Annotated in this window: 57 protein-coding genes and 1 pseudogene (2 of these 58 cut by a window edge); 38 read left to right on the top strand and 20 right to left on the bottom strand. The window is 61.3% G+C overall.

Annotated features, from left to right (window positions below):
* The 9 genes from C8C92_RS16900 to C8C92_RS16860 all read left to right on the top strand — a co-directional run.
* On the top strand, positions 1–215 hold the 3' portion of the coding sequence (locus tag C8C92_RS16900) for a DUF4128 domain-containing protein (RefSeq protein ID WP_116744677.1). Its footprint begins 187 nt before the window's first position; 215 of the gene's 402 nt are visible here — the last part of the coding sequence; the start codon falls outside the window, past its left edge; the stop codon is at positions 213–215.
* 67 nt (positions 216–282) lie between these two features.
* A complete protein-coding gene (locus C8C92_RS16895; RefSeq protein ID WP_116744676.1) occupies positions 283–1485 on the top strand; it encodes a phage tail tube protein in 1203 nt (400 codons plus the stop codon).
* Between the two features lie 130 nt (positions 1486–1615).
* Positions 1616–2089, top strand: a complete 474-nt coding sequence (locus tag C8C92_RS16890) for a hypothetical protein (protein ID WP_116744675.1) — start codon at positions 1616–1618, stop codon at positions 2087–2089.
* 131 nt (positions 2090–2220) lie between these two features.
* Positions 2221–2436, top strand: a complete 216-nt coding sequence (locus C8C92_RS16885; RefSeq protein WP_116744674.1) for a hypothetical protein — start codon at positions 2221–2223, stop codon at positions 2434–2436.
* Positions 2437–8025, top strand: coding sequence for a hypothetical protein (locus C8C92_RS16880; RefSeq protein WP_116744673.1), 5589 nt, complete (start codon positions 2437–2439; stop codon positions 8023–8025). It abuts the gene before it with no gap.
* Positions 8022–9491, top strand: coding sequence for a hypothetical protein (locus C8C92_RS16875; protein ID WP_116744672.1), 1470 nt, complete (start codon positions 8022–8024; stop codon positions 9489–9491). Before C8C92_RS16880 ends, C8C92_RS16875 begins: the two co-directional genes overlap by 4 nt.
* Positions 9488–12634 carry a hypothetical protein gene (locus C8C92_RS16870; protein ID WP_116744671.1) on the top strand — a complete coding sequence of 1049 codons (3147 nt, stop codon included), beginning with the start codon at positions 9488–9490 and terminating at the stop codon, positions 12632–12634. The genes C8C92_RS16875 and C8C92_RS16870 overlap by 4 nt, the downstream gene beginning before the upstream one ends.
* The gene (locus tag C8C92_RS16865) at positions 12631–13206 is read left to right on the top strand and encodes a DUF4376 domain-containing protein (protein ID WP_116744670.1); all 576 of its coding nucleotides are present in this window, start codon (positions 12631–12633) and stop codon (positions 13204–13206) included. The genes C8C92_RS16870 and C8C92_RS16865 overlap by 4 nt, the downstream gene beginning before the upstream one ends.
* A complete protein-coding gene (locus C8C92_RS16860) occupies positions 13203–15218 on the top strand; it encodes a hypothetical protein (RefSeq protein ID WP_116744669.1) in 2016 nt (671 codons plus the stop codon). Before C8C92_RS16865 ends, C8C92_RS16860 begins: the two co-directional genes overlap by 4 nt.
* A gap of 17 nt (positions 15219–15235) precedes the next feature.
* On the opposite strand, the gene C8C92_RS27790 is transcribed toward C8C92_RS16860, so the two are convergent.
* Positions 15236–15391, bottom strand: a complete 156-nt coding sequence (locus C8C92_RS27790) for a hypothetical protein (RefSeq protein ID WP_243420252.1) — start codon at positions 15389–15391, stop codon at positions 15236–15238.
* Here C8C92_RS27790 and C8C92_RS16855 point away from each other — a divergent pair.
* From C8C92_RS16855 to C8C92_RS16840, 4 genes are read left to right on the top strand one after another with little or no spacing between them, the layout of a single operon-like run.
* Entirely contained in the window at positions 15390–15719 is a 330-nt protein-coding gene (locus tag C8C92_RS16855) for a hypothetical protein (RefSeq protein ID WP_227742029.1), read from the top strand. The genes C8C92_RS27790 and C8C92_RS16855 overlap by 2 nt on opposite strands.
* Positions 15716–16153 (top strand): D-Ala-D-Ala carboxypeptidase family metallohydrolase, encoded by a 438-nt coding sequence (locus C8C92_RS16850; protein ID WP_116744668.1) that lies wholly within the window; start codon positions 15716–15718, stop codon positions 16151–16153. Before C8C92_RS16855 ends, C8C92_RS16850 begins: the two co-directional genes overlap by 4 nt.
* Positions 16150–16545 carry a hypothetical protein gene (locus tag C8C92_RS16845; protein ID WP_116744667.1) on the top strand — a complete coding sequence of 132 codons (396 nt, stop codon included), beginning with the start codon at positions 16150–16152 and terminating at the stop codon, positions 16543–16545. Before C8C92_RS16850 ends, C8C92_RS16845 begins: the two co-directional genes overlap by 4 nt.
* Positions 16542–16811 carry a hypothetical protein gene (locus C8C92_RS16840; protein WP_116744666.1) on the top strand — a complete coding sequence of 90 codons (270 nt, stop codon included), beginning with the start codon at positions 16542–16544 and terminating at the stop codon, positions 16809–16811. The genes C8C92_RS16845 and C8C92_RS16840 overlap by 4 nt, the downstream gene beginning before the upstream one ends.
* Here the strand turns inward: C8C92_RS16840 and C8C92_RS16835 are convergent.
* Together C8C92_RS16835 and C8C92_RS27515 are read right to left on the bottom strand one after the other, a co-directional pair.
* Positions 16779–17774, bottom strand: a complete 996-nt coding sequence (locus tag C8C92_RS16835; protein ID WP_116744665.1) for an HNH endonuclease — start codon at positions 17772–17774, stop codon at positions 16779–16781. The genes C8C92_RS16840 and C8C92_RS16835 overlap by 33 nt on opposite strands.
* 33 nt (positions 17775–17807) lie before the next feature.
* The gene (locus tag C8C92_RS27515; RefSeq protein WP_165829217.1) at positions 17808–17987 is read right to left on the bottom strand and encodes a hypothetical protein; all 180 of its coding nucleotides are present in this window, start codon (positions 17985–17987) and stop codon (positions 17808–17810) included.
* 221 nt (positions 17988–18208) lie between these two features.
* Here C8C92_RS27515 and C8C92_RS16830 point away from each other — a divergent pair, with 221 nt between their 5' ends.
* Together C8C92_RS16830 and C8C92_RS16825 are read left to right on the top strand one after the other, a co-directional pair.
* The gene (locus C8C92_RS16830; protein ID WP_133250780.1) at positions 18209–18520 is read left to right on the top strand and encodes a hypothetical protein; all 312 of its coding nucleotides are present in this window, start codon (positions 18209–18211) and stop codon (positions 18518–18520) included.
* Positions 18517–18771 carry a hypothetical protein gene (locus C8C92_RS16825; RefSeq protein WP_076573223.1) on the top strand — a complete coding sequence of 85 codons (255 nt, stop codon included), beginning with the start codon at positions 18517–18519 and terminating at the stop codon, positions 18769–18771. Before C8C92_RS16830 ends, C8C92_RS16825 begins: the two co-directional genes overlap by 4 nt.
* A 265-nt stretch (positions 18772–19036) precedes the next feature.
* Here the strand turns inward: C8C92_RS16825 and C8C92_RS16815 are convergent, their stop codons facing one another.
* Both C8C92_RS16815 and C8C92_RS27510 read right to left on the bottom strand, forming a co-directional pair.
* A complete protein-coding gene (locus tag C8C92_RS16815) occupies positions 19037–19216 on the bottom strand; it encodes a hypothetical protein (protein ID WP_116744662.1) in 180 nt (59 codons plus the stop codon).
* Between the two features lie 573 nt (positions 19217–19789).
* Positions 19790–20350, bottom strand: a complete 561-nt coding sequence (locus tag C8C92_RS27510) for a hypothetical protein (protein ID WP_165829467.1) — start codon at positions 20348–20350, stop codon at positions 19790–19792.
* A gap of 112 nt (positions 20351–20462) precedes the next feature.
* Here C8C92_RS27510 and C8C92_RS16805 point away from each other — a divergent pair, with 112 nt between their 5' ends.
* Positions 20463–21410 (top strand): putative phage abortive infection protein, encoded by a 948-nt coding sequence (locus C8C92_RS16805; protein WP_165829466.1) that lies wholly within the window; start codon positions 20463–20465, stop codon positions 21408–21410.
* 469 nt (positions 21411–21879) lie between these two features.
* On the opposite strand, the pseudogene C8C92_RS16800 reads toward C8C92_RS16805, so the two are convergent.
* Positions 21880–22631, bottom strand: a pseudogene (locus C8C92_RS16800) (integrase core domain-containing protein); the annotation flags it as partial.
* A 31-nt stretch (positions 22632–22662) separates the two neighbouring features.
* Positions 22663–23268, bottom strand: a complete 606-nt coding sequence (locus C8C92_RS16795; protein WP_116744659.1) for a helix-turn-helix domain-containing protein — start codon at positions 23266–23268, stop codon at positions 22663–22665.
* Between the two features lie 95 nt (positions 23269–23363).
* Between C8C92_RS16795 and C8C92_RS16790 the strand changes: the two genes are divergently transcribed.
* From C8C92_RS16790 to C8C92_RS16745, 9 genes are all read left to right on the top strand, one after another.
* Positions 23364–24647 (top strand): FAD-dependent oxidoreductase, encoded by a 1284-nt coding sequence (locus tag C8C92_RS16790; protein WP_116744658.1) that lies wholly within the window; start codon positions 23364–23366, stop codon positions 24645–24647.
* Positions 24644–25420 (top strand): DUF1365 domain-containing protein, encoded by a 777-nt coding sequence (locus C8C92_RS16785; RefSeq protein WP_116744657.1) that lies wholly within the window; start codon positions 24644–24646, stop codon positions 25418–25420. Before C8C92_RS16790 ends, C8C92_RS16785 begins: the two co-directional genes overlap by 4 nt.
* Positions 25417–26622: a cyclopropane-fatty-acyl-phospholipid synthase family protein gene (locus C8C92_RS16780; protein WP_116744656.1), complete on the top strand. Its 1206-nt coding sequence runs from the start codon at positions 25417–25419 to the stop codon at positions 26620–26622. Before C8C92_RS16785 ends, C8C92_RS16780 begins: the two co-directional genes overlap by 4 nt.
* 109 nt (positions 26623–26731) lie before the next feature.
* The gene (locus C8C92_RS16775) at positions 26732–27094 is read left to right on the top strand and encodes a nuclear transport factor 2 family protein (RefSeq protein ID WP_116744655.1); all 363 of its coding nucleotides are present in this window, start codon (positions 26732–26734) and stop codon (positions 27092–27094) included.
* Entirely contained in the window at positions 27091–27591 is a 501-nt protein-coding gene (locus tag C8C92_RS16770; RefSeq protein WP_207781018.1) for a TspO/MBR family protein, read from the top strand. Before C8C92_RS16775 ends, C8C92_RS16770 begins: the two co-directional genes overlap by 4 nt.
* A 35-nt stretch (positions 27592–27626) precedes the next feature.
* Positions 27627–28334 carry a GTP cyclohydrolase I gene (locus C8C92_RS16765; protein WP_116744653.1) on the top strand — a complete coding sequence of 236 codons (708 nt, stop codon included), beginning with the start codon at positions 27627–27629 and terminating at the stop codon, positions 28332–28334.
* A 22-nt stretch (positions 28335–28356) separates the two neighbouring features.
* Positions 28357–28782 carry a BLUF domain-containing protein gene (locus C8C92_RS16760; protein ID WP_116744652.1) on the top strand — a complete coding sequence of 142 codons (426 nt, stop codon included), beginning with the start codon at positions 28357–28359 and terminating at the stop codon, positions 28780–28782.
* Positions 28783–29015: 233 nt separating this feature from the next.
* Positions 29016–29990, top strand: coding sequence for a MerR family transcriptional regulator (locus tag C8C92_RS16755; RefSeq protein ID WP_116744651.1), 975 nt, complete (start codon positions 29016–29018; stop codon positions 29988–29990).
* Positions 29991–30227: 237 nt separating this feature from the next.
* Complete coding sequence (locus C8C92_RS16745) at positions 30228–31304, top strand: FAD-dependent oxidoreductase (protein ID WP_347708473.1); 1077 nt, start codon at positions 30228–30230, stop codon at positions 31302–31304.
* Positions 31305–31321: 17 nt separating this feature from the next.
* Here C8C92_RS16745 and C8C92_RS16740 read toward each other — a convergent pair whose 3' ends face one another.
* Complete coding sequence (locus C8C92_RS16740) at positions 31322–32017, bottom strand: SDR family NAD(P)-dependent oxidoreductase (RefSeq protein ID WP_116746001.1); 696 nt, start codon at positions 32015–32017, stop codon at positions 31322–31324.
* Positions 32018–32268: 251 nt separating this feature from the next.
* Positions 32269–32667 (bottom strand): DUF393 domain-containing protein, encoded by a 399-nt coding sequence (locus C8C92_RS16735; protein WP_116744649.1) that lies wholly within the window; start codon positions 32665–32667, stop codon positions 32269–32271.
* A 153-nt stretch (positions 32668–32820) separates the two neighbouring features.
* Between C8C92_RS16735 and C8C92_RS16730 the strand changes: the two genes are divergently transcribed.
* Positions 32821–33327, top strand: a complete 507-nt coding sequence (locus tag C8C92_RS16730) for a DUF3429 domain-containing protein (RefSeq protein WP_243420251.1) — start codon at positions 32821–32823, stop codon at positions 33325–33327.
* Between the two features lie 19 nt (positions 33328–33346).
* On the opposite strand, the gene C8C92_RS16725 is transcribed toward C8C92_RS16730, so the two are convergent.
* Positions 33347–33631: a hypothetical protein gene (locus C8C92_RS16725; RefSeq protein ID WP_133250777.1), complete on the bottom strand. Its 285-nt coding sequence runs from the start codon at positions 33629–33631 to the stop codon at positions 33347–33349.
* Between C8C92_RS16725 and C8C92_RS27955 the strand changes: the two genes are divergently transcribed.
* Together C8C92_RS27955 and C8C92_RS16715 are read left to right on the top strand one after the other, a co-directional pair.
* Positions 33624–35282, top strand: a complete 1659-nt coding sequence (locus C8C92_RS27955) for a methyl-accepting chemotaxis protein (RefSeq protein WP_116744647.1) — start codon at positions 33624–33626, stop codon at positions 35280–35282. The two genes, C8C92_RS16725 and C8C92_RS27955, sit on opposite strands and share 8 nt — an antisense overlap.
* Positions 35283–35790: 508 nt before the next feature.
* Positions 35791–38022, top strand: a complete 2232-nt coding sequence (locus tag C8C92_RS16715) for an NADP-dependent isocitrate dehydrogenase (protein ID WP_116745999.1) — start codon at positions 35791–35793, stop codon at positions 38020–38022.
* A gap of 92 nt (positions 38023–38114) precedes the next feature.
* Here C8C92_RS16715 and C8C92_RS16710 read toward each other — a convergent pair whose 3' ends face one another.
* The 6 genes from C8C92_RS16710 to C8C92_RS16685 form a co-directional block, all read right to left on the bottom strand.
* Positions 38115–38516, bottom strand: a complete 402-nt coding sequence (locus tag C8C92_RS16710) for a DUF411 domain-containing protein (protein WP_243420416.1) — start codon at positions 38514–38516, stop codon at positions 38115–38117.
* 107 nt (positions 38517–38623) lie between these two features.
* The gene (locus C8C92_RS16705) at positions 38624–39010 is read right to left on the bottom strand and encodes a hypothetical protein (protein WP_133250776.1); all 387 of its coding nucleotides are present in this window, start codon (positions 39008–39010) and stop codon (positions 38624–38626) included.
* A 74-nt stretch (positions 39011–39084) separates the two neighbouring features.
* Complete coding sequence (locus C8C92_RS16700; protein WP_116744644.1) at positions 39085–40422, bottom strand: diguanylate cyclase; 1338 nt, start codon at positions 40420–40422, stop codon at positions 39085–39087.
* A gap of 148 nt (positions 40423–40570) precedes the next feature.
* A complete protein-coding gene (locus C8C92_RS16695; RefSeq protein WP_116744643.1) occupies positions 40571–41686 on the bottom strand; it encodes a sulfotransferase in 1116 nt (371 codons plus the stop codon).
* Between the two features lie 33 nt (positions 41687–41719).
* Complete coding sequence (cysC, locus tag C8C92_RS16690; protein WP_116744642.1) at positions 41720–42346, bottom strand: adenylyl-sulfate kinase; 627 nt, start codon at positions 42344–42346, stop codon at positions 41720–41722.
* 23 nt (positions 42347–42369) lie between these two features.
* Positions 42370–44079 carry a methyl-accepting chemotaxis protein gene (locus tag C8C92_RS16685; protein WP_116744641.1) on the bottom strand — a complete coding sequence of 570 codons (1710 nt, stop codon included), beginning with the start codon at positions 44077–44079 and terminating at the stop codon, positions 42370–42372.
* A 423-nt stretch (positions 44080–44502) separates the two neighbouring features.
* Here C8C92_RS16685 and C8C92_RS16680 point away from each other — a divergent pair, with 423 nt between their 5' ends.
* Positions 44503–46137, top strand: coding sequence for a hypothetical protein (locus C8C92_RS16680; protein ID WP_133250775.1), 1635 nt, complete (start codon positions 44503–44505; stop codon positions 46135–46137).
* Between the two features lie 64 nt (positions 46138–46201).
* Here C8C92_RS16680 and C8C92_RS16675 read toward each other — a convergent pair whose 3' ends face one another.
* Entirely contained in the window at positions 46202–47566 is a 1365-nt protein-coding gene (locus tag C8C92_RS16675) for an amino acid permease (RefSeq protein ID WP_116744639.1), read from the bottom strand.
* Between the two features lie 189 nt (positions 47567–47755).
* Between C8C92_RS16675 and C8C92_RS16670 the strand changes: the two genes are divergently transcribed.
* Positions 47756–48439, top strand: coding sequence for a YoaK family protein (locus tag C8C92_RS16670; protein WP_116744638.1), 684 nt, complete (start codon positions 47756–47758; stop codon positions 48437–48439).
* Here C8C92_RS16670 and C8C92_RS16665 read toward each other — a convergent pair.
* Positions 48436–48888, bottom strand: coding sequence for a thioesterase family protein (locus C8C92_RS16665; RefSeq protein WP_207781017.1), 453 nt, complete (start codon positions 48886–48888; stop codon positions 48436–48438). The genes C8C92_RS16670 and C8C92_RS16665 overlap by 4 nt on opposite strands.
* A 135-nt stretch (positions 48889–49023) precedes the next feature.
* Here C8C92_RS16665 and C8C92_RS16660 point away from each other — a divergent pair, with 135 nt between their 5' ends.
* Entirely contained in the window at positions 49024–49740 is a 717-nt protein-coding gene (locus tag C8C92_RS16660) for a GntR family transcriptional regulator (RefSeq protein WP_116745997.1), read from the top strand.
* Positions 49733–50470, top strand: coding sequence for an SDR family oxidoreductase (locus C8C92_RS16655; protein ID WP_096235720.1), 738 nt, complete (start codon positions 49733–49735; stop codon positions 50468–50470). Before C8C92_RS16660 ends, C8C92_RS16655 begins: the two co-directional genes overlap by 8 nt.
* 41 nt (positions 50471–50511) lie before the next feature.
* Here C8C92_RS16655 and C8C92_RS16650 read toward each other — a convergent pair whose 3' ends face one another.
* A complete protein-coding gene (locus C8C92_RS16650) occupies positions 50512–50985 on the bottom strand; it encodes a heme-degrading domain-containing protein (protein ID WP_116744637.1) in 474 nt (157 codons plus the stop codon).
* A 94-nt stretch (positions 50986–51079) separates the two neighbouring features.
* Between C8C92_RS16650 and alkB the strand changes: the two genes are divergently transcribed.
* The 5 genes from alkB (at position 51080) to C8C92_RS16630 (ending at position 54248) form a co-directional block, all read left to right on the top strand.
* A complete protein-coding gene (alkB, locus tag C8C92_RS16645) occupies positions 51080–51742 on the top strand; it encodes a DNA oxidative demethylase AlkB (protein ID WP_116744636.1) in 663 nt (220 codons plus the stop codon).
* 87 nt (positions 51743–51829) lie between these two features.
* Positions 51830–52747, top strand: coding sequence for a GTP cyclohydrolase FolE2 (gene folE2 / locus C8C92_RS16640; protein ID WP_116744635.1), 918 nt, complete (start codon positions 51830–51832; stop codon positions 52745–52747).
* Positions 52748–52792: 45 nt separating this feature from the next.
* On the top strand, positions 52793–52951 hold the full coding sequence (locus C8C92_RS27505; protein WP_165829465.1) for a hypothetical protein: 159 nt from the start codon (positions 52793–52795) through the stop codon (positions 52949–52951).
* Between the two features lie 86 nt (positions 52952–53037).
* Entirely contained in the window at positions 53038–53856 is an 819-nt protein-coding gene (blaOXA, locus tag C8C92_RS16635) for a class D beta-lactamase (protein ID WP_116744634.1), read from the top strand.
* A complete protein-coding gene (locus C8C92_RS16630) occupies positions 53853–54248 on the top strand; it encodes a hypothetical protein (protein ID WP_116744633.1) in 396 nt (131 codons plus the stop codon). The genes blaOXA and C8C92_RS16630 overlap by 4 nt, the downstream gene beginning before the upstream one ends.
* Here the strand turns inward: C8C92_RS16630 and C8C92_RS27950 are convergent.
* Positions 54245–54370, bottom strand: coding sequence for a hypothetical protein (locus C8C92_RS27950; protein ID WP_279340928.1), 126 nt, complete (start codon positions 54368–54370; stop codon positions 54245–54247). The genes C8C92_RS16630 and C8C92_RS27950 overlap by 4 nt on opposite strands.
* Before the next feature lie 177 nt (positions 54371–54547).
* Here C8C92_RS27950 and C8C92_RS16625 point away from each other — a divergent pair, with 177 nt between their 5' ends.
* A protein-coding gene (locus tag C8C92_RS16625) for a PBP1A family penicillin-binding protein (RefSeq protein ID WP_116744632.1) crosses the window boundary here: on the top strand, positions 54548–54593 show its 5' portion. Its footprint extends 2414 nt past the window's final position; 46 of the gene's 2460 nt are visible here — the first part of the coding sequence; the start codon lies at positions 54548–54550; its stop codon lies off the right edge, out of view.

The raw sequence follows: 54593 nt of genomic DNA, 5'->3' as shown, positions 1-54593 counted from the left end.
TCTTCCAGGTCAGCTTGCTGTATCCGCCGGGGCAGGGGACTGCTGCCGCCGGCGCGCGCGCTGAAATGATCAAGGAGCTGTTCCGCCGCGGCGCTAGCTTCACGAAGGGCGATGTGACCGTGCAGATCGAGCGCACGCCTGAAATCGCCGACGGCCGCGAGGACAGTGATCGCTGGATGGTCCCTGTCAAGATCAGGTATTTTTGCAACCTGTAACCCGCATCACCCCACATAGATCGCCTCGGCGGTCTTTTTTTTCGACCAAAGAAAGGCAATCCACACCATGACCACTGCAAACGGAATCGACAGCCTCCTCGTTATCGGCAAGCAAACAGCGGAAGGCACGAAGGCGCTGGCCGCCGCCGGCCGTCTCTATCCACGCGTGACCGCGACGTTCGACACGGACGCCGACAAGTACTCGAGCAATGAGATTGACCCGAGCCAGCAACAGAGCGATACCCGCCTGGGCAACTTCCGCACCTCCGGCGCCATCAAGGGCGAGGCGAGCTGCGGCACCTACACCGCGTTGCTGGCCGCGCTGCTGCGTCGCGACTTCACCGCTGGAGGCGTCACCACGGCGCAGAATACGGTCGCATCGGGCGCAACGGGCCTGACGCGCACCGCTGGCTCCTGGTTGGCCGACGGCCACCGCGCCGGTACCGTGGTGCGCATCAGCGGCCTGCTGACCACTGGCACCGCCAACAACGGTAAGAATTTCTTCGTGACCTCGGTGACTGCCTTGGTATTGGCAGGTCAGTTCATGGACGGCTCGGCGATGACGGTCAAAGCCGCCGGCGATCCTGTGACCGTGACCGCGACCGGCAAGCGCAGCTTCACGCCACTGACCGGGCACACCACGGACTGGTTCACCGCGGAAGTTCAGGATCCGGGCATCGCCGTCAACCGCTGCTTCATCGACCAGTTGGTCAGCAAGGTCGATATCGCCGTGCAGCCGAACGGCATCACGAGCATGGACTTCACCCTGATGGGCAAGCTGGAAGGCGCGACCACGCCAGCGGCGTACTTCGCGGCGCCAGCCGCCACGCCCGGTACCGGCAAGTTCTCTGGCGCCACCGCGATGCTGTCGGTCGCCGGCATCCCGTCGCAGATTTGCACCGGCATGTCGCTGTCCCTCGATGGCCAAGTCAAGATCGATCCGGTGATCGGTTCCAAGTTCGCCACGGCCGCCTCGCGCGGCAAGGTACTGGGCAGCGGCCAGTTCACGGTGCTGATGCAGGATTCGGCATACATCGATTACTTCAAACAGGAAGTCGAACTCCCGTTGGCCTACGCCATGGCAGCCAGCACGGCGCCGCTGGCCGAAGTCATGGCGATCGCCATGGGCCGCATCAAGATCACCTCGGCCAAGGTCGATGATGGCGAGAAAAACAAAATTATCACTTGCGCTTTCGACATCCTGCGTTACCAGGGCGCTGACGCGCAGCACGAAGCAACCACCGTGGCCTTCCAAGACACCAGTCTGTAATCCATTGCTCGGCCACGCGCCGGGCTTCCTTTTTGGCGCAAGCCAACCCCAGCACCGACCGGTCGCTGTCGCCTTCGTGGGCGCGGCGGCCGGCACGGGCATTGTTTATTACCCACGAAAGGCACTACCCATGAATACCACCAAAGCACCTGCAGTCCTGAACACCGCTCAAGCCCTGGCCGTCGCTGGCTTCGATATCTCCAACCTGTCCGCGCCTGCCGCGCGCGTGACCTTCGACGTGCCCGTGATCTTCGACGCCGACGGCGAGCCCGTGGCCGGCATCAAGATCGTCGGCAAGAATTCCGACGAGTACCGCAAGGAAAGCCACGCCGTGCGCGCCGAAGGCTACAAGAAGTCGGCTAAGCGCAAGACCGCCATCGATGCCTCGACGGATGAGGGTGCAGATCAGCTGGTGCACGTCATCGATGACAACCAGAAGCGCCTGGCCGTGGCCGTGGCCGTCGACTGGTACGGCTTCACCAGCAACGGCGCACCGGCTGCGTTCGACAAGGACATGATCGCCGCTGCGTTCGACAAGTATCCGACCTGGCAGGACCGCGTGACGACCGCCCTGGAAAACGACGTCAATTTTTTGAAGGTCTAATCCAGGCCCTGCTGCTGTACGCCGATCACCTGTTTGATCGTGCGGCAGCGGCAGGCGACGGCAACGCGAAGGGCGATCACCTGGACACCGCCCGGCAAAACCCGCTTTATCGGGCGCCCGAGGCGTCGGCGGTGCCGCAGTTGCCGCCCGAACTGGCCTATATCTGGGCCTGGTTCACCCAGCTGAACCAGAAACGCCAGTGCGGCATGGCTGTGAATTCGCTGACCAGCACCGAGATATTGGCCTGGCAGGTGCGCCACGGCATCCGCTTCGATCCGTTCGAAGAAGCCGCCATCGATCGCCTTGATGCGCTGTTCATTTATCACCAAAACAAGAAGGACAAATAAATGCCTGATATCGCCCAACTTGGACTTTCCATCGATACGCGCCAGGTTGTCGAGGGCAGCAAAGCCCTGGATTCCCTCGGCGAGGCGGCGGTGCGAGTCGAGCAGAAGACTGCTGGCGCCACTGCTGCCGTTGACAAGTTGGGCGAGGCCAGCGCTGGCGCCAAGGCTAAGGCAACTGAAGGTGCTGCGGCTGTCGATGCGCTGGGTGATGCGGGTGCGCGCGTTGCGCCAAAGGTTAGTGGCGCGACCACGTCCGTTGATTCGCTGAGCGCGGCGACGGCGCGCGTGCGCTCGACATCGACCGAGGGCGTCAGCGCGCTGGACAACTTCACCAATTCGTCGGCCGGTGTGTGGCGCCGCGGCAGCGATGCCGCCAAAAGCGTCGAAGCGCTCGGCGATGCCACGCAGCGCACCGGCCAACGTGCAGCCATCAGCAATGGCCAGATGGATGATACGTCCAAAATCATGCGTGCGCAGGCCGAGCAGGCGCGCCTGGCGGCCCAGGCCACGCAGGCGCTGGGCGGCTCGACCACGCAATTGACGCTGGGCCAGCAGCAACTGATCGAGCGCATGCGTGAACAGGCGGCCACGATTGGCATGAGCCGCACCCAGCTGCTTGCCTACCAGGCTGCGCAGATGGGCGTCACTCAAGAGACACAGCGAGCAATTGCAACAATCAAGGCGCATGAGGATGCGCTCAAAGCCGCCGTCAAGGCAAAAGAGGATGCGGCACGCTCGTCCGGCGTTCTCGCTGATGGACTCAAAATGCTTGGCGCGGCGTATGCAGCGTTGAAGGTATGGGATTACGTGAAGGAAACGGCTCTCCTGGCGGCACGGTATGAGACTCTTGGCGTCGTGATGACAGTAGTGGGCCGCAATGCTGGATATACCAAGACGCAGATGATCACCGCCACGGAGGCAATCGCGGCGCAGGGCATCACGATGATCGAGTCGCGCGAGTCGGCCGTCAAGCTGGTGCAGGCGCACGTAGACCTGAAAAACGCCACCGTGCTGGCGCGCATTGCCCAAGATGCGGCGGTAATCGGACACCTGAATTCTTCCGACGCATTTGATCGCCTGGTCAATGGTATCGCGCGGGGCAACGTGCTGATCTTGCGGAATATCGGTATTAACGTGAACTTGCAAAGCGCATATCGCCAGATGGCCGATGAGCTAGGCAAGACCACCAAGGAGCTGACGGAGAACGAGCGCGTGCAGGCGCGTCTTAATGCTGTGATTGATCGCGGTTCCGATATTGCTGGGACCTATGCCGCAAGTATGGATACAGCCGGTAAGCAGATCACTTCGATGCAACGCTACGTTACGGACTTGAAAACACGCTTTGGCGAAACGTTCAACGAAGTGCTCACCGTTTCTGTGATGGCACTTACGCGCTCCCTGAAAGATGCCAACGGAGAGGTAAGCGAGTTATCTAAAAACAATCAATTAGAGGATTGGGGGCATAACCTTGCCGCGACCTTTGTTTGGCTTGCGAATACTGTAAGCAATGCAAATACAGTGTTGGTTAAAGCGTGGGCATGGGCAGATCACCGTGAGGCGCGCGACAACCTGGTGGGCAAGTTTCGCCTCCAGGCGCGGGCAAATGATGCCGACAGCTCAATTCAAGAGCCGGAGCGCGTGCGTCGCGCGGCGCGAATTGAGTCAGGCTTGCAAAGCGAGTTGGCGCAAGAGTATGTCGACTATGTGAGTCATCAGGCCAAACTAACAGGTGAGTTCGATAGATTTGCGATCGCAGAGACAGAGCGCAATGCAACCCGGACAGCAAGGCGCAAATCGGAAGCCGACGCGCGTTTGAAGGTAGATGCAGACTATGCCAAAGCCGCGTCAGACATTCTCCTGAAATCAGCATCAGAAGGCGCGGTCGCTCAAGAATCGGCGCGCAAGAAAGTTCTCGCTCTTTACGAGAAAACCTATGTCGGCACGCCCACCTATCGCGATACCGAAGGCCGCGAGCCAAAGCCAAAAGCCGACCAGGTCGAAAACACGCAGCTCGCCGACCAGATCAAGCAGTACGCGAAGGAAGCCGCGACTTCCAAAGCCCACTACGATGCCCTGGGCAAGCTTGATGACATGTACCTCAAGGGTGGCGAGCTGTCGGCTCAGCAGGCCTACGCGAACAAGCGCGACTACGCGCTAAAAACCTACGAGGCAGAGATTGACGCTTATCAACTTCAAATCGACGCATTGAATAACCACAACAGCGCAACAAAGGAAGAAAAGGCAAAGCATGCAAAAGAATTAAACGAAATTAGCGGCAAGCTAGATGCGACAGAGAAGGCATTCTTCGATGCAAGCTTTACCCGCGACGAGGAAGAGCGCCTGCGCCAGGCGGCAACCGCGACGGCAGCCGCCGATGCTGCGAACAAGGAAATCGCCAGCATCAACGCGCAAGTCGCTGCCGTCGAAGAGCAGATCCGTACATACGGCATGCTGCCGGCGGCCAAGACGGCACTGGCTGTCGCTGACCTTGAAGAGCAAAAAGCTGCTCTTGCAAGTTTCGAGGGCAATGAGAAGGTCATCGATGGCATCAATCGCAAGATTGAAGCGATGAAACGCCTTGGCATCGTGCAAGGCAGGGCTTCGACGCAAGAGCAGGGCGGCGACGTGGCCAAGGCCAAAGAGCTGCTGGATATCCTGACGGCTGTTGACACTGCAACGAAGTCGGCAGCGCAAGGCATGGCTGCGTCGTTCGGCGCGGTTGGCACTGCCATCGGTGGGCTGACGACGGCCTTGTCTGGCTATGCCGTGCAGCAGCAGGCTATCGCTGCGCAGTTGGCCGCTGCTACTAAAGATGCGTATGGTGACCCGACCAAAGTCGCCAAAGCCCAGGCCGCTGCGGCCCAGCAGGGCGCGCAGGCGCAGATCAAGTCTTATGGAGACATGGCCAGCGCCGCCAAGGGCTTCTTCAAGGAAAACACCGCCGGCTACCGTGCATTGGAAGGGGCGGAAAAAGCCTATCGTGCCGTGGAAATGGCGATGGCGATTGAGTCGATGGTGAAAAAACTGTTCACCGTTTCCGCTGTCACGACAGCTACGGTGGGCGGCGAGGCGGCAAAAGCGGCTGCGGTTCAAGCCGGCGTGGCGACGCAGCTGACTGCCGATACCGTCAAAGGCACGTCCGCTGCAGCGGTGGCAGTTGCAACCCAGGCTCAGGGCGATCCGTACAGTGCCTGGATTCGCATGGCGGCGATGGCAGCTGCGATGGCGGCCCTGGGCTTCGCCGTCTCTGGTGGCAGTGGATCGGACACGACTGCCAAGGATCGCCAGGCCGCCACCGGTACCGGATCCATCCTGGGCGACTCATCCGCGAAATCGGAATCGATCGCACACAGCCTGGCCATCATGGAGAAGAACTCCGGCCTGGGCCTGGCGCACACCATTTCGATGGACCAGTCACTGAAACAGATGGTGGCCGGCATCGGTAACCTGGGCAACCTGCTGGCGCGCTCGGGTATCACCGCCGCCGGCGCTGGCGCGACGGCGGGCATCGCCACCGGCAGCACGCCCACGTTGGGTAAGGTCGGACAAGGCGTGTTGACGGGTGCTGCGACGTATGGCGGCGCTGTGCTGGGCGGCAGTATTGCCGGCGCCATGACCATGGGCACCATCGGCAGCAGCCTGACCATGATGGGCGCAGTCGCCGGCCCCATCGGCATGGCCATCGGTGCCGCCATCGGTTTTGTGGTGTCGAAATTGATCAAAACGACCGTGTCGGTCAAGGACTCCGGGATCACGGGCGCGGCCACATCGCTGGGCAACGTCGACGCGCTGGGCTTCAATGCCCAGGCGTATGCCGACATCAACGTCAAAAAGAAGGCGTTCGGCATCAGCTACAGCAGCAAGGACAGCACCAAAACGGCTGCGCTGTCGGACGAAATGAACGACCAGTTCACCATGATCATCACCAGCATGGGCGACACCATCCGCAGCGCAGCCGACGTGCTGGGCCTGGGTGGTGCTGCGTTCAATGCGCACCTCAATTCGTTCGTGGTGGACCTGGGCAAGATCTCGCTGAAGGACTTGTCGGGCGAAGAGCAGCAGAAAGCCCTGGAGACGGCGTTTTCCAAGATGGGCGACGACATGGCCAAGTTCGGCGTGGCTGGGCTGGCGCAATACCAGGCTGTCGGCGAGGGTTATCTGGAAACGCTGGTGCGCGTCACCAATGATTTCATGCAGGTGTCCGACGTGCTGGCCGTCCTGGGCAAGTCCTTCAACACCACCGGCCTGGGCGCTGTGGCGCTCAGCGAAAGCCTGATCTTGGCGACCGGCGGCCTGGAGGCGTTGACGACCAATACCGGCTATTTCGTCGAGAACTTCCTGACGGAAGCGGAACGCATGGCGCCGATCACCAAGTCGGTGAACGATGCCATGGGCAAGTTGGGCGTTTCAGGCGTGACCACGGTCGACCAGTTCAAGGCCCTGGTGCTGGCGCAGGACCTGAACACGGCCGCTGGCCAGGCGATGTATGCGCAGCTGATCGCCATCGCTGAGCCGTTCAAGAAAGCAGCTGACTACGCGGCTGAGCTGGCGGCTGCCACCGGCGACCTCGCAGCAGTGAACAAGACTGCCAGCGAAATCGCCAGCGAGCGCAAGGACTTGCTGCAGCAGTTGAACGAATTGACGAAAAGTGAAACGGCGTTGCTGGCCATTCAGCGCGCTGGCATCGCCGACGTCAATAAGGCGCTCTTCGACCAGGTGCAGGCGGCCAAAGCCGTGGTATCAGCCAAGGACGCATTGGGCAAGGCCTACGACAGAGAGGCTGCAGCGGCCCAAACGGCGCTGGATAAATCGAAGTCGTGGGTGGACACCCTCAACGGCCTGAACGCCAGCATGGCCTTGGGCAGCCAGTCCATCCTGACGCCGCAGCAGAAATATGCCGAAGCGCGGGTCCAGTTCGAGAAGACCCTGGCGGCGGCAAATGCGGGCGACACGACAGCGAGATCAAAGCTGGATAGTGTCGAGCAAGCCTTTTTGGCTGCCTCACAGGTGGTCAACGCTTCGGACGCCCGCTACACGGCAGATTACGCCCGCGTGCTGGCGGCCAATGAAGAGGCATTGAAATGGGCCTCGGCGCAGGTCGACGTGCAGCAGGCCAGCCTGGATGCCCTCAAGGCCCAGGTGTCGGGCCTGATCACCATCAACGACAGCGTGCTGACGGTGGCGCAAGCCATCGCCAACCTGCATGCGGCGATGGGCACGGCCACTGGGCTGGGCGTCAAGTTCGACGGTTCCCATTCCGGCGGCCTGGCCAACGTACCGTTTGATGGCTACGCGGCCGAGCTTCACCGCGGTGAAGTGGTGGTGGATGCGCAAGCTGCCTCTGCCATGCGCCGCTACTTCGGCGGCGCACCGAGCCAGGGCGGCGGCAACACCGACGCCCTGGTGGCTGAGATCAAGGGCCTGCGGGAAGAGGTCAAAGGGCTGCGCGCCGATCAAGACAAGCAGACCGGTGCCTTGATCCGAGGCACCGTCGAATCGAACGACAAAGCGGCCAAGACCGTCGTGGCAGGTGTCGAAAAATCAACCAAGTCCGATGTGTGGGGAAAACAAGAGGAGTATTCGAAGTGACCGATGCGCAATTTTTAGAATGGCTGCAGGACGATACAGCCCATCGCACGGCCCTGGTCGAGGTACAGGTGAACGTAGCAGGCGAGGAGGTGACGCGGTACATTGCCTCCCGTTCGTATGTCACCGGTCCGCTGGATGTGCCGCCCAACACGGCGTATCTGGCGCTGGTCACGGACGGTCTGGCCTTTACAGAACAGATCAGCCTGACGAGCGAGGCGGGGCTGTCGGGCGGCGATATCGAGCTGGCCAATACGGACGGTTCGCTCGACAGCTGGCTGGCCGACGTCTGGCGCAATCAGCCGATCAAGGTCTGGTTCGGTGACGTGCGCTGGGCGCGCGGAGAATTCCAACTACGCTTCGACGGCCTGGTCGCCGATGTCAGCAGTGCCGGCCCCGAATCGATCAATCTGGCGCTGCGCGACAAGATGGGGCGCCTGGACACGCCGATCACCGAGGCCAAGCTGGGTGGCACCACGCCCAACAAGGACGTGACCTTGCCAGTGCCGTTTGGTGAGTGCCACAACGTCACGCCCTTGCTGACGAACCCGGCCACGCTGGAATACGGCTTTCTCGGCGCTGTCGAGTCGAGTTTCGAGGTGCGCACCAACGGCAAGCCGATTGCCGTGGCACTCAATGATCAGGCCGGGCGCTTCAATCTGACCACGCCACCCTATTCGGCAGCGATCACGGTCAGCGTCCAAGGCGACAAGGGCGGAGGCTACGTGCCGCGCATCGCGCCGCTGGTGCAGCGCATTGCCACCGCCTACGGCAAGGCGGCCGACCGCTTCACGCTGGCCGACCTGGACCTGGCCAACCTGGCAGCGTTCGATGCTGCCCACCAGCAGCCGGTGGGTCTGTATGTGGCGGATCGGATGAACCAGGCGCAGGCCATCCAGCAGCTGGCGGCGAGTGTCGGCGCGCAGGCGGTCATGTCGAGCACCGGCCAGTTGCGCCTGGTTCAGATCGCATTACCGGCTGCCGGCATTCCGGTGGAAATCGGCCCTGCGCAGATGATCGAAGGTTCGCTTCGGCAGGTCGCGCGCTTGCCTGTGGTGGCGGCCGTCAAGATCGCCTACGACCGGAACTACACGCTGCAGCCCAGCCTGACTACCAGCATCCCGGCCGAGCATGCCGATATGTACGCGACGGAATGGATGACGGTCACGGCGGTCGACGAGGCGGTGCGCGCGCGCTACCGCCTGACCGATGACCCGCCGCAGATCGAAACCTGCCTCAAGCAAGAGTCGGATGCGGCGGCGGAAGCGGCTCGGCGCCTGGCGCTGAACAAGGTGCAGCGCACCACTTACGAATTTGAAGGGGTGCCCGAGATGATGATGCTGGAACTGGGACAAGCTGTCGTGCTGCGCCATCGGCGCTACGGCCTGCAGGACGGCGTGCCTGGTGTGGTGGTGCTGCTTTCGCGCCGGTGGCTCGATTGCCGTGTGACGGTGGGAGTGCTGGTATGAGCGCCATCGTAGGTACGCGTGACAAGCGCCTGCAGGCGTCGGCCGAGCGTTTCAGCACCACCGCCGACGGCAAGGCCCTCCTGATGTCCGCCGCCACGCCCGTGTTTCGCGTGAACAGCGCCGGCGCCGGCGCGCCCGGCTCGATTGCCATCACGGCCAAGCCCGTGAACGTGGTGGGCGATATCGTGTTTTCGGTATCCGCCGGCACGCAGATCGCAGTCGACGGCAACGTGGCCACCGTTGACTTTGCCAGCATGACCACGGATACGGCCTTGGTGCAGGCGCGCATCCGCGAATTCGGCGTCGACTATATTGCCAATTACATCATCAGTAAGGTCTTCGACGGCGCCAGGGGTGACACCGGCCTGGCCGGCTTGAACACGGGCCAGGCCTTCGCCTACAAGCGCGCGGCGGCCGCCCCTACTGATTCGCCGGGTGACGTGATCTTTACTTTTGCCACGGGCAGCATCACGACGCCTGCCGGCAACGACCTAGCGAATGGCTGGTCAAAGAATATCCCGGCTGGTTCGGCTCCCTTGTACGTGCGCGTGGCCGCTGCCAGCTCGCGCAATGCCACGGACAATATTGTCGCCAACGAATGGTCGTCGGCCGTGCTGCTGGTCAGGGACGGCGCCACCGGTGCTGATGGCACGAACACGGCACAGGCCTTCGCTTATAAGCGGGCGGCATCCGCGCCTGTCGACTCGCCCGGCGATGTGGTCTACACGTTCTCCAGTGCAGCCATCACCACGCCGGTCGACAACGACCTGGCCAATGGCTGGACCAAGACCATCCCGGCCGGCACGGCACCGCTGTACGTGCGCGTAGCAGCGGCCAGTTCGCGCAGCGCCACGGATGGCATTGCCGCCAACGAATGGACGGCTGCCGTGCTGCTGACCCAGGATGGCCTGCCTGGACAGAACGGTGTGAACGTGGCGCCCGTGCGTATCTATCAGCGTGCCGCCGCCAATGTGGCGCCGGAGCTGCCGAGCGCGGCATGCACATTCACCTTTGCCACGGGCGCGCTGACAGGCCTTAACAACGGCTGGTCGACGCAGGTGCCGACGGCGGGCGGCGCCTACCTCTTCACGTCGGGCTCCACGGCCGCGTCAATTGCCGCTACGGATGACATCCCAGCGGCAGAATGGGCTGCGGCGACACGCATGGCAGCCGACGGTGCAGCTGGTCTGGATGGCCTGAATGTGGCGCCCGTGCGTATCTATCAGCGTGCCGCCGCCAATGTGGCGCCGGAGCTGCCGAGCGCGGCATGCACATTCACCTTTGCCACGGGCGCGCTGACAGGCCTTAACAACGGCTGGTCGACGCAGGTGCCGACGGCGGGCGGTGCATACCTGTTCACATCGGGCGCCACGGCCGCGTCGCGCGGCGCCACCGATGACATTCTGGCCAGTGAATGGTCGGCGGCCGCGCGCCTGGCGGCCGATGGCGCCACCGGCCAGCGCGGCACCGTGACGGTGACGGCGCCCGGCTATTCCACCTGGTCGGATGACTCGGCCGTGTATGAACTGGGTCATGCAGGCTACGGTGCGCCGATTAACCGCGACGTGGTGACCTTGCACGACGCCACGCATGCGGTGACGAAGTATTATCAGGGCGGCTCCTGGTATGTTTTGGGCACCTACATCGACGGCCACCTGCTGGTGCAGGGCAGCATCGCCACCCAAGCACTCGGGGCGGAGTCCGTTACGGCAGCTAAAATTGACGCGCGCGGGCTGGTTATCAAGGACCCTGAGGGCAATGTTATCCTCGGCGCCGGCGCGCCCCTGACGGCGGACTATTTGAACGCCGGCATTGGTGCAGGGAATTTGATCAGCAATTCTGGCCCCTATCCAGGGACCGTTGGAGGCTTTGGCCTGGTACAAACGTATTCCCCAGGTACGACTACCTTCGGGGCGAGCGACACAGCTTACGTTCCTACCGGCGCGGGTGGGGTCTTCATACAGTGTTCTGGAGTCGTCCCAGCGGGGTCTGTCGCTACTCTAGCCGCCAAACAGGGGTCTGGCTTCCGAAAATTTCCAGTGACTGCTGGCGTGCGCTACGAGCTTACCGCGTACGTGAGCTCGCATCGCTGCAAGGGGGCTGTAAACCTTGCCTTCTATACTGCGAGCGGGGCCTACATCGCGGAATTTACCGGGAATAACGTAGATAATTCCCTGTCTACCGGCCCCTTGAGCGCGTGGCCTAGATCCGTAGTGTTCGCCACCGCCCCGGCCGGCGCTGCTTACGCTGCCGTGCGCGCCGTGCTTTTTGGCAATGGAGGCACGAACGCTTACCTTTTCACGTCTCTCTGGTACTTCGGCGTGGCGCTGTCCGCGCAGACTGTGCCCTCAGCCTGGGCGGATGGCCCAGGAGCCGGCTTTGGAGATAACATCTATGGCCAGATCACGCCGAGCAATTCTCCGACCTACATCGCCAATGCCGCTATCGTGAATGCGCAGATCGGCGGCGACATTTACAGCAGCAATTGGAACGGCAGCACGACGGGATGGTTGCTGGACAGGAACGGGAATTTTTACGCGAACAGCGGCACATTCCGAGGTGCGCTGTCCGGCCGCAACGTCACGGCCGAGAATCTGGCCACGGACATGGCGCTTATCGGCACCGTGATCCGCTCGCAGACATACAACCCGGGCAGCTACGGCTGGATGATCAACGCTGATGGCACCGCTGAGTTTAGTGCTCTGTCGATCACAGGGCGCCCGACGGGCCCGGTGTATGGGCAAAGCGACATGACGAGCTATCCCGTCGTATTAGTAACGCTGGGCAGTGCTACCGGCATTGCTGCGGCGCACAAGGTCACCGTGCAGCTCGATGGGCAGGTGACTACGGCGGCCGCATCAGGCTCCAGCGTTACCATTTCACTGTACTGGGGTAGCGCCGCAGGCAGCGAAACGACGCTCATAAAATCCTGGACGGCGTCTGCGCGAGGCCTCGGCAGTGGCGTCTGGGAGGACGAGATACTACCGTTCGTTGAGCAGGTGACTGTTTCCGTTCCTGCTGATGCGTCCCGCACAGGGTCTGGCGCCTATTTCAAAGCCCTCGCCACCCGGACGGGCAGCAGTACCAGCGGCACCGATGCATCCCTGCAAATCAGCACCAACATAAAGAACCCAACAGCATGAGTTTGAAATACGCATACCTCGATAAAGCCGGTTACGTGCAGCAATGGGCGGCCGGCGACTGCCCCCCCGCAGTGGAAGGCCTGACGTTACATCAGCTTCTGCCTGGTGAGTTGGTGTGCCCGCGCCTGCGAATGATCGATGGCGCACTGGTGTCGTATCCGCCTGAGGTGCTGCTGGTCGACGTGCAGGCAGGCGCCATCGCGGATGCCAATGCCAAACGCGACAGGCGCCTCGCAGGGTTCGACCGCTTCTCTTACGGCGGCGTGCTGTACGACGGTGACTTGCGCGCCGAAGCGGCCATCAAGCTGGCTGCACGCAGCGCAGCATTGGGACTGATGCCAGATGGCGCTGTGTGGCGTGTGTTCGACAATACGGATTTACTGCTGACGGCACCGCAGGTGATCGAATTGGAGGCGGCAATGATCGAGGCGAAAGCTCGATTTGTGGCGCACCATCATGCTCGCTGCCGTGAGCTCAAGGCAGCTATTGTGGCTGCTACGTCGGCAGCCGATGTGCGCATGGTGGTTGCAGCGGCTTCTCAACTACCAGACCTCACTGAAGGTACTGTATGACCAATCTTCGCATTATCTACGACAACGCCGCCGACCGTGCTGCGCTGACGGCCAGCACCACGGCCGGTACGCTGGGCGTGGCCAACCTGCAAAACAACCGCAAGGGCCGTCCTTGGCGCGCTACCGGTACCACGGCGCGCCTGGGCGCTACCTGGGCCGTGCCCGAGCGCATTGGCGGGGTGTTCCTACCGTTCTGCAACCTGTCGCCGACGGCGACGATGCGCGTGCGCGTGTCGAATGAGTCGGCGGCAACGAACCTGAACACCTATTCATCCGATTTTTGGGCACCAGGCTACAGCAGGCCTGGGCCGACTGTTGTGTTGCCCAATACGGATGTCGCGCCAGATGGTTCCTTGACCATGAGCACCTTGAAATCGACTCCGGGCACGACATCGTATTGCCAGAAAGTTATCGCGGGCGCGACTTTTACCAATTATGTCGTGTCGCTCTTCATCAAGGCCGGCAGCGCGACAGGATCTCGTTTCAGCATTTACGACCCGGCGATTTCCCTGAACACGGCGTCAGCGATCATTGACTGGGCGAACGGTGTGCCGGCCATTCGAAATGGCGGCGCTGGATGGGTGATGGCGCCGACGTTGTCGGCAACCTCCGTTCCTGGCGTATATCGGCTGGCTGGCGTGGTGAACAGCCGCGAATTTGCGGGATTGGCGGTCTTGAATTACCCGGATTTGTCCAACGGCGGCTTGAGCACCAAATACTGGGGATTGAGCGTGGTGGAGGGGTCGGCGTTGAGCAGTTATTACCCCTCGCTGGATACCTTCACGTCGCGTGCCTCCATCGGTACTTTCTTTGGTAGTAATGGCCTGCTGCAAACGGCGGCAGCGAACGTGGCCAGGATGCAGTACAACCCAGCAAATCTGTCTGCTCCACCGAAGTTGCTGCTGGAGCCGGCCGCGACGAACCTTGCCCTGCAGTCTGGCAATATCGCCAGCGCGAACTGGAACATGCGCTGGGGTGGTGCGGCTACCGTGGCGGCCGATCCCGCCGTGCTTGCGCCAGACGGCACGCCGACATACAAGGTCAGCCCGACTTCCGGCGGCTCCGGCATTGGCCAAGGCATTTCCCTGACAGCTGGCGTCACCTACACGTTCAGCATGTGGGTCGCCGCTGGAACGGCGCCGCGCAGCTTGGGGGTTTGGCCCGCTTCCGGTTCCGTATTGGCGTTCTCGACAATTCCTGCCAATTCGCCGATGGCGCGCTACAGCGTCACGTACACGGCCGCCACCACCGCAGTGCATTATTTTGGGCTGCAGGGCATCTTCGTCGGCGATTCTTTATGGTGCGCCTGCGGGCAGGTCCAGGTAGGGCTGTATGCGGATTCATATATTCCGACCACGACCGCCGCCGTGACGCGCGCAGCCGACGTCGCCCCCTCCGCGCCAGGCGTGCGCCCGGCTGGCTACATCGACGCCTGGCAGAGCTACAGCTACGACAGCGGCATGCTGCCGGCATGTCCGGCCGCAGCAGCAGCGGTCGACGGTTTCACGCCCCTGCAGGCGGCCAGCGCTTACAGCAATGGTGGTGGTGCCTATGCGCGTCACTGGCTGTCGGCACAGATGCCGGCGCTGGGCCTGGCGATTGACATCAAGGACCCGGCCAACCTGCAAGGGTATGTCGAGGCCTGTCGCCTGGTGACGGGTGCTTACTGGTCGCCCACCAATAACCCGGACTATGGCGCGTCCGTGACGCCCATGGACGCCAGCACGCATACCCGCACCGGCGCTGGCGACTTGTGGACCGACGCTGGCCCGCGTTCGCGCAAGATGCCCCTGCAGTTGAGCACACTGCCGGCGGCCGACCGCACGGCGCTGTTCGGCATCGTGCGTCGCAATGGCATGTCCGGCGCCATGCTGGTCAGCCTGTTCCCGGAATCGGCCGACCTGGAGCTGGCACGTGACCACACCATCTTCGGCAAGCTGTCGTCGGTCTCGGCGATGAGCATTCCGTACTACGAAAACTACGCTATGCCGCTGGAGATCGAGGAGATTTAACCCCTGTACCGCTTGCATCACCACAAACCCGCTTCGGCGGGTTTTTTTATTTCCACCACCTGAAAGGCATTCATGGCCATCGAAACAACCGCCGCTGGCGGCGCACTGATTAAAATTTTTGGCATTCCGGTCCTGGCCGGCGCTGCCGCAACCTCACTGGGATTCATGTTCATGTGGCCAAAAACTGCCAAGGAAGCGGGCGTGCGCTTCTTCGTCACCATTCTCTTCTCCGCCCTGATGGGCCCGGCCCTGGTCGTGGTCGTGCGCAACTGGATGCCGGGCCTGTTCGACAGCGCGCGCGCCGTCGCCGTGCTGTACGGCAGCGATCCGGCCCTGGGCTTCCTGTTCATTGCCGCGCCGCTGATGGTGGCAGCCGGCTTGCCTGCCTGGTGGGTGCTGGGCGCCACGGTGCGCTGGTTTGACAAGCGCCGCGACAAGGACATCGGCGAGCTGGCGCGCGATGCGGCCGCCGTCGTCAAGGACGTGCGGGGTGGCCTGTGAACCTGAGTCCACATTTCAGCCTGGCCGAACTGGTCGCCTCGCAGGTGTCCACCCGCAAGGGCATCGACAACGCGCCGGCGCCCGCCATCGTCGCCAACCTCACGCGCCTGGCCACGCTGCTCGAGCAGGTGCGCGCGCTGGTCGGTGCGCCCATCGCTATTTCCAGCGGCTACCGCTCGCCCGCGCTCAACAAGGCCGTGGGCGGCGCCAGCAACAGCGCCCATGTGCTTGGCCTGGCTGCCGATATCAGCACGGCCAAGCTGACGCCCAAGGCGCTGGCCCTGCTGATCCGGCAAAGCGATATCGCCTTCGACCAGCTGATCTACGAGGGAACGTGGGTGCATATCGCGCTGTCGACGGGCGCGCCACGCCGCCAGGTGTTGACGGCCAAGTTTGCCGGCGCCGGTGTCAGCTACGTGGCGGGCATCATATGAGCGCCCTTGGCACGCTGGCGGGCGCCGCCGTCAGCTGCATCTGGAAGGTGGCCGCCATCGTGCTGGCCGCCGCGCTGATGCTGGTGGCCAGCTCCACCGGCACGGGCTGGTGGCTGGCCGCTGGCGACCGTGACGCCGCGCGCGCTGCGCTGGTGCGGGAGCAGGGCGTCAGCGCTGCGCTGCGCGCGTCGATCAGCGAGCAAAACCGCGCCATCGATGGCATGGCCAAGGCAACCCTGGCGGCGCAGGAGCGCGGCACCGCGGCGCAGGCGGCCGCCGCTGCCAAGGGCAAGAAGTACGACGCTGCCCTGGCGCAGATCGCTGGAGCGCGCGCCAATACCTGCGACGAGGCTATGCCAGCCGTGAGGCTGTTGCTGGAGGGTGTGCGATGAAATGGATGCTTGCATTGGTTCTGATCGGCTGCGGCAGCGCGCCGCCGGCGCCGCAGCGGGTCGAAGTTCCCGTCTTTACACCATGTGTCAAGGTGGTGCCGCAGCGGCCGGTCTACGAGTTCGACCAGCTGGCGCCAGCGGCGACGGACGGAGAGATCGTCCTGGCGCTGGCGCGGGACTGGCCGCGTGGGCGGAAATATGAGGGGGAGTTGGAGGTGGTTATTGCTGGGTGCCTACAAATCCAGAATGTCGCAATCCCCGATTAAATTACGACAGTTGCGTGAACTTTTTCGTTCAAAGACATTTTTCCGATGGTACGCCAAATATTGGGCCTGGTCCGCCGAAAATGCACCAACGTTTGCGACCTCTGGAATGTTCCATGCATGTAGCACGGATCGGTCAAGTCCTGCTGCCAGCAATAAGCCGCCATTGTCCTCGAAGCTAATCTGGCCGCTGTCGAACAAATGGTCGATATGCGGCGCAAGCATGATTCCATTGTTGCCATCAATATGCTCCTGATGTTCGCAGGCCACCCAAGGCTTGATGTGGCTGGCGACCAAGTGGCTAGGATTGCCAATTTTGGTTAGTCGGCAAATTGGCTCCCTCAGCAAGACTGCGCGGCGGAACGCGCCTTGGCCAACGCGAGCTTGTATTATTTGTTCGCGCGTCTTGCTGTCATAGCTCGGGCTGGTAAGGATCCGCTCTATCTGCTGCCGTTCGCTTGGCAGTTGCGCAATGAGCCGCTTTTTCTCATACTCTTGAAACAGTTCGAGCACATCATTGTATATGGTCTGGTTATCCTTTAATTGACACAAGGTTTTTACTAAAATAAAGCCCTTAATTTCGCTTAAATTTCGACGTGTCGAGTTATCCCATTCAACGGAAATCGATCTCACTACTATTTTGCTTTGATCTGGGTATAGGTCCTCTCCGCCCTGGTCAGTGAGCAAAATTTTTGGTGAGTTAACCCGACCGACAGCTACAAAGCCAACCTTTTTTTCATAAGCAAAAACATGGTCTCCGGCTTGAATTTTCTTTAATGCAAGATCATATTTCTTAAATGGAGCTTCTCGATCCGGGGTCACGTATAGGCATTTATCTCTCAGCCAGTAACGAAATGGACTGTCATCCTTAGAGTGCCCCGGAGTCCCGTCAAAGCTTTTTTTATCTGTGTTGACGAACCAGAACTTAGATTTTATTGTGGGCGTATTTGATTTCATATTATTCATCCTAATTTCTATTTTTCTAATTATAGTCTGTGCTTAATTCGGTAAAGAAATTCTGGCTAGCCGCTCACCCAGCGCCGCCCACGCAGCCTTCTTCTCCTCTGCATAGTCGTGCAGCATGTAATGTCGCCGCACCTTGCTGGCCGGCAGCACATGGTTCTGGCATCGATCAATCAACTCCAGCGAAATCCCCAGCGCCCGCATCATTGCCGACACGTACTGCGTCGATGCGTCGTTCTTGCCGGCTGCCAGAGCCAGGCGTAGCCTCTATCTGAACTGTTCTTCGACGCGCGCTGAGCAACGAATGTCAGTACATTTGTTTACTGTACAACTCGTATCAGTTCGTTATACTGTATGCATATACAGTATTTTTGGTTGGTGCCATGAAGATAAGAGTGGTTAAGATGCGCGCAGCCGGGGTGGCTGTGGAGCGCCGCATGCTGAACGACCGGTACACCGTCAAGTACGACGGGATGCTGGTCATCATGGACGTGACCGATCAGGGCCTGCGGCGTCCTGTGAAGGTGGCGCGACTTACGCAGCCCGGCAGGCCAGGCCCTTATATGGAACTGCTCGATCCGCACATCGTGTGGGCGAACGATGGCAAGTTCACGCTGGCAGGGTTTGAGCGGACAACGAATGCAGAGGGCCATGTGGTCGAGTTTGCGCAGTCGTGGCTTTGCGCGGTGGATCTGGCCATGCCAGAGCCGGAAACCGATACCAGGAACGTTCGACCGATGCGGTCATGAGAAATTCTCAAACGCCCCTAACTACAGTCGAGCTGGTGGAAATCCGGCTCCGTAGCGATTCGCGGGACATGCGTGCCGTGCTGCGTGAGATCAGGCGCCTGCGCGCAATCGTATCCAAGGCGGACCAGCTGGAGCGCAGCCTGGGGCCAACTGATGGTGCGGCAGCGATGATCCGTGATGTTTTGCGTGCTGAGCTGGACGAGGAGCCATCCATTGCAGAGCTGATGTGGACCGATCTAAACGTGCTATGAAGAGGTGGTAATGAGTAGGATTCGGGCGCCGCTCAGCATCGAGCAACTGAAAGAAATCCAGGGCCGCAACGACTCTGCCGACGTGATCGCGCTTTTGTGGGAGGTGCGCCGCCTGCGCGAGATCGCCGCTATGGCCGATGAATTAGATCGAAGCCTAGGCCCGCGCGTAGGCAAGCCGGGACTGATCCGCGCAGCACTGCGAGTGCAGTTGGACGGTCAGCCTTGCTTTGTTGTAATGCCACCGCCCACATGAACAGACGGCCGCTCACCGGGCCGTGCACAATTTCCCCGTCGATGCCCAGCCGGCTACACGCTGCTGCTGGTCGACCAGCACGATGACCTGGCAGCCGCCGGCCGCGCTGCCGTAGTTCAGTTGCAGGTATTCGCCCTGGTGCTGGTAGCTGGCGGGCGTGCCGTAGCGGGCGGCGAGGGCGAAGCTGTTCATGCCGATTACATCAACGCGCTCGCTTGGGCTCGGTGTAGTGCATGAGCACAATGTCAAAACTATAATTCCCTTCGGCAGAAGATTCATATGCAATGCCTCGCCTCGTACATAGTGACTTAAAGGCAACATACACTTTTATCGCGAGCGCCGTGCTGCGCAAACGCATAGTTGGGCCTTCGATGTTTCTGGCGAGGTCGGCAAAGTGGGTGTAATTCCGGGTGTAATCGGGTGCAATCCAGCGCCATTTAGTGATGGCCAGGAGAAAATTCCCCCTATGAGAGCACTGCAAAAACGTGCTGCCAATGGCATTCACACTGCAGGGGTCGCAAGTTCGAAACTTGCACTTCCCACCAAATTTTTAGTTTGTATTCAATGACTTAGGATTTCATATCTTGTCTGGATAGGAACTTGGGGCAAATCTGTGGCAATGGGATTTTCGTCCATTATCCAGCCCCAAGCGATACGGCCGCGTTCTGCGGCCGTTTTCACGTCCAGGGAGTCCACAAGCTTAGCTTGCGGGCGGTTCCTCTCGACGGAATTGTTAAGCTAAACCAGCGTCAGACCTATTTGTTGTCAGCGCCAGCTGGTGCGTTGCTGCGCCCTCCGCCGGATGGCTTGCCTGTTCCATTTGGCCATGGCTGCAAACGCATGAGTCGCGAATGCCTTATCATGAATCGCCTTCGGCAGGTAGTAAGTCAGCGGTTGAAGGGTGGGGTAAAAAGTTTCCCACTTCATCCGGCTGTACTTGCGTAGCCGCTCGATTACCTGTTTGGACCGAGTATTGCCCCCCTGGGAGGTAAAGTCACGGGCCCATACTTGCTCGTTGAGCGGTCCCTCTCGCTGAAATTCGTGGTACTGGTGAAGTTTATGCAGCGACGTACCGATGATCTTGCAAGCAGCATCAGCGAATCCCTTCAAGGGCCACGGTTCATTCAGCGCCGCATCTGTGCCAATCTCGGTCGTAGATTCATTGGAATTGAGTTGGAGCAGGGCTACTTTGATTGTGCGAAAGAGCGAATCAGGGCTGCAAATGAAGGGCTGGACGCTGTTGCTGCATGGCCGAGCGCAGCGCTTTTGCATGTCTTCTAAGGCATAGAGATAAACCTTGCCGAAGTCTTCGCTAACTTTTGCCATCGGGGATTTAGTCTTAAAGTCTAGGCCTTCCCGAAAAGCCGTTTGTTTTCATGATGACAAGATGCTATTCTGCAATTTTGCCGCTACGGTGGATGTAAATTGGGATGATCGTATGGAAGAACTAGGAACTTTCTGTCGGATGAAGAGATGGCTCAAAACGTCGTGGTTAGAGTGCTCCATTTTGTTACTCGGCCTCGTGGCAGTGAACGCCATATTCGCTGCACAAGCATTTCGAGAAACTAAAACCATAAATCCTGCTGGAGCGGGGCTTCTCGGCGATTTTGTTGGTGGCTATATCGGAAGTTACTTTGCTCTCGTTAGCATCGTTCTCCTCTATCGGACGTTGAAGAGTCAGCGCCAGGCTTACCAGTTACAGAGCTTTGAAGCCAAGTACTTCGAACTACTGAAAATGCATCGAGAGAACGTCGCGGAACTGGAAATACAAGGCACATCAGGCCGAAAAATATTCGTTCTGATGATTCGCGAACTAAGGTCATTGCTCGATGTTGTAAAGTCTGTGGCTGCGTCGCATGGTCAGACCTTGACTCAGAAAGAGCGAGTACAAATTGCGTACAACTGCTTCTTCTTCGGCACAGGACCTAATTCGTCACGTATGTTGAGGCAATCACTGGCCGAATTCAACTCGGCATTCATCAACTCGTTAGAAAACGAGCTGGACCGTCCTGAAACCAAGCAACAGGCGCAAAAAGAAAGAAAGCTTGCATTTGTCCCGTTCGAAGGGCACCAGTCTAGGCTAGGCCACTACTACAGGCACTTGTATCAAGCCGTGCGCTACGTGGATCAGCAGAAGATTGACATTGATAAGTATGAGTATACAAAAACCATTCGCGCTCAGCTAACCACGCATGAGCAGGCGCTTCTCCTGCTTAACAGTCTGACGCCGATGGGAAAAAGTTGGTGGGACCGGAAATTCATGATCGAGTACCGCATGGTCCAGAACCTGCCACGGCATTTCTTTGATCCTGCAAGTGAGATCGATCTTTCAGTCATCTTTCCAGTGAAATATTTTGAATGGGAGGATGCGGAAGGAGTGAGTTGAAATTTCAGGGAAGAGATCCTTCGATTAGAACTCGCTGTGCGAAGAACCCAAAGCACTGTTTTATGTATGTCGATGCCGCCGTGCGAACCAGCGCCAGGGTTCATCAGCGGCAGTCTAGTCCTGGGGGGGGGGGATGTGTCCAGACGTCCACGGAAGAATTGAGGTATTTCTTCAGCGACTCCTATAGGTCTCAGCTAGTTATCATCATCATCGTTGGCTTCTTCGGATCGCTGCCAGAACGATGTCCAACTCTGGCTCAATGAACTCTTGCGTCAATTGGCTGAAAAATTTGCCTACATGAAAGTGCGGTGGTCAAGTAATTTCGGACACAACGATAAGTTCACGTTCTGCCATTTTCTGTTCGTAGACAGAGGGCGGCAGATTGCCCAATGCTGAATTGATACGCTTGCAGTTGTAGGGTAATCCTCCTCAGTTTTAGAGCGCGCTAAAGTAAAGGTTAAGCTAGATGTTAAGCGGCCAATGCAAGCTTCTGTTTTGGTGTGATGCCGCCAAGTGCCATGTTGGGCCGGTCGTGATTGCAAGTCCACAGCCAGCGGGTTGCAGAATCCTGGATCTCATCGAGCGTTTCAAACAGGTGATGGGTCAACCAGTCGTAGCGCACCGTGCGGTTATAGCGCTCGACATAAGCATGCGGCTGCGGCTGGCCAGGCTGGATGAAGTCGATGCGAATGCCGCGTTTGGCTGCTCAGGCTAATGTAACGGCGCTGATGTACTCCGGGCCGTGTCGCAGCCAACGACCTGGGGTTTGCCACGCCATTCGATGATCCTGTCGAGGGACCGGATGACGCGTTCGGATGGCAATGAGAAATCAACCTCGATGCCGAGCCCCTCGCGGTTGTCATTGTCAATCACTTTCAGCAAGACGATGCTGCGGCCATCAGCCAACTGGTCGTGCATGAAGTCCATCGACCAGGTCTCGTTGATCTGTGCAGGCATGGCCAGCGGCAGCGGTTTTTCCCGTACCAGGCGACGTCGCGGCTTGATCCGCAGGTTCAGTTCCAGCTCGCGATCAATCCTGTAGACACGCTTGTGGCTCCATTTAAACCCCTTTACGTTGCGCAAATACAGGAAGCACAGGCCGAAGCCCCAGTTGCGCTGCTTGTTGGTCAGGCGTACCAGCCAGTTGGCCACGACAGCATTTTCCGCGACGATCTCCGCTTTCAAACGCTCTTCGGCATACATCTTTTTCAGGCGCCGGTGACGCAGTGCGGGTAGGGTGCTTGAGTCTGTTTCACTTCAAGCCTTCAAACGATACTTTGAGCATATGGCGCACGATATCCTCAGGCTCCATCTTGCTGTATTTTTGCAAATACTCGACCGCGGGGTCGCAGGTTCGCGCGTAATAGCTGAAGAGTATAACGTCGGTGGGCAGTTCGTGGTTCAATTGCCCCTGCTGCTGCGCCAGCTTCACCAAGGCCTCCAGCTGCCGGTTCAGTTTCATTATTCGCAGCATGTACTTCACATTGCGGATCAACATGTCGCGCACGTGCGGGCTGGTCGATGGCAGGAACGGCAGTCCGCCGCCCAGGCGCACCCGCAGCGCCCACTCGAGCAGGGCTGACAATTTCTGCAGCGGACTGAGTGCGGTGTCTAGCGCGGCGACATACTCGAGCGCGCCGTCGAGCAGTCGTATCAGCGCCTCACCGATTAGCTCCTCTTTTGATTTGAAGTGCTTGTAAAGGCTGGGTTTGGAGATGCCGACCGTGCCGGCGACGTCATCCATGGTCATCAAGTCATAGCCTTTTTGGCTCAGTACTGCCGTCGCGGCATCGAGGATGGCGTTCTCGCGCAGCTTAAATGCTTGATTTTTAAAGCTTAGTCTTGGAAGGATACTCATTGGTAATTTTCGATACTAATCAGTAGCTTTTATTATTTGGAGGTAGTAATATTAGCACGCCAGTAAAAAATGGTCAGAATAATCAACAAAACTACATGAACCCGCCACGTAAACGCATCGCTATCATCGGCTCCGGCATTTCAGGTCTGGCCAGCGCCTATTTCCTCAATCGCAAGCACGACGTCGTGCTGTTCGAGGCCGCCGGCTATCTTGGCGGCCACACCAACACCGTGGATGTGACGCTGGAAGGGCGCTGCCACGGCGTCGATACGGGCTTTCTGGTCTATAACGAGCGCACCTATCCCAACCTTGTGGCGCTGTTCAACGAGCTGGGTGTCGACAGCATCGCCAGCGACATGTCGTTCGGCGTGTCCATGGACGGCGGAGCGCTGGAATGGGCAGGCTCCAGCCTCGATACCGTGTTTGCGCAGCGCCTCAATGCCGGCTCACCTTCCTTCCTGCGCATGCTGTGGGACATCCTGCATTTCAACCGCAACGCGGAGCGCTTTCTGCAATGCTCGAACCAGACAGTGCTGACGCTGGGACAGCTTCTGCAGCAGGAGGGCTATGGCGCGCGCTTCCGCGACGCCTACTTGCTGCCGATGGCGGCGGCAATATGGTCCAGTTCGCCAAGCGATATATTGCAATTTCCAGCGGCGACCTTTTTGCGTTTCTGTCTGAACCACGGTCTGTTGCAGGTCAACGACCGTCCGCAGTGGCGTACGGTCGCAGGCGGAGCCCGCCACTATGTCGACAAGATCGCCGCCACGCTGCCTGACATTCGTCTGAACACGCCGGTGCATTCCGTGCGGCGCAGCGCTGGCAGGATGCAGGTGTGGAGCAATAGCGCGGGCGCCGACGAGTTCGACGCCGTCGTGTTCGCTTCCCACGCGCCGACCACGCTGGCCATGTTGCACGACGCCAGCCAGACAGAGCGCGCTATCCTCGGCGGCGTGCGCTACCAGCCCAATACGGCCTACCTGCACACGGACACGAATCTTATGCCACGGCGGCGCAAGGTCTGGTCGGCCTGGAACTACCTGGCGGGCGCCCAGGCGGATGGACAGCGTCCCGTGTGCGTGAGCTACTGGCTGAACCAGCTGCAAGCATTGCCGTTCGAGGCACCGGTGATCGTGACGCTCAATCCGCACACCCTGCCGGCCGAGAGCAAACTGCTTGCCAAGTTCGACTACGCCCACCCGGTGATGGACCTGGCTACCGTGCGCGCACAGCAGCAGCTGGCGCAAATCCAGGGCAAGGGCGGTACGTGGTTCGCCGGCGCCTGGACCGGCTACGGCTTCCACGAAGACGGCCTGAAATCGGCACTGCGCATCGCCGCGGCATTCGACACGGCGCCAGCATGGAGTGTGCTGCCGTGAAGCAGCCTGCCGCTCAACTGTTGTACGGCCAGGTGACGCATGTGCGCCTGCGCCCGGCGCCGCACCGCTTCGTCTATCCGCTATTTTACGTGCGCTTGAACCTGGCCCGGCTGGACGAATGTGATACGCGCTGGTTCGGCGTGGACCGCTGGCGGCCGCTGTCGATATGGCGGCGTGATTATGGCCCGCGCGATGGCTCGAGTCTGGAACAATGGATGCGCGCTCTGCTGCGCGATCACCACATCGACGCCGACGGCGAAATCTGGCTGCAAACCTTTCCCCGTGTGGCTGGCTACGTGTTCAATCCCGTCAGTTTCTGGCATTGCCACGACGCTGCTGGCCAGCTGCGCGCCGTGCTGGCCGAGGTCAATAACACCTTCGGCGAAAGCCACCGCTACCTGATGCGTATCGCCCACACGGCCGGTGGCTCGGCCACGGCCACTGCCGACAAGCAGATGCACGTGTCGCCGTTCTGCGAGGTCAAGGGACAGTACCGCTTTCGCTTCCGCCTGGACGGTGCCAGCCACTGCACCGGGCTGGACTATCACGACGGTGACGGCGTGCTGTTGCGCACTGCGCTCAGCGGGCGTCCCGTGCCGATGACCGACAGCGCATTGGCTGGTGCCCTGCTGCGCTATCCGCTGCTGGGGCTGGGCATCGTGTTCCGCATTCACTGGCAGGCGTTCAGGCTCTGGCTGAAACACGTTCCGTTTTTCAGCAAGCCGCCTGCCCCCTCTCATCAAACCACCGTGCACCAGGAGACCGCCCGATGAATCGTACCTTGTCTACCGTCACGCTGTCCGCCCCCATCGGCGCACGGTTATTCCTCAGGCTACTGAACAATATCCGTCACGGACACCTGGAACTGATCACCCCCTGCGATACGCGCATGGTGTTCGGCGACGCCCATGCGGCTTCCGGAGCGACGCTCAAGCTGCACGACTGGCGCGCCTGCCAGCGCATCCTGCGCGCGGGTGACATCGGTTTTGCCGAGGCCTACGCGGCTGGCTGGGTCAGCACACCGGACCTGACCGCGCTGCTGCGCCTGGCGCTGCGCAACGAAGCGTCGCTGAACCAGCTGGTGTTCGGCGGCGCGCTGGCGCGCTGCTGGTACCGGCTGCGGCACTGGCTGCGCCCCAACACGCGCAAGGGCAGCATGCGCAACATCCACGCGCACTACGACATCGGCAACAACTTCTACCAGCTCTGGCTCGATCCCAGCTGGACGTATTCCAGCGCGCTGTTCGACGGCGACTACCAGCTGACGCTGCAGGATGCCCAGCGGCGCAAGTACCAGCGTATCATCGACACGCTACAGCTACGGCCCGGCCAGCGCGTGCTGGAAATCGGCTGCGGCTGGGGTGGCTTTGCTGAGCAGGCCGCGCAGCAAGGTATTCACGTGCATGGCGTGACGATTTCGCCGTCGCAGCTGGAGGTGGCGCAGCGCCGTGTGCAGGCGCTGGGGCTGAACGAACGCGTGCAGCTGGAGCTGTGCGATTACCGTGACCTGCGTGGCGAGTACGACGCCGTGGTGTCGATTGAAATGTTCGAGGCCGTGGGCGAGCAGTATTGGCCGCAGTATTTCCGCACCGTCGCGGCGCGGCTAAAGCCCGGTGCACAGGCGCTGGTACAGTCGATCACCATCGGCGAACAGCATTTTGCGCGCTACCGCAGCAGCACCGATTTCATCCAGCAGTACATTTTCCCCGGCGGAATGCTGCCCAGCGTCGAACGTTTCGAACGCCAGGCGGCCCGCAGCGGCCTGCGCCCAGTCGAACGCCACGCCTTCGGCCGCGACTACGCCGAAACGCTGCGCCGCTGGGATGCTCGCTGCCGCCTGCACCATCCGCAGATCGCGGGCCTGGGCTTCGACGAACCCTTCATGCGGATCTGGCATATGTACTTCGCCTATTGCGAAGCTGCCTTTGACGAGGGACGCACCGATGTTGTTCAATTCTTGCTCCAGAAGGCCTAGCCGGTCATGACGTCGCTGTGGCGCCTGGGCCAGCTCACGCTGATGTTCGGCATGCGCGCATGCGCCCCTTGAACCGGCCCATCGTCATCACTTACTTTTTGCTGGAAAAATGAACGATACTGAACCACTGCTGGCATGGTATGCCACGCTGACACCGGACACCGTTGGACGGGCGGGACAATTCTACGCGGCGGACGCGCAGTTTCGCGATCCGTTCAACGAGGTAGATGGCGTTGCAGCGATAGAGGCTATCCTGCGCCACATGTTTGTCCACACCGAGCAGCCGCGCTTCATCATCGGCGAGCGCGTGCGCTTCAATGCGGACGGCCTGGTCTTCCTGCACCGCGACTACTGGGATGCCGCCGAAGAGCTGCTGCAAAATCTGCCACTGATCGGCGCCCCGATCCGATGGCTGCGCGGCCGCTTCCGCGTGCCGCTGCCCGATGCAGCAACAAAGGGAGGGAAGGCATGAACGGGGCCAAGTCCATGACGCAGGGCGCATTACTTCAGTTGGCCGGCTGGATCGCGCTGACCGCCGCTTTTGCAGCCCTGGGCGCGTTCGCCTCCGTGCACGCGGCCGTGTTTTATGCGCAGCTGGACCGCCCCGGCTGGGCACCGCCCGCCTGGCTGTTCGGTCCCGTGTGGAGCTTGCTGTATCTGATGATGGCCATCGCCGCCTGGCGTATCGGCCGTACCGCTGCAAGCCGCGCCCACCCGGCGCTGCTGCTTTATCTGGCGCAGCTGGCGGTCAACGCACTGTGGAGCTGGCTATTCTTTGCCTGGCATCTGGGCGCGGCGGCGTTTGCGTGCATCGTTGTGTTGTGGCTGATGATCGCGGCGACCATCGTACTCTTCGGCCGCCGCGAACGCCTCGCCGCCATGCTGCTATGGCCCTATCTGGCTTGGGTCAGCTTCGCCGGGGGGCTGTGCTTCAGCATCTGGCAGCGCAACCCGTCCCTGCTCGGCTAAACGCTACAACGCACTACCAACAACAAGGAATTCCCATGACGAATGAAAAGCAGCTTGACTACCGGGTCGCCGGCACACCTGCCTCCGAACGCATACGCGCCCGCTTGATGGCAAGCGGTGTCCGTTTCCACGCCAACGACAATATCGCCGACTATATCGAAAGCGGCGAAATGGATGAACTGCTGGACGAGGTCAGCCTGCGCATGCAGGGCGTGCTCGAGAGTCTGGTGATCGACACCGCCAACGACCACAACTCGCAGGACACGGCGCGCCGCGTGGCCAAGATGTATTTGCTGGAAGTGTTCGGCGGGCGTTACATCCCCCCACCGCCCGTGACAGAATTTCCCAACGCCGCCAACCTGAACGAGCTGATGATCATCGGCCCGATCACCGTGCGCAGCGCCTGTTCGCACCACTTGTGCCCGGTCATGGGCAAAGTATGGATAGGTGTGATGCCCAACCAGCACTCCAACCTGATTGGCCTGTCGAAGTATGCGCGGCTGGCGGGATGGATCATGAGTCGCCCGCAGATCCAGGAAGAAGCCGTGGTCCAGTTGGCCGAACTGCTGCAGGAAAAGGTCAAGCCGGACGGTTTGGCCGTGATCATGGAGGCCGATCACTTCTGCATGCAGTGGCGTGGCGTCAAGGACAATGACGCGCGTATGATCAACAGCGTCATGCACGGTTCTTTCCTCAAGGACCCCGCGCTGCGGCGGGAGTTCCTCTCACTGATCAAACGCTGATACACCGTCCAAAGGAGTTCCCATGCTCGTCCGTTTACTGTATGCCAGCCGCGCCGCGGGCACTATCGATGTCGCTACCATCGGCGCCATCCTCCAGCAGTCCCGCCGCCACAATCCACCGAGCGGCATAACCGGCGTCCTGTGCCACAGCGAACGGTTTTACCTGCAGCTGATCGAAGGCGGACGCGAACAGGTCAATATCCTGTATGCCCGCATACTCGCCGATACACGACACACAGGCGTAACACTGCTGCACTACGAAGAAATAAGCGAGCGTCGCTACGCTGGCTGGACGATGGGACAGACCAACCTCGACAAGCTCAACCCGGGCACGCTGCTGCGGTACTCGATGCTTCCCGAGTTTGATCCGTTCGCGCTTGGCGGAGCCAGTTCGCTCTCGCTGGTCGACGAGCTGATGGCTGGTGCTGCGGTCCTTGGTCGGGCATAAGGGCGACGCGCCATCGCATCTGCACGGAAGCCGTCGAGACATCAGCCGCTTGCGGCGGGTTCATGTTCAATTTTGTTGCATTTAACTCGAAAACAGCCGAGTCTGTTCCCGCCTCACGGGGAGTTGGTGTGGTGATGAACTGGATTTGTAGCGGTATCTTCGGCGATTTTCGTCTGTTGTCTGGCGATTGCGCGATATAATCAGGCATTATAGGTTCATTATCGGTTCTATTTATGGTGCAATCTTTACTTCCTGCTCAGTCCGACAACAGTCAGCCTGTTCAATATCGCAGCGGGGTCGCCGCCAGACTTGCTGGCTTGCCGGTTGAAACGTTGCGGGTGTGGGAGCGTCGTTATGGCATCTCCGACACCGGCCGTAGCGCGCATGGCCAGCGTTTGTATTCCGAGGATCAGGTTCGTCGCCTGCGGCTGATGAAGCAACTGGTCGACCAGGGCCATCCAATTGGCGCGCTGGCGAAGCTGCAGTTGGAACAATTAGGCCAGTTTGCGTTGGTACCGGAGCCTGGCGCGCCTTTGCAGCCTGTGCGCCTTGCACTGATGGGCACGGCTCTGGCGCGACGCCTGGCCGTCGGCGGGCGAGAGTTACTGGCGCTCGATATCGTCGCCCACTTTCAGAATCTGGACGAGGCGGCAGCGACTTGGCCTGGCACCGGCGCGCAACTGTTGTTGATGGAAATATCGGAACTCGATGAGCGCGTGGTGCCGGCGATTGGCGCGCTGCGTCAAAAACTGGGGATGGCGGTGGTGGTGTTGTACCGTTTCGGCGCCAGCGCGACCATACGCCAGTTGCGCGCTCAGGGCTGCCTGGTGGCGCGCGTACCCAACGATGTTGCAGAAATAGTGTTGCTGTGCCAGGCGGCGCTGGCTGCGTTGCCCTTGGCGCAAGCGCAGCTTGTGCGGCAGCGCCCGGCGGCGCCGGCCCCGCGCCGCTTCGACGACCGGGCGTTGGCGGAGCTGGCGGCGGCCAGCAGTACGGTCCACTGTGAATGCCCGCGCCATCTGACGGAGATTCTGTTGATGATCAACAGTTTCGAGCGTTACAGCGAACAATGCTCGTCGCGCAATGTGGCCGACGCGCTGTTGCATGAGCAGTTGGGGCACGCCGCCGCTACTGCCCGCATGGTCCTGGAGGAAGCGCTGTTGCGGCTTGCTCGGGCGGAGGCCCTGCCTTTGCCGGCGGGCCTGTAAGCGCAAAGTCATCACTTAGAGCCTATCCCAGTAGGTGAATACATCCCCTGCTGGCGCCCCTCAGAAGCGGGGACGGCGTTGATCGTCGTCGCGTGGCTCGCCACGCGTCCTCCTCACGCCTTGTCCGCGCTCCTGATGAACTGCCAACAGAAGACGCTCCCTACTGGGATAGGCTCTTATCAGGAGCACCATGCCGTATTGCACCATCACGAAAGCACAATGCTGCCCGCACATTTCATGGCACTCGCCAGCCTGGCGCATGTCGATGAGCACGGGAAAGGTGCTGCGCTTGCAGCCGGGAAAGTTGCTGCGCAGCAGACTGAGCATCTCATGATGAACTCTTCTCGCATCGCCATCATTGGCGCCGGCATCGCCGGTCTGGCCTGTGCCACGGCCTTGAATCAGGCTGGCTTCCAGGTCACTCTGTTTGACAAGAGCCGCGGCGCGGGAGGGCGCATGAGCACACGGCGCGGTGCCGACTGGCAATGCGACCATGGCGCACAGTATTTTACTGCGCGCAACCCTGAATTCCGCGCCGAGGTGGGCCGCTGGCAGCGGGCCGGCGTGGCTGCGCATTGGCAGCTGCAGCTGCGCGGCCTCGATGCCGACGGATGCAGCGGCGGTGCACCGGTCGAGCGCTTTGTCGGCGTCCCGCGCATGTCATCTATCGGCGCGTGGCTGGCCGCAGATCTGGCATTGCAGACAGGGATGGCGATCAGTGCGTTGCAACGTGAAGACAACGCTTGGCGCTTGCATGTGCAGGATGAGGGGCCACTTGCGCATCGCTATGACATGGTAGTGCTTGCGGTGCCGGCGCCGCAGGCGGTGCCACTGCTGGGCCAGGTGGCGCCATTGCAGGCCGCGCTGGCGGCCGGGACAACTATGGCAGGCTGCTGGGCAATGATGCTGGATTATGCGCAGCCGTTGGCATTGGACTTCAATGCGGCTTTCCTCAACGCCGGTCCGCTGCGCTGGGTGGCACGCGACAGCGCCAAGCCTGGCCGTAGCGGTCGCGAAAGCTGGCTGTTGCATGCCAGTACCGAATGGAGCGAGGCGCACATTGAGCTCGATGCCGATAGTGTTGCCGCGCAGCTGCTTGCAGCCTTCATCAGTTTGGGCGGGCAGGTGCCGCAACGCTGGAGCGTACACCGTTGGCGCTATGCCAGTACGCCGCAGGCGCGTAACGATGTCTGCATATGGGAGGCAGGGCAGGGTCTGGGTATCTGCGGCGATTGGTTGAACGGTGGCACAGTGGAGGCTGCCTGGCTTAGCGGTCATGCACTGGCGCAACGCATCATTGCCGGCGCCGCTTAAGCGCGGTGCGCTGCGTACTACCAGGGGAGGCGCGTGCCGTCGTATGCCAGGAATGTGCCGCTGTCAGACGGCCTCAGGGTGTTTAGTACGGTGAGCATGTCGCTGGCGGCGTCATGCGCCGGCCGTCCGATAAGCTCACCGCGAAATGGCCGCGACAAGCGAGAGTTGACGGTGCCCGGATGCAGCGCGACCAGCACGCTGTGCTTCTGGCTACGCGCCAATTCAATGGCTGCCGTCTTGACCAGCATGTTGAGCGCGGCCTTCGAAGCGCGGTAGCTGTACCAGCCGCCTAGCTGATTGTCGCCTATGCTGCCCACTTTCGCCGATAACATGGCCATGATGGCGCGTTCACCATCGAGCAGCGGCAAGAAATGGCGCATGAGCAGTGCCGGCCCCATGGTGTTGGTCTGGAAAATTACCTGCATCTGCTGATAATTGAGGTCCGCCAGGCGCTTCTCCGGCATGAGATTGCCGTCGTGCAGCATGCCTGCGGCGTTGATGATCAGGTGATAGGGCGGCTTGGTGGCAAGTTCTCGTGCTGCCTCGGCAATGCTGTTTTCGTCGGCAAAGTCGAGTCGTGGTGTCGAATGGCGATGCAGGCCGCCTACAGATGCGCAGCGTGGCATGGCGCCCAACAGGTCGACGAATGCGGCGCCGATCGCGCCCGACGCGCCAAGCACTAGCGCGTGAAACTGATCAGGAAGACTGGGCATCATGGCATGCTGCTCCATTCAAGGGTGGGGGTGTACCTATCTGTTTCCTGACATGGTTCCTGGCACGCCATCTTGACCTAGCTTAGCGCCCTGCATCGTAGGTGTCCAGCGTGGTGTGCGCCTGTCTGATAAAAAAGCGGTTCATTATCGGTTCTTGCATCGAGATATGCTACTGCCAGCATGCGCTTTCACCATGAGGGCGCCTGTTCTACCCGGGTGGTACCGTGCCGACATCGATGCCAGGACTGACACTACAGTGGCTTGGCAGTGCCGCATTGTCTGACTAGCCACTGGAGGCTGGGACGCAGGCGCAAGAAGCCACGATACAGCAACTCCAGCAGCGTTTGCACGCCGGGCAATGCGCCCAATTTTCCCAGCCAGCGCCAGGCCGGGTATAGCCGCCATAGTGCAACGAACGCCGCTGCGCCGCTCAGCATGGTGCCATCCTTCGTTTGCACATGAAATCTCGCCATCAACTCCTGGCAACTGCAACCGTCCATTGCGCTCAGCTTGGAATCGCTGACATCGACCCATTCGATGGGGGTCGTCGGCACGGCACCTTGATAGAGGCTGATTTCCCAACGGCACAAAGGACAGGAGCCATCAAAAAAAACGGTTGTCGTATTGCCGTTTTCGGCAGGTTTGAGCATGACTTGACCTCTTTAGGTAGTGAGTACTTGTTGTGATGAACCTACCTTGAACCTATATTTATTGGACTATGCGGTTCATTATAGCTACAATCTCAGCATACTTGCTAGTGCGACGATCAGCGCCGCACAACATTGACAAACAAAGAGGGTTGCATGAACAAGCTAGCATTGAAGGCGGCTGTGGCCGACGAGCTGGAGTGGGCGCGTCAAATGAGCCGGGGCCGCACCCCGCGCCTCGTTGCTTGCCTCGCTTACGCTGGCCTGATACCGTTCCTTGCCTTATTGGCGGCGAGTTGGCTCGATACGCCGCGTAGCGGTGTCTGGCAGCAATTATCAGTGCAATACGGCGCTGTGATCCTCAGTTTTGTAGGCGCTCTGCATTGGGGTTTCGCCATGAGCGTGCAATTCGTCAGTGATCGCAAGCGCAACGTCTGCTTTGCCTGGAGTGTGATTCCTGCCTTGCTGGCCTGGTTGGCCTTGGCGCTTGACCCGCTTGCGGGCAGTGCCTTGCTGGCCACCGGCTTTGGCGTCCATTACTTTCAGGACTGGCGGCTATTCAGGCATGCCGGGTTGCCCATCTGGTATTTGCCGCTGAGGTTGCAATTGTCTGTCGTCGCTGCTGCGAGCCTGCTCGCCACCAGCTTCGCCAGCCAGGCATGAGGCAAGGCAGGGTGAGCCATCAGGCCGCTGGTCGCCCGGCTTTCATCGGCGAAAACAAGAAACGCTGCTTCACCAACGGTTGGCAAACAGAGAGGCAGTTGCCGTCCTGCATCAATTGACACTTTTCAGAATAATCCTGTCTTTCCGCGCTGCGTATCCATTGCGAGAAATTAAATGTTGCAAATTTAAAATTTGCAACGCCTATCTGCTCGCCAAAGACGTTGCCGCAAAGAATCATCATTGATCGGACAAGGGCGTCCTTATCGCTCTGTCCTGCAAACCACATAAAGACTTGAATGAACAATTCCACTCAAACCGTCGGCACCCGCCTGGCAATAGGTTTCGGCATCACTTTCGCGCTGACAATCGTACTCGCCGGCCTGGCCATGAATCGAGTCGGCAGCATCGATCAGACGCTCAGCCGCGTCAACGATGTCAATAACGTTAAACAGCGCCACGCGATCAACTTCCGCGGCAGCGTCCACGACCGTGCGATTGCCGTGCGCGACGTGGTGCTGGCCACTGACGCCGCCGCCGTGCAGGTGCAGGTGAACAAAATCAAGGCGCTTGATGACAAGTACCAGCAATCGGCGGCCCCCCTTGATGCCTTGTTTGCCGGTGCCGTGACTGCCGATGAAAAAGCAGCCTTGAGCAGTATCAAGGACACCGAGCGCCGCGTGCAACCGTTGATCGCCAAGGTGATCGAGTTGCGTAGTGCCGAGCAATTTGCGCAGGCTTCCAGCCTGCTGGCGCAACAGGTCGGCCCGGCCTTCGTAGACTGGTTGGCATCGGTGAATAAACTGATCGACCTGGAAGAAAAGATGAGCCAGGACGCTACCGCCGGCGCCCGCGCGCTGAGCAGCAGCTTCTTCACCTGGATGCTACTGCTGTGTTCGGTTGCCATTGCCGCCGGGGTAAGCAGTGCCTGGTATATCGGTCGCGGGCTGCTGCAGCAGCTCGGAGGACAACCGGATTATGCGGTCAGTATCGTTACGCGCATCGCTGCTGGCGACCTGTCCGTCGCGATTCACACAGCGAAAGACGACCACAGCAGCCTGCTGTTCGCCATGAAAAAAATGCGCGACAACCTGGTCGGGATCGTGGCGCAGGTGCGGACCGGCACCGAAACAATTTTCAACGCTTCGACCGAGATCGCAGCCGGAAACTTTGATCTCTCATCGCGCACCGAGCGCCAGGCAGGAACGCTTGAAGAGACCGCATCGTCCCTGGAAGAATTAACCAGCACCGTGCGTCAGAATGCCGACAATGCACGGCAGGCCAATGTACTGGCCGAGTCCGCATCCGAAGTTGCGGTACGTGGCGGGGCCGTGGTGGCGCAAGTGGTCGAGACTATGGCTGCAATCAACGAATCGTCAAAGAAAATTGTCGACATCATCGGCGTGATTGACTCGATTGCCTTTCAGACCAATATCCTGGCGCTGAATGCCGCCGTGGAAGCGGCGCGCGCCGGGGAGCAGGGCCGCGGCTTTGCTGTCGTGGCAACCGAGGTGCGTAACCTGGCTCAGCGTTCGGCCTCGGCCGCCAGCGAAATCAAGGCCTTGATCGGCAGTTCGGTGCAGCGGGTAGACATCGGCGCACGCCTGGTTGACGATGCTGGCACCACGATGGAAGAGATTGTGCGTAGCGTAAAACGCGTAACCGACATCATGGCAGAGATCAGCCTGGCCAGTCAGGAACAAAGCACCGGCATCGAATCGGTCAACCAGGCCGTAGGCGAGATGGATGAAGCGACCCAACAGAACGCCGCCATGGTCGAACAAGCCAGCAGCGCCGCCGCATCGCTGCAGAAAGAAGCGCAGATGCTTGCCGAGGTGGTCGGCGTTTTCCAGCTCACCGCCGATCCCGAAGGTCGCCGCAATACCAGTCATGTCGCCATCAAGGCGCCTCTCTCGCGGGCCGCCTTCAAGCCGGCAGTGAGCCGCTTGGCCGCGTGACCGCTCGCGGTGGGCGAAAAACAGGGGCGCGACTTGACGCTCACGGCCAGCTTTCTTGAAAACTTGCCGTCAATGCTGATGCACCCCTGGAATAATTTTTGGAGAGTAGCATGACATCGGCAATTGCTAGCTCGACAGCGCCGGGTTCCGGGTGTTGTTGATCAGCTGTGCGCGGCATCGTCAAGAACGGGCGGGGGTGACGTCGCTCCCACTTGGATATTGTCAATATTGAATGATTCTCCGTGGCCGCATACATGCCGTGCTATTCTCCTGCGCCCATTTCAAGGCCAAAAATGGCCGTTCTGGCCCGGCGCCATCAGATATTTGCTGTCTTATATAAGATTCGTCGCCATCGGATACACAAACAGCGGCAGGACAGTCTAAAATACGTGGTGGGCAAGCACGGCGTCACCGCCGGCACACTAGCCGTCCAAAGCAAGGCTAACCGTCCTGTGTTTGGAATGAAGAAAGTTAACCACCAGGCATCACCGCATACAAGGGAATGAACATGGCAACACAAAAATCCAAAATCATCTACACGCTGACTGACGAGGCGCCGCTGCTCGCGACGTATTCCCTGCTGCCAATTATCAAAAAATTCACCGCGCCGGCTGGCGTGGATATCGTCGCCACGGATATTTCGGTGGCGTCGCGTGTACTGGCCGAATTTCCCGAATTCCTGACGGACGCGCAAAAAGTCCCGAATACTCTGGCTGAACTGGGCAAATTGACCCAGAATCCAGACACCAACATCATCAAATTGCCGAACGTCAGCGCTTCCCAAGGTCAATTGATCGCTTGCGTGCGCGAATTGCAAAGCCGTGGCTACAAGCTGCCGGACTATCCGGAAGACGCGAAGACGGAAGAAGAAAAAGCCTTGAAGGCCCGTTTCGGCAAGTGCATCGGCAGCTCCGTCAATCCGGTCTTGCGTGAAGGCAATTCCGACCGCCGCGCACCGAAGGCTGTCAAAGAGTATGCACGCAAGCACCCGCATTCGATGGGCGAGTGGAGCCAGGCGTCGCAAACCCACGTCTCGCACATGCATCATGGCGACTTCTACCATGGCGAAAAATCGCTGACCCTGGAAAAGGCCCGCGATGTCAAGATGGAACTGGTCACGGCCTCGGGCAAGACCATCGTGCTGAAACCGAAGGTTGCGCTGAAAGCGGGCGAAATCATCGACAGCATGTTCATGAGCAAGAAAGCGCTGCTGGAGTTCTACGAGAAGGAAATCGACGACGCCTTCAAGACGGGCGTGATGTTCTCGCTGCACGTCAAGGCGACCATGATGAAGGTCTCGCACCCGATCGTCTTCGGCCACTGCGTGCGCATTTTCTACAAGGACGCGTTCGCCAAGCACGCCGAACTGTTCGACAAGCTGGGCGTGAATGTCAACAATGGCATGAGCAACCTGTACGACAAGATCGAGACCCTGCCAGCGTCGCAAAAAGATGAAGTGCTGAAAGATTTGCACGCCTGCCACGCGAATCGTCCGGAACTGGCCATGGTCGACTCGGCCAAGGGTATCACCAACTTCCATTCGCCGAACGACATCATCGTCGACGCGTCCATGCCAGCCATGATCCGTATCGGCGGCAAGATGTGGGGCGCCGACGGCCGTCCGAAAGACGTCAAGGCAGTCATGCCGGAATCGACTTTCGCGCGGATCTACCAGGAAATGATCGGTTTCTGCAAATGGCATGGCAACTTCGATCCGAAGACCATGGGCACCGTGCCGAACGTGGGCCTGATGGCGCAGCAAGCGGAAGAGTACGGTTCGCACGACAAGACCTTTGAAGTGCCGGAAGGTGGCACCGCCAACATCACCGACCTGGAAACGGGCGAAGTGCTGCTGACGCAAACGGTCGAAGAGGGCGATATCTGGCGCATGTGCCAGGTCAAGGACGCACCGATCCGCGACTGGGTCAAGCTGGCCGTGACGCGTGCGCGCAACTCGGGCATGCCGGCCGTGTTCTGGCTCGATTCCTACCGTCCGCACGAGAACGAAGTGATCAAGAAGGTACAGGTTTACCTGAAGGAACACGACACGAGCGGCCTGGAAATCCAGATCATGTCGCAGACGCGCGCCATGCGCTACACGCTGGAACGCGCCTTCCGCGGCCTGGACACCATCTCGGTGACCGGCAACATCCTGCGCGACTACCTGACCGATTTGTTCCCGATCCTGGAACTGGGCACGTCCGCCAAGATGCTGTCGATCGTGCCGCTGATGGCCGGTGGCGGCATGTACGAAACGGGCGCCGGCGGTTCGGCACCGAAACACGTCAAGCAACTGGTGGAAGAAAACCATTTGCGCTGGGATTCGCTGGGTGAATTCCTGGCCCTGGCCGTGTCGCTGGAAGACATGGGCATCAAGACGGGCAATGCGAAGGCCAAAATCCTCGCGAAAACCCTCGATGAAGCCACCGGCAAGCTGCTGGACAACAACAAGTCGCCATCGCCACGTACCGGCGAGCTCGACAACCGCGGCAGTCATTTCTACCTGGCCATGTACTGGGCGCAAGCCCTGGCAGCGCAGAAGGACGATGCGGAACTGGCAGCGCACTTCGCGCCAGTGGCCAAAGCCCTGGCCGACAACGAAGAAAAGATCGTTGCCGAGCTGAAAGCGGTACAAGGCAAGGAAACGGATATCGGCGGCTACTACCTGCCTGATCCGGCGAAGACGGAAGCGGTGATGCGTCCTAGCGCCAGCCTGAATGCGGTGCTCGACAGCATCTGATGCAGTCCTGACAGGCGGTAAGTTCTTTGCTGCCTGACAAAAAAACGCCGCCGGGAGCAATCCCGGCGGCGTTTTTTTATGGTCCCCTGCCTTTATTTGTAGTGCTGGTAGACCGTAGTGCCATTGGCTTTCACCAGGAACACGTCGTAGGGATCGTTGCGGGGTCCTTCCATGCCTGGCGAGCCCATCGGCATGGCCGGCACGGCCAGGCCTTTCGCCTGGGGTTTCTCACGCAGCAGGCGCTTGATGTCGGTGGCGGGCACGTGGCCTTCGATGGCGTAGCCGTTGACGATGCCCGTGTGGCAGGAGCCGAACTGGTCGGGTATGCCGGCGCGCTGGCGATATTGCGCCGGCATCTCGACGTTCCTGGCGCGCACGGTAAAACCGTTCGCTTCCAGGTGCTTGACCCATGCGGTGCAGCAGCCGCACGACGCGCTTTTGTAGACGTCGATGACGGGCAGGGCCGCGATGGCGAACGTGGGCAAGCCCAGCATGGCGGCGCAGGCGCCGCGCAATAAGAAATGTTTGATCATGTGCTGCTTTCAGACGGAGTTGGTCTATCGTGGCCACACGGGTGGCCTGCTTGGGACGAGCTTGGACTTTAAGCGGAAAGCGGTCGCGGCGGCCGGCGCGGGCCGTCAGGAATGAATCCTGTCAGCAAGGTGGCCGTTGCGATGGTGACTTGTTGCGCGCCGGTGCAGGCTGCGGCAGGCAGGGAAAGGCAGGGCGGCATCAGCGCGCCCAGGCAAAAGTTCGCGCAGACGCCGCACGCGGGGTGCTTGGCAGGGGTCGTGTTTTCTTCTTGCGTGCCGGCGCTGTGGGCGACGGCGGATGACTGCGCAGCGTGATGCTGGCAGTTCGCTGCCAGCATGGCGGCAGGCAAGGCAGCGAGCGGCGCGCACGCACGCGTGACGCCGCTTGCTGCCGCTTGCAGCGGCACCGCCGTGATCAGCAGCAGGATCAGCCATGTTTTGAACAGTTTTAGCATCGCCGGAAAGTATAGCATAGGGGGCATTGTCGCCAGAAGCAGGCACTCTCCAAGTCATCCTCAGGAGGGGTTACTTAGCGCTCGGTGGCGCCCGCCTTCGATTTGTACATGGCCCGGTCCGCATTGCGCAGCAGCAGCTGCATGGTATCGCCGTCGTCCGGGTAGTGCGCGACGCCGATGCTGACGCTGATGCGCAGGTGGCGACCATCGTCGAGCCGCAGCGGGGTGGCCAGCGCCGCGTGGATTTTCCGTTCGATCAGCATCACATCGAGCGACAGCGGATTGTTTTCCAATAGCACGACGAATTCATCGCCGCCCAGGCGGGCCAGGGTATCGGTCTCGCGCAGGCAAGCCCTGATCCGGCTTGCCACGGCCTGCAGCAGCAAGTCGCCGCAGGCATGGCCGTAGCGGTCATTGATTAATTTGAAACGGTTCAGGTCAAGAAACAGCAGCGACAGCCGGCCATCATGGCGTTGGGCACGCGCAAACGCGGTCTGCAGGCGGTCATGGAACAGGCGCCGATTCGGCAGGCGGGTCAGTTCATCGTGCATGGCCATGAAGTGCATGCGGCTCTGCAGTTGCTTGCGCTCGATGGCGATGGCAAGTTGCTTGGCGACGAATTGCAGCAAATCGAGCTCGTGTTCGTTGCCTGTGGCATCTCCCTGGCCGCTTTGCAATACCAGCACGCCGATGATGCCGCGCGACGACTGCAGCGGGACGGCGAGCCAGTACTCCTGCAGGTCGCCAGCGGCAGCCTGCAAGGCGGGCGGCAAGCCAGCCAGCTGGCCGGGTTCGATCAGCAAGGCGCGGCCGCTGCGCTGCACTTCTTCGCACAGCAGGCCCGCCAGCGCGGCGTGCGTTGCGGGCGCGCCGTCCAGCCCCTGCTGCGCATGGTGCAAGTGCTGGCCGTGCTCGTCGCGCAGGGAGACTGTCAGGCCGCAGGCGGGCAGCAGTTCGCAGACGATCTGGTGGATGCGCTGGAGCAGGGCCGGCAGTTCCTCGGTCGCATGCGCCGCCTCGGAGATGGCGTATAGCGCCGCCTGCTTCGCCTGCGTCTGTTTCAGCGTCGTGATATCGCGCGCCACTGCCACGCGCAGCTGGTCGGTGGCGGACCAGCGGGCCGACCACATGATGTGCGCGACTCGCCCGTCTTTCCTGGTGTAGCGGTTTTCAAAGTGGACCTGGGCATGGCCGTTCATGATGGCCTGTGCCGCCGCGATGGTGCGCTGACGATCGGCTGGCGCGACCAGGTCGAGCATGACCATGCCGATCATTTCTTCCTGGGTGTAGCCGAAGATACGTTCGCAGGCGGCGCTGACAAAGACAAAGCGGCCCTTGACATCGACCATGCACACGGCGTCGAGCAGCAAATCGGTGAAGCTGGCGACCGGCGCGCTAATCAAATGTTTCATATGTTCACTATTCTAGTGGACATTGCCGATCGATATTGAAATTGTTGTTTTTAGAAAACAAAGAGTGTTGATCGCGGCTTGCCGGGCCGGCAGCGACGGCGGCATGCCGATGCGTGTCACTGCGGAGCAGGTAGTCGGCGCCAGCCTGTCAATCATCGACGACAAACGCGTCCGGATCGAGTGGATCCAGCGTGACGATGGCGCCGCTGCCCGGCGCGCCGCCGCTCTGGCTGAGGCGTGCATGCAGCTGGGCCAGATAGTCGGCGCGGCAGCGGCGCAGCGCGTAGTCGCGGAAGTTGTCCTGTTCCAGGGTGCGCCAGGCGCGTTCGCGTCCTTGCGCCGAGCGCACGCCGGCCAGTTCGATGAGCGAGGGCGTGATGCCGGCGTCGCCGCGAGCGAGGCGCGTGTAGCCGTAGCGGTCCATATACGGGCCGGCGAGCGTTTCGATGAGGTTGATCTCGTCGTCTGACAGTTGCTGCCTGAATTTGTCGATGTTGGCCGTGATCGGTGCATGGCAGTTGGCCGACCACAGCGACGACAACTGTGCGATCTGCCGCGCTTCGGCCGACGCCGCCACGTCCAGCATCTGCAGCAGGAAGGCGATGCCGAGAAAGTCACATACCGTTTCGAGCGTCTCGTGTTGCCGCGACAGGAAATCTTCATAGCGTATCGTCAGCACACGCTGAGGATAGCGCTGCACGACATGGTCGGCAGCCGCATGCGCGGCCAGCCAGGTCCGGGCATTGAGCAGCGTGTCGAAATCGTGGATGATGGCGCGGTTCATCGACGCCACTTGCGCGCGCGGATCGCGCACCACGTTCAGAAACAGCATGTCCGGATACAGCCGCACGATGTCGTCGGCGTAGTGCACGCTGTCGAGCGACTTGTCCATCACCACCTGCGCCTGGCGGCGTTCGCCCGCGCGCAGCAGCAGCTCCCATGCCACGCGGTGGATGCTGCGCGGCTGGCCGCGCAGCGTTTCGAACACTTCCACCGGATCGAAGACGACTCCGGGCCACTTGACCATGCTGACCGCCGCCAGGCCCACCACATCGACCACCAGGCGAAAGTAGGCGCGGTCGTCGCGCAAGTCGCCGTACAGGGGCAGCAGCGGCATCATATCGACCAGGTGCAGCGGATACGGTGAATAGAACTGGGGAGACAGGTTCAGGCGCAGGCGCAGGGCATGGCTGCCGCAGCGGCGCAGGGGGATCATCATGACAGGGCGCGGGCGTGCGCCGTCGGCGGGGTAGTGGCTGCTCATCGCATCATTCCTCGAACAGGTGGGTGCGCGGCATCAGATGAAGCGCGGGCACAGCTGCTGGAACAGCCGTTCGCACGCCTGTTCCAGCGACAGCGTGCTGGTATCGAGCGTCAGCGCCGGCGCCAGCGGCGCTTCATAGGGCGCCGAGACACCCGTAAATGCCGGGATCAGTCCGGCCCGCGCTTTTGTGTACAGTCCCTTGGGATCGCGTTCTTCGCACAGCGCGCATGGTGTGCTGATGTAGGCTTCGATAAAATCGTCGCCGCCGATGATCTGGCGCGCCATGTCGCGGTCGCTGCGCAGCGGCGAGATGAAGGCGCAGATGACCATCATGCCGGCGTCGTTCATCAGCCTGGCCACGACGGCGGCGCGGCGGATGTTTTCCTGGCGGTCGCGCGGAGAAAAGCCCAGGTCGCCATTCAGGTGCTGCCGCATATTGTCGCCGTCGAGCACGCAGCTCAGGCGGCCCTGCGCCAGCAGCCGCCTTTCCAGCGCGTACGCCAGCGTCGACTTGCCTGCGCCGCTCAGGCCGGTCAGCCACAGCGTCGCAGCCCGCTGGCCGGCCAGCGGGCTGCGCTGTTCCTTGCCGATATGGCCCGCATGCGGGAAGATGTGTTGCGCCACGTGGCCCGCCGCGGCGATCTGTTCCAGTTTACCCATGTGCCACTCCCCCCGTTACCGGCTCAAAACTGTTCCCACTCGATTTCGCTGGGCTTGGCGACGGCCGGACGGGACGGCTTTGCCGTGGCGGGCGGGCGCCGTGCCGCCAGCGGCGGTGGCGGACGGCTGACCACGCGCAGTCCCGCATCGCGGCCGCCGGCGATGTTGCCCACGCGGAAGACGCTGACCACCTCGTTCAGGCTGTTGACCTGTTCCTGCATCGCTTGCGCGGCGGCGGCGGCTTCTTCGACCAGCGCCGCATTTTGCTGCGTCACATTGTCCATTTGCGTCACGGCGATATTGATTTGCTCGATGCCGGCCGATTGTTCCTGGCTGGCGGACATCATTTCGGACATGATGCCGGTGACGCGCCGCACGCTGGCGACGACCTCGTGCATGGTCGATCCTGCCTGTTCCACCAGCCGGTTGCCGGCCTGGACCTTGTCGACCGAGTCGCCGATCAAGTCCTTGATTTCCTTGGCCGCAGCGGCCGAGCGCTGCGCCAGATTGCGCACCTCGGTGGCCACCACGGCAAAGCCGCGCCCCTGTTCCCCGGCGCGGGCCGCTTCGACGGCCGCGTTCAGCGCCAGGATATTCGTCTGGAAGGCGATGCCGTCGATGACGGCGATGATGTCGACGATCTTGCGCGCCGAGACATCGATGGCCGCCATGGTGTCGACCACCTGCGCCACCACGGCGCCGCCCTTGGTGGCGACATCGGAAGCCGATTCGGCCAGCCCGTTGGCCTGGCGCGCATGGTCGGTGTTGATGCGCACGGTGCTGGTCAGTTCTTCCATGGACGACGCGGTTTGCTCCAGCGTGCTGGCCTGCTGCTCCGTGCGCGAAGACAAGTCCAGGTTGCCCATGGCGATTTGTCCCGCCGCCGTGGCGATGGTCTCGGTGCTGGCGTGAACTTGCTGGACGATTTGCGCCAGGCTGTCGCGCATCGATTGCATGGCGTGCAACAGGCTGTGCGTGTCGCCGGCGCGGGGATGGATGGGCACGGCCAGGTTGCCGCTGGCGATCTGTCCGGCGATCGCCGCCGCTTCGTCGGGTTCGCAACCGAGCTGGCGCGTCACGCTGCGCGTGATCAGCACGGCGGCCAGCAGGCTGGTGAGCAGCGCCAGCGAGCCGATGCTCAGCATCACCAGGCGCGCCTGGCTGTAGGCCGCCTCGGCCATGCTGGAGGCTTCGCTATTCTGCTTTTCCTCGACAGCGATCAAGGTGCGCAGCAATTCCCACCAGCGCTTTTGCACGGGGCGGAATTCATAGCGCAGCAGCTTGTAGGCATCGTCCTGCTTCTGCTCCAGTGCCAGCGCGGCGGCCCGCTGAATGAAGGGGGCCGCCAGCCCGCTTTGTGTACGTATCTGTTCGAGCAGGCTTTTTTCCTCGCTCGAGGTGCCTTCCCGCTTGGCGAACATTCCCCCCAGCTTTTGCTGGGCGGCGGCGTATTTTTTTTCCTGCTCCGCGATGCGGGCGACCTCGATCTGGATCTCCTTCTCCTCCTTCAGCAAGATCAGATTGCGCAGCGCCAGCGCCCGCTCGGTCACTGTCAAGTCCATAGTCTGGGCCAGCCTGGTTTCGACGTTGTTGACCTTGGTCGCTTCATCCATGCGGTCCTGGATTTGCCGCATGCTGGTCAGTCCCAGCGCGATGACCAGCAACAGAAACAGGGATACCAGGCCAAAGCCCAGGCCGAGCCGTTTGGCGATGGTTAAGTTCAGAAATCTCATGCTGCCTCCTTAGGGCTGTGCTTGCCGTTTCGCATAAGCTCATGCGGATTTATCGTGAAGCACTCAACGATCATAGTGATTGCGGGCAGGTGGAATGTCACACAAAGTCACTTTCAGCATTTGAGCAACAGTAGAAATTTACTTGCGGCAACAGTTCAGATTGAGTTAGATGGCGAACGCGCGCGGGCGCGGGAGTGGCGGCGCAGCGTGAGTTGTATCAAGAATGAAAAATTTTCATGCTACTTTGCGCTCATGATTTCACCTTTCGCGTCGTTATAGCTGTGTCTGCTTAGCGTGTCAGATGTTCCGCGTCCCTTTCTCCGTGCAAGCCTGAGAGTGTTTGAAGGTAAATAGTTATCAAAAAATGAAAGTTATGCATCTTTTATCCAATCACCGATCTTCGTTTAGCAAGGTATAAGGCCCATGACCTCCGTCTCCTCGATCCCGAGCTGGAATCCAAGTCCGTCCCGCGCGCTCAGTGCCGCGGCCAACAAGGCCGATGCCGCGCCGTCTCCGGCGCCAAGCCCGTCTTCCATCGTTGCCATCGGAAGCAGGCAAGTCCTTGCCGACCTGACGCCGTCGCCAAAGATATGGGAAAGCCCGTCGCGCGATGACGTCAGCGAGCAAATGACGAAAAACTTTTTTTCGCGCACGGTTGGCGGCCGTTTCGCCGGCCTGGGCGCGAGCTTGCTGGAGCAGATCAAGGTGGGCGTGCGCAATGTGTCGCAGGCGGTGCAGCAATCGCCGCCGCGCATGGAACCGAATACCTATAGCGACATCGGGGCCATGCAAGCGGCCAGCTTGCACGGCAATGGCGAAGACAAGGTCACTCTCGGCATCACCACCAGGAGCGGCGTGGAGGTCAAGCTGTCGCTCGATAGCGAGGACGATGGCCTGGCCGTGCGCATGAGCACGAGCGGTGAACTCAGCGAGGCCGAGGCCGGCGCGTTGGGCGGCCTGGCGCAGGCCTTCCAGGAAGCCATCGATGGCATGGCGCAGGGCCAGCCGAAGATCAGCTTGAGCGGTCTGATGCAATTTGACCAGAACGTGCTGGCGTCGGTGAACTTGCACGCGGAAGTGAAAGTGCGCACCGAGCCGCAAAGCACGCAGACGCTGGACTTCCAGGCTGACAGCGCGCAGCGCAAGGTCAGCTTCAAGGGCGTGGCCGGATCGCTGGACGTGAAGGTGGACGCCAGCCAGCTCAATGCCCTGGGTAGCCAGGAGCAGCAGGCCAAGGCCATGAGCAGTTATATGAAGCAGATCGGCCAGGCCGCGTCGCGCGGGCATGGCGATCCGGCGCTGGTGGCGATGTTCAAGGATGCGTTTGGCGCCTTGCACAGCAACGCCGCCGCGCCGCAGGATGCGCGCGGCGTACCGGCAGCAGGCAAGTGGCGCCTGGCCGCCGAGGACAAGGCGATCTTGACCGGCATGGCGGACTTCAGCGCTTCGGTGTCGCAAACGCCGAAGTCGATCAATTCCATGCGCCTGGCGGAAACGGATGGCTTCAACTATGAGCTGTCGCAACAGACGACCCTGGCCGGCGCGAGCGAGGACGAGCGCTCGATCCGGCAGCAGCAGCAATCAAAGCTGAGCGCCAGCTTCCACATGCCCTTGATCCCCGGCGTGCCGTTGCGCTTGACGGAAGCGGTGGAATCACAGAATTACACCTACCACCAGATCGAAGACACGGCCAGCAGCGATGCGCAACTGGCCTACAAGGAAGGCAAGCTGGTCAAAGCCAGCCTGCAACAAACAGCCACCCAGTCCACGCATGTCATGACATATGTGATGGGCAAGCTGAAGTCGGACACGACCACGCCGACCCAGCATTCGGTGCAGCGCGACTTGCTCACGCTGCTGTGGCCTTACAAGACGGGTACCACGGACCAGACTGTCGAGGGTAGGGATGAGCGGCACAAACAGGATTTGCTGACACTGAACGAGGAGATCATGCTGCAATCCTATCCCGGCCAGTGGATCAGCCCGTGGCAGGGGGATGCCCTATCCGAGGCGCAGGAAGCCAATAAGGGGGCGGCCGGCGCATCAGCCGGCGCATAGCGTGCAGAAAAAAAGCCCGTCTTCGCAAGAAGGCGGGCTTTTTTTTTGGCGCGAAGGTGTCGCGTCAGGCCTTGGCCTTGCTTTGCTTGATCCAGTAACCGACACCCAGGGCGCCTAGCCAGACGGGGATCAGGTAGACGGAGATGCGCAGGCCCGGCGTCAGGTACATGATCACCAAGATACCGGCCAGGAAGACCAGGCACAGGTAGTTGGTGAATGGGTAGCCCAGGCTCTGGAACAAGGTCGTCTTGCCTTCGATTTTTTTCTGCGCGCGGAAGCGCAAATGGATCCAGCTGATCATGGCCCAGTTGATGATCAGCGCCGAGACCACGAGTCCCATCAGTACTTCGAACGCTTCGCCTGGCATGAAGTAATTGACCACCACGCAGGCGCCCGTCGCCAGGGCCGACACACCCAGCGCCGCCAGCGGCACGCCGCGGCGGTTCAGGTGCAGCAGCGCGCGCGGCGCATTGCCCTGCTTGGCCAGGCCGAACAGCATGCGCGTGTTGCAGTACACGCCGCTGTTGTAGACGGAGAGGGCGGCCGTCAGCACCACCACGTTCAGGGCCGTGGCCACCAGGTTGCTGTCGAGTGCATGGAAGATCAGCACGAACGGGCTGCCGCCGGTGACGACGTTTTGCCACGGGTACAGCGACAACAAAATGCCGAGTGCGCCGATGTAAAAGATCAGAATGCGGTAGATGGCCTGGTTGGTGGCGCGTGGAATCGTCGTGCTCGGGTCATCTGCTTCAGCCGCCGTGATGCCCACCAGTTCCAGGCCGCCGAACGAGAACATGATGACGGCCATGGCCATCACCAGGCCCTGCCAGCCATTCGGGAAGAAGCCGCCGTGCTGCCACAGGTTGGCCACCGACGCTTGCGGGCCCGCGTCGCCGGAGGCGAGCAGGTACGCGCCGAAGACGATCATGCCGATGATGGCGACCACCTTGATGAGGGCGAACCAGAATTCCATTTCGCCAAAGGCTTTCACGTTCAGCAGGCTGATGGCGTTGATGGCGCAAAAGAAGATCAGCGCCGAGACCCAGGTGGGCACGCCCGGCCACCAGTACTGCACGTAGATGCCGACGGCCGTCAGTTCGGCCATGCTGACCAGCACATACAGCACCCAGTAATTCCAGCCCGACAAGAAACCGGGCAGGTGGCCGCAGTATTTGTCGGCAAAATAGCTGAAGGAGCCGGCGACCGGTTCGTCGACCACCATCTCGCCCAGCTGGCGCATGATCAGGAAGGCAATGACGCCGGCGATGCCATAGCCGAGCAGCACGGAAGGGCCGGCCATCTTGATGGTTTGCGCGATGCCCAGAAACAGGCCGGTGCCGATGGCGCCGCCCAGGGCGATGAGCTGGATGTGGCGGCTTTTCAGGCCGCGCTTGAGCTCTTGTGGTTCGGTATTCCCGACTGCCGTCATATGTTTTATCCTGTTTTTACGGGGCTGAGGTCGCTGATTCTAAAGCATGGGCGCGCAAAGCAGGAGCGAAATGCATGTTGCACTGCGGAGGCGCAAGAAAAGCCCCGCATCTTCGCCGAACGGCGCGCAAAAGCGCTGCAGGCTGCGCTGGCGGCACGGTATCATGATGATAAATTTCAAGGAGCATGTATGCATTTTGCGCAGCGTAGCCGTTTGCAAGCCATCAGCCTGGGCTTTTTGGCCGGCTATGTCGATACCCTGGGCTTTGTCGCCCTGTTCGGCCTGTTCACGGCCCATGTGACGGGCAACTTCGTGCTGATCGGCGCGGCGCTGGCCAATGCCACGCATGCCTCGATCGCCCTCAAGCTGCTGGCGTTCCCTGCGTTTATCGTGGGCGTGGCGGTGACGCGGCTCCTGAGCGTGGCGGTCGAGCGCCGCGGCGGACCGGCGCTGCGCCTGGCGCTGCTGCTGGAGCTGGCGCTGCTGCTCGGCTTCATGGTGTCTGGCGTGCTGGCCGAACCGCTGGCGGCGGAGCCGGGCGCGCTGGCGATGGCGGCCGGCCTGTTCGGCGCGGCGGCCATGGGCGCGCACAGCGCCATCAGCCGCTTGCTGCTGGCGCACCTGGCGCCCACGTCCATGATGACGGGCAACGTCACGCAATTGGTGATCGATACGCTCGACGTGCTGCGCGGCGCGGCCGACGGCGCCACGCGCGAACGCTGCGTCAAAAGCTTCTGGCCCTTGCTGGGCTTCGCCGTGGGCGCCATCCTGGCCGCCTTTGCCTACCTGGCCGTGGGCTTTGCCGCGCTGGCCGTGCCGCTGGCCATTTTACTGGTGCTGATTGCGCTGGAGCCGGCGCGCCCGGCCGCCTAAACCTGCACTGGTTGACGCGCCGCCACGATGGCCGGTTCGTACGCGGCCAGAAACTCGGGTGGCAGGCGGCGCGCGCGGCCGCTGCTCAATTCGATGCAGACCAGGTTCCAGCGTGCGCGCACGACGCTGGCGCCGTCGCTGTCGCGGATCAGCTGGAAGCGCCGTTCCATGCTGGAGCGGCCGTCGCTGGCGCACAGCCAGGTGGCCAGGGTCAGCGCTTCGCCGGCCCGCGTCGGCAGCAGGTAATCATATTCGCCGCGGCGGATCGCCATGGCCCGGTCGAGTCGCTGGTAATCGTCCAGGTCCAGTCCCAGCATGGCCGAATGGTGCCAGGCGATATGCTCGCACCAGCGCACATACACGGCGTTGTTCGTATGCTGCAAGCCATCGATGTCGCCCGCTTCGGGCGTGACGGGCAGGGTGTGGGCGTGCGGATAATCCCAGTTCAAGTGCGCTCCTTTGAATGCGGTGGCGGCTGATTGTACGTGCTGGCGGCGTTTCCTGCCTGCGGCGCACGTCTGGAAAAACACTGTTTTATGTGTTGATGTATGATGCATCATAATCTGAAAAATCTGAACATGCCTATGAATCATTCCTTGGACAGCCTGGTGCACGTCAACCTGGGCAAGTCCGTGTATGCGATGCTGCGCGACGCGCTGGCGGCCGGGCGCTTCCAGCCGAATGACCGGCTGCGCATCCGCGAGCTGGCGCTGCAGCTCGGTACCAGCGTCACGCCCGTGCGCGACGCCATGCTGCAGCTGGTGCAGGAAGAGGCGCTGGTGCTGCGCTCGCCACGCGACTTCCGCGTGCCCGTGCTCAGCGTGGCGCGCTACCTGGAAATCCGCGCGCTGCGCCTGGAACTGGAAGGGCTGGGCGCGGCTGAGGCGGCGCAGCGCATCGACGCCGCCACCCTGGCCGACCTGGAGCGCCTGCTGCAGGCGAATGAAGAGGCGATTGCGCGGCACGACCTGGCGGCGGCCCTGCAATGCAACCAGGCGTTTCACCTGGCCTTGGCGCAGGCGGCCGGCATGCCGACGTTAAAACGTTTCGTCGACCATCTGTGGATGCAGACGGCGCCCCTGATCGCCGCCGGCTACGCCAGCTTTTCGCCCGACATGCGGGTCGGCCACCACCACGCCATCATCAGCGCGCTGCGCCAGCGCGACAGCGCGGCCGCGCGGCGCGCCATCGAACAGGACATCCTCGACGGTGGCACGCAGATGCTGGCCTATGTCATGCGCCAGGAGCGCATCCACGCCAGCACAACCGAACAAGAACAGAACAAGGAAGAACATGAGTGAACAAAAAACCGCCATCGTCACGGGCGCCAGCCGTGGCATCGGCCACGCCGTGGCAGAACGCTTCCGCAGCCTGGGCTGGCGCGTCATCACCGTCTCGCGCAGCCCGATTCCCGGCGGCTGCCCGCGCAGCCAGGAACACAACACGCATGTGTGCATGGATTTGTCGGATTTAAGCCAGATCGGGCAGATGGTCGATACCCTGCGCCCCATGCTGGGCGACTCGAAGCTGCACGCGCTGGTCAACAACGCGGGCGTGTCGCCAAAGGGGCCGGGCGGCGCGCGCGTCAATTCGCTGACCACCGACATGCAGACGTGGCAAGAAATGTACAACACCAATTTCTTTGCGCCGCTGGCGCTGACGCGCGGCTTCGCGCAGGAATTGTCGAATGCGCACGGTGCCGTCGTGAACCTGTGCTCGATCGCCGGCTACCGCGTGCATCCGTTTGCCGGTTCCGCCTACGCCAGCTCGAAGGCAGCGCTGGCGTCGCTGACGCGCGAAATGGCCAATGACATGGCGCCGCTGAACGTGCGCGTCAACGCCATTGCACCGGGCGAGATCGACACGGCGATTTTGTCGCCCGGCACCTCGCACATCGTCGACACGCAAATCCCCCTGCGCCGCCTGGGTACGACGGCCGAAGTGGCCGATTTGGTGGAATTCCTGTGCAGCGAGCGCGCCTCGTACATCACGGGCGCGGAAATCCCCATCGACGGCGGCCAGCGCATTTAGAGCCTGTCCCGGTAGCCGGCGCGGATGGCGCCTGCGAGGCGTCAGTGCGCGTCCAGCTGCGCCTGCAGCGCCGCTACCACCAGCGCGTGGTCGTCTGCCTGCGCCAGGCCGGAAACGGTGACGGTGCCGACCAGTCCCACGCCGCGTATCAGCAGGGGAAAGGCGCCGCCGTGGCCCGCGTATTCGATGTCATCGAGGTATTTCACGTCTTCGAAGGTGCTGCCGCGGCTTTTATACGAGATGCCCATGTAATAGGAGCTGCGGCAAAAGCGCTGCACCGTATTGTTCTTGCGGCGTATCCAGTCCGCCTGGTCCGCCGTGGCGCCCGTCATGGCGTGGTGGAATAGCACTTGGCCATTGCGCGTGATGTTGACGGTGACGGCCTTGCCCCGCTTGCGCACTTCTTCGACGATCCACAGGCCCACGGCCAGCGCGGCGTCGTTGTCGAAGCGTTCGAATTGCAGGGATTCTTCCTGCTGCGCCAGGGTTTGCAGCAAATCGGCGTAATGATCCATCGTCAGGGAGTCGGGTAGTGGCTGGAAGCGCTACTGTAGCGCAGCATGGGGCGGCCGCGCGCGCTTTTTCCATGGCGCGGCTAAAATAGGCGGCATGAACCTGTCCCTGTTCGCCGATGAAGAACAAGTCCCGGCCGGCCCCGTGCCGCTGGTGCCGGGCTCGTGCGCGTCTATGCTGCTGCGCGCTTTCGCGCTGCCTTACCTGGACGAGCTGCTGCCGGCCCTGGACGCCATCGTGCTGGCCGCGCCCCTGCGCCACATGGCCACGCCGGGCGGCTTGCGCATGTCGGTTGCCATGAGCAATTGCGGCCCCCTGGGCTGGGTCACGGATGGACGCGGCTACCGCTATGCGCGGCTCGATCCGGCCAGCGGCCGCCCCTGGCCGCCGATGCCGCCCGTGTTCCTGCGCCTGGCGCAGCAGGCGGCGCTGGCGGCCGGCTATCCGGGCTTCATGCCCGACGCCTGCCTGGTCAACCGCTATGCGCCCGGCGCGCGCATGGCCCTGCACCAGGACCGCGACGAATGCGATTTCACCGCGCCCATCGTCTCCGTCTCGCTGGGGCTGCCTGCCAGCTTCCTGTTCGGCGGCGCCGAGCGGGCAGACAAGGCGGCGCGCATCGCCTTGCTGCATGGCGACGTGGTGGTGTGGGGCGGCGCCGACCGTCTGCGCTTCCACGGCGTGGCGCCCCTGAAGGAGGGCGAACACGCGTTGTTGGGCGCGCAGCGCATCAATCTGACGTTTCGCAAGGCCAGCTGATCTGTCTGTATTCCCTTCGTTAATGCAAGACACTTGCAAATTCGGCCGATTTTCTCCATGATATGCAACTTGTTTGCATATGGAGCCATGACCATGAAGCGCGATTCCCTGTCCACGCCCCTGCCCGATGTGGCGGCCGGCCCCCACTTGGGCCACCCCTTGCCATTGGAATGGGTCGGCATGCAGGGCATCGCCTTGCCCGTGTGGCTGGAAGAGGGCGGGCAGGCGCAGCAAGTGCATGCCTGGGCCGATGTGCAGGTGGACTTGCCCGATCCGCACGTGAAGGGCATCCACATGTCGCGGCTGTATCGGCTGCTCGATGCGTTTGCCGCCGCGCAGCCGCTCGATGCGGGCGCGCTGGCCGCCGTATTGCGGCGCATGGTGGACAGTCACGCCGATTGCGGCAGTACGCAGGCGCGCCTGACGCTGGCGTTTCCCGTGCTGCGGCGCCAGCCGGCGCTGTTGACGGCGGGACTGGCAGGCTGGAAATCGTATCCCGTGCGCCTGCAGGCGAGTGTTACTGCGCAGGGCTTTGCCCTGACCCAGACGGTGGAGATCGGCTACTCGTCGACCTGTCCGTGTTCGGCGGCGCTGGCGCGTCAATTGCTTGCCGACGCGTTTGCGGCGCGGTTCGGCGAGGGTGGCATCGATGGCATCGCCGCGCGCGACTGGCTGCAGGAACACGCTAGCCTGGCCACGCCGCACAGCCAGCGCAGCACGGCGACGGTCAGCGTGGCATTGACGGAGCAGGCGGAGCTGGACCTGTTTCCCCTGATCGACCTGGTCGAGGCGGCGCTGGCCACGCCGCTGCAAACGGCCGTGAAACGGGCCGACGAGCAGGCGTTCGCGCGCTTGAATGGTGCTAACCTGATGTATGTGGAGGACGCGGCCCGCCGCGTGCAGGCGGCGCTGGCGCAACATTATGCGCAGGCGCGTGTTACCGTTCGGCATATGGAAAGCCTGCATCCGCACGACGCCGTGGCGCAGGCGGGCCAGCTTGCCTGAGTTTTTCACTCAACTTTTTCACTCAACCCCGTGAAGGAAGACAGCATGCCGGAGAAAATCGAGCGGGAAGTCAATGATGACAGTCTGGAACAGGAACTGGAGCGTGAACGGCGCGAGCATGCGCTGATCGACGAGGAAAAGCTGGGCATGGACGAGCTGGAAGAAGAACGGCTGAAGCGGGAGCGCCAGCCGGGCGGTCATTAACGCCAAGGCAATGTTATCAGCGCTGGCATCGCGCCGTGCTGCCCGGTACAATTTCGCTTTGTCCTTCTCCCCAGCCCCGGAGGCCCATGAAATACCGCGCATTCTTCCCGTTCATCCTCGGCCTGGCAGGCGCCACGCTGGCCGCCTCGCAAGCCCAGGCCGCCACCATCTGCACCGCCATGGCCGACGCCAGAACGGGCGCCGTCTTGTTGCAAGAGGGTAATTGCATCGACAGAGTCACGCCCGCTTCGACCTTCAAGATCGCCCTCAGCCTGATGGGCTACGACGCCGGTTTCCTCAAGGATGAGCACCAGCCGACCCTGCCATACCGCCAGGGCTATGTGGACTGGGGCGGTGAAGCGTGGCGCCAGGATACGGACCCGTCGCGCTGGATGCAGTATTCCGTCGTCTGGTATTCGCAGCAGATCACGCAGGCGCTGGGAGCCGAGCGCTTCCAGAAGTACGCCAAGGCTTTGCGCTATGGCAATGCGGATGTGTCGGGCGACAAGGGCAAGGACAATAGCCTGGAGCGCTCGTGGATCAGCTCTTCGCTGAAGATCTCTCCGCTGGAGCAGATCGGTTTCTTGCGCAAACTGGTCAATTACCAGTTGCCCGTGACGAAACAGGCGATGCAGGCAACGCAGCGCTTGACGCGCCTGGCGGACGTGGATGGCTGGCAAGTGCACGGCAAGACGGGCGCGGCCTTCCCGCGCAAGGCCGACGGCAGCTTTGACGAAGCGCATGGCTATGGCTGGTTCGTGGGCTGGGCCAGCAAGGGCGAGCGCAGCATCGTGTTTGCGCGCCTGGTGCAGGACGAGCAGAAGGGATTGCCATCGGCGGGCCTGCGCACGCGCGAGGCCATGCTGAAGGAATTGCCGGCGCTGCTGGAGCAGGCGCAGAAGTGACGGCCAGCATCGTCGCCGCCACCTTCATCGCCTCCGAGGGGGCGTACCTGGAAGCCGTCATCGAGGTGGACGGACAGCGCCTGCACGTGATGGACGAGTTCGGTGGCGCGCAACTGGCCGCCGGCACGCAAGTTCAGCTCGAACTGTCGACCATGGCCAGCGAGCGTGACGACTGGGACGCCATCTTCCGCGCCAATCCGGGCCGGGAGCAGGGGCTGCGCCGGCTTGACGGCTGGCGCTACCTGGCGCTCGGCGTCGTGACCCAGGTTGACCCCGTCGTCTGCGATTGCGGTCTGCTGCAAGTGGAAGGCGCTTTTTATACGCGAGATGCACGCTGCGTGGGCGAGTACGTGGGCATCACCGTGGCGCGGCTCGATGCCTGTCTCGCTTAGGCCCCCAACAAAAGCCGATGGACCAGTTGATAACCCAGCCGGATACCAAAACAAAACACGGCAAAGCCGCAGGCGGCAAGGAAGGTGGCTTGCAGTTGCTGGCGTGCAGACAGGGCGGGCATGGAGGCGTCCATCAGTGAGTGTGGCGGGAGTGTCAGCCGATATTAACTGATTGTTTTACGTATTGGCAATAATCCGCTCATCTTCCGTACTTCCGCTTACTTATTTCCATCCAGCCACATTGCCCGCCCTATATACTTGCTGAAACGGATCATCCGGCATCAGACAAGGTTACAAGCATGGCATCAGGCATGGAGCAGTTTCAGGAAAAAGCACGGCAGGCGT

Source organism: Janthinobacterium sp. 78 (assembly GCF_003096775.1).
In the GTDB taxonomy this organism is placed as follows: Bacteria; Pseudomonadota; Gammaproteobacteria; order Burkholderiales; family Burkholderiaceae_D; genus Janthinobacterium; species Janthinobacterium tructae.
This window is presented reverse-complemented; position numbering and strand designations above follow the sequence as displayed.

What these genes read in the sequence shown, in the direction of transcription:
- C8C92_RS27505 (WP_165829465.1), top strand. Translation starts at nt 52,793, where the DNA reads ATGCCGGAGAAAATCGAGCGGGAAGTCAATGATGACAGTCTGGAACAG.
- folE2 (WP_116744635.1), top strand. Translation starts at nt 51,830, where the DNA reads ATGACCATGAAGCGCGATTCCCTGTCCACGCCCCTGCCCGATGTGGCG.
- C8C92_RS16710 (WP_243420416.1), bottom strand. Translation starts at nt 38,516, where the DNA reads ATGCTGGGCTTGCCCACGTTCGCCATCGCGGCCCTGCCCGTCATCGAC.
- C8C92_RS16805 (WP_165829466.1), top strand. Translation starts at nt 20,463, where the DNA reads ATGGAAGAACTAGGAACTTTCTGTCGGATGAAGAGATGGCTCAAAACG.
- C8C92_RS16740 (WP_116746001.1), bottom strand. Translation starts at nt 32,017, where the DNA reads ATGCCCAGTCTTCCTGATCAGTTTCACGCGCTAGTGCTTGGCGCGTCG.
- C8C92_RS27790 (WP_243420252.1), bottom strand. Translation starts at nt 15,391, where the DNA reads ATGAACATGAATCCCAGTGAGGTTGCGGCAGCGCCGGCCAGGACCGGA.
- C8C92_RS16845 (WP_116744667.1), top strand. Translation starts at nt 16,150, where the DNA reads ATGAGCGCCCTTGGCACGCTGGCGGGCGCCGCCGTCAGCTGCATCTGG.
- C8C92_RS16660 (WP_116745997.1), top strand. Translation starts at nt 49,024, where the DNA reads ATGAATCATTCCTTGGACAGCCTGGTGCACGTCAACCTGGGCAAGTCC.
- C8C92_RS16895 (WP_116744676.1), top strand. Translation starts at nt 283, where the DNA reads ATGACCACTGCAAACGGAATCGACAGCCTCCTCGTTATCGGCAAGCAA.
- C8C92_RS16675 (WP_116744639.1), bottom strand. Translation starts at nt 47,566, where the DNA reads ATGACGGCAGTCGGGAATACCGAACCACAAGAGCTCAAGCGCGGCCTG.
- C8C92_RS27950 (WP_279340928.1), bottom strand. Translation starts at nt 54,370, where the DNA reads ATGCCCGCCCTGTCTGCACGCCAGCAACTGCAAGCCACCTTCCTTGCC.
- C8C92_RS16670 (WP_116744638.1), top strand. Translation starts at nt 47,756, where the DNA reads ATGCATTTTGCGCAGCGTAGCCGTTTGCAAGCCATCAGCCTGGGCTTT.
- C8C92_RS16715 (WP_116745999.1), top strand. Translation starts at nt 35,791, where the DNA reads ATGGCAACACAAAAATCCAAAATCATCTACACGCTGACTGACGAGGCG.
- C8C92_RS27510 (WP_165829467.1), bottom strand. Translation starts at nt 20,350, where the DNA reads ATGGCAAAAGTTAGCGAAGACTTCGGCAAGGTTTATCTCTATGCCTTA.
- C8C92_RS16840 (WP_116744666.1), top strand. Translation starts at nt 16,542, where the DNA reads ATGAAATGGATGCTTGCATTGGTTCTGATCGGCTGCGGCAGCGCGCCG.
- blaOXA (WP_116744634.1), top strand. Translation starts at nt 53,038, where the DNA reads ATGAAATACCGCGCATTCTTCCCGTTCATCCTCGGCCTGGCAGGCGCC.
- C8C92_RS16825 (WP_076573223.1), top strand. Translation starts at nt 18,517, where the DNA reads ATGAGAAATTCTCAAACGCCCCTAACTACAGTCGAGCTGGTGGAAATC.
- cysC (WP_116744642.1), bottom strand. Translation starts at nt 42,346, where the DNA reads ATGGGTAAACTGGAACAGATCGCCGCGGCGGGCCACGTGGCGCAACAC.
- C8C92_RS16730 (WP_243420251.1), top strand. Translation starts at nt 32,821, where the DNA reads ATGAACAAGCTAGCATTGAAGGCGGCTGTGGCCGACGAGCTGGAGTGG.
- C8C92_RS16830 (WP_133250780.1), top strand. Translation starts at nt 18,209, where the DNA reads ATGCTGAACGACCGGTACACCGTCAAGTACGACGGGATGCTGGTCATC.
- C8C92_RS16790 (WP_116744658.1), top strand. Translation starts at nt 23,364, where the DNA reads ATGAACCCGCCACGTAAACGCATCGCTATCATCGGCTCCGGCATTTCA.
- C8C92_RS16685 (WP_116744641.1), bottom strand. Translation starts at nt 44,079, where the DNA reads ATGAGATTTCTGAACTTAACCATCGCCAAACGGCTCGGCCTGGGCTTT.
- C8C92_RS16765 (WP_116744653.1), top strand. Translation starts at nt 27,627, where the DNA reads ATGACGAATGAAAAGCAGCTTGACTACCGGGTCGCCGGCACACCTGCC.
- alkB (WP_116744636.1), top strand. Translation starts at nt 51,080, where the DNA reads ATGAACCTGTCCCTGTTCGCCGATGAAGAACAAGTCCCGGCCGGCCCC.
- C8C92_RS16760 (WP_116744652.1), top strand. Translation starts at nt 28,357, where the DNA reads ATGCTCGTCCGTTTACTGTATGCCAGCCGCGCCGCGGGCACTATCGAT.
- C8C92_RS16650 (WP_116744637.1), bottom strand. Translation starts at nt 50,985, where the DNA reads ATGGATCATTACGCCGATTTGCTGCAAACCCTGGCGCAGCAGGAAGAA.
- C8C92_RS16770 (WP_207781018.1), top strand. Translation starts at nt 27,091, where the DNA reads ATGAACGGGGCCAAGTCCATGACGCAGGGCGCATTACTTCAGTTGGCC.
- C8C92_RS16695 (WP_116744643.1), bottom strand. Translation starts at nt 41,686, where the DNA reads ATGAGCAGCCACTACCCCGCCGACGGCGCACGCCCGCGCCCTGTCATG.
- C8C92_RS16745 (WP_347708473.1), top strand. Translation starts at nt 30,228, where the DNA reads ATGGCACTCGCCAGCCTGGCGCATGTCGATGAGCACGGGAAAGGTGCT.
- C8C92_RS16700 (WP_116744644.1), bottom strand. Translation starts at nt 40,422, where the DNA reads ATGAAACATTTGATTAGCGCGCCGGTCGCCAGCTTCACCGATTTGCTG.
- C8C92_RS16860 (WP_116744669.1), top strand. Translation starts at nt 13,203, where the DNA reads ATGACCAATCTTCGCATTATCTACGACAACGCCGCCGACCGTGCTGCG.
- C8C92_RS27955 (WP_116744647.1), top strand. Translation starts at nt 33,624, where the DNA reads ATGAACAATTCCACTCAAACCGTCGGCACCCGCCTGGCAATAGGTTTC.
- C8C92_RS16705 (WP_133250776.1), bottom strand. Translation starts at nt 39,010, where the DNA reads ATGCTAAAACTGTTCAAAACATGGCTGATCCTGCTGCTGATCACGGCG.
- C8C92_RS16835 (WP_116744665.1), bottom strand. Translation starts at nt 17,774, where the DNA reads ATGAATAATATGAAATCAAATACGCCCACAATAAAATCTAAGTTCTGG.
- C8C92_RS16855 (WP_227742029.1), top strand. Translation starts at nt 15,390, where the DNA reads ATGTGGCCAAAAACTGCCAAGGAAGCGGGCGTGCGCTTCTTCGTCACC.
- C8C92_RS16870 (WP_116744671.1), top strand. Translation starts at nt 9,488, where the DNA reads ATGAGCGCCATCGTAGGTACGCGTGACAAGCGCCTGCAGGCGTCGGCC.
- C8C92_RS16780 (WP_116744656.1), top strand. Translation starts at nt 25,417, where the DNA reads ATGAATCGTACCTTGTCTACCGTCACGCTGTCCGCCCCCATCGGCGCA.
- C8C92_RS16755 (WP_116744651.1), top strand. Translation starts at nt 29,016, where the DNA reads ATGGTGCAATCTTTACTTCCTGCTCAGTCCGACAACAGTCAGCCTGTT.
- C8C92_RS16680 (WP_133250775.1), top strand. Translation starts at nt 44,503, where the DNA reads ATGACCTCCGTCTCCTCGATCCCGAGCTGGAATCCAAGTCCGTCCCGC.
- C8C92_RS16865 (WP_116744670.1), top strand. Translation starts at nt 12,631, where the DNA reads ATGAGTTTGAAATACGCATACCTCGATAAAGCCGGTTACGTGCAGCAA.
- C8C92_RS16880 (WP_116744673.1), top strand. Translation starts at nt 2,437, where the DNA reads ATGCCTGATATCGCCCAACTTGGACTTTCCATCGATACGCGCCAGGTT.
- C8C92_RS16655 (WP_096235720.1), top strand. Translation starts at nt 49,733, where the DNA reads ATGAGTGAACAAAAAACCGCCATCGTCACGGGCGCCAGCCGTGGCATC.
- C8C92_RS16890 (WP_116744675.1), top strand. Translation starts at nt 1,616, where the DNA reads ATGAATACCACCAAAGCACCTGCAGTCCTGAACACCGCTCAAGCCCTG.
- C8C92_RS16795 (WP_116744659.1), bottom strand. Translation starts at nt 23,268, where the DNA reads ATGAGTATCCTTCCAAGACTAAGCTTTAAAAATCAAGCATTTAAGCTG.
- C8C92_RS16815 (WP_116744662.1), bottom strand. Translation starts at nt 19,216, where the DNA reads ATGAACAGCTTCGCCCTCGCCGCCCGCTACGGCACGCCCGCCAGCTAC.
- C8C92_RS16775 (WP_116744655.1), top strand. Translation starts at nt 26,732, where the DNA reads ATGAACGATACTGAACCACTGCTGGCATGGTATGCCACGCTGACACCG.
- C8C92_RS16735 (WP_116744649.1), bottom strand. Translation starts at nt 32,667, where the DNA reads ATGCTCAAACCTGCCGAAAACGGCAATACGACAACCGTTTTTTTTGAT.